This is a genomic window from Sphingobium nicotianae (assembly GCF_018603885.1).
GTDB lineage: Bacteria > Pseudomonadota > Alphaproteobacteria > Sphingomonadales > Sphingomonadaceae > Sphingobium > Sphingobium nicotianae.
On the sequence record NZ_JAHGAW010000009.1, the window covers coordinates 57,672 to 112,469 of the forward strand.

At 65.7% G+C, this 54,798-nt stretch carries 56 protein-coding genes (2 of these 56 running past the window's edge); 34 read left to right on the forward strand and 22 right to left on the reverse strand.

The genetic code is table 11. The annotated features are described in order from the left end of the window. From pstA to KK488_RS14135, 4 genes are all read right to left on the reverse strand, one after another. On the reverse strand, nt 1–208 hold the 5' portion of the coding sequence (gene pstA / locus KK488_RS14120) for a phosphate ABC transporter permease PstA (protein ID WP_250890443.1). Its footprint begins 1,085 nt before the window's first position; 208 of the gene's 1,293 nt are visible here — the first part of the coding sequence; the start codon lies at nt 206–208; its stop codon lies off the left edge, out of view. After that, nucleotides 205–1,587 carry a phosphate ABC transporter permease subunit PstC gene (pstC, locus tag KK488_RS14125; RefSeq protein ID WP_214624340.1) on the reverse strand — a complete coding sequence of 461 codons (1,383 nt, stop codon included), beginning with the start codon at nt 1,585–1,587 and terminating at the stop codon, nt 205–207. The genes pstA and pstC overlap by 4 nt, the downstream gene beginning before the upstream one ends. Before the next feature lie 74 nt (nt 1,588–1,661). Continuing rightward, nucleotides 1,662–2,705 carry a substrate-binding domain-containing protein gene (locus KK488_RS14130; protein ID WP_214624341.1) on the reverse strand — a complete coding sequence of 348 codons (1,044 nt, stop codon included), beginning with the start codon at nt 2,703–2,705 and terminating at the stop codon, nt 1,662–1,664. Nucleotides 2,706–2,801: 96 nt separating this feature from the next. Next, nucleotides 2,802–4,079, reverse strand: coding sequence for an ATP-binding protein (locus tag KK488_RS14135; RefSeq protein ID WP_214624342.1), 1,278 nt, complete (start codon nt 4,077–4,079; stop codon nt 2,802–2,804). A 101-nt stretch (nt 4,080–4,180) separates the two neighbouring features. On the opposite strand from KK488_RS14135, the gene KK488_RS14140 reads away from it, so the two are divergent. The 5 genes from KK488_RS14140 to KK488_RS14160 are packed head-to-tail and all read left to right on the forward strand — an operon-like array spanning nt 4,181 to nt 7,354. After that, on the forward strand, nt 4,181–4,618 hold the full coding sequence (locus tag KK488_RS14140; RefSeq protein ID WP_214624343.1) for a hypothetical protein: 438 nt from the start codon (nt 4,181–4,183) through the stop codon (nt 4,616–4,618). A 23-nt stretch (nt 4,619–4,641) separates the two neighbouring features. Then, the gene (locus tag KK488_RS14145) at nt 4,642–4,923 is read left to right on the forward strand and encodes an HPr-rel-A system PqqD family peptide chaperone (protein ID WP_214624344.1); all 282 of its coding nucleotides are present in this window, start codon (nt 4,642–4,644) and stop codon (nt 4,921–4,923) included. Nucleotides 4,924–4,929: 6 nt separating this feature from the next. Further along, on the forward strand, nt 4,930–5,799 hold the full coding sequence (locus tag KK488_RS14150) for an HprK-related kinase A (protein ID WP_214624345.1): 870 nt from the start codon (nt 4,930–4,932) through the stop codon (nt 5,797–5,799). Further along, a complete protein-coding gene (locus tag KK488_RS14155) occupies nt 5,796–6,821 on the forward strand; it encodes a nucleotidyltransferase domain-containing protein (protein WP_214624346.1) in 1,026 nt (341 codons plus the stop codon). Before KK488_RS14150 ends, KK488_RS14155 begins: the two co-directional genes overlap by 4 nt. Next, nucleotides 6,818–7,354 carry a GNAT family N-acetyltransferase gene (locus KK488_RS14160; RefSeq protein WP_214624347.1) on the forward strand — a complete coding sequence of 179 codons (537 nt, stop codon included), beginning with the start codon at nt 6,818–6,820 and terminating at the stop codon, nt 7,352–7,354. The genes KK488_RS14155 and KK488_RS14160 overlap by 4 nt, the downstream gene beginning before the upstream one ends. On the opposite strand, the gene KK488_RS14165 is transcribed toward KK488_RS14160, so the two are convergent. Further along, entirely contained in the window at nt 7,351–8,025 is a 675-nt protein-coding gene (locus tag KK488_RS14165; RefSeq protein WP_214624348.1) for an HAD-IA family hydrolase, read from the reverse strand. The genes KK488_RS14160 and KK488_RS14165 overlap by 4 nt on opposite strands. An 80-nt stretch (nt 8,026–8,105) precedes the next feature. Between KK488_RS14165 and glmU the strand changes: the two genes are divergently transcribed. The 4 genes from glmU to glmS all read left to right on the forward strand — a co-directional run bounded on the left by glmU (nt 8,106) and on the right by glmS (nt 12,309). Further along, nucleotides 8,106–9,479, forward strand: coding sequence for a bifunctional UDP-N-acetylglucosamine diphosphorylase/glucosamine-1-phosphate N-acetyltransferase GlmU (glmU, locus tag KK488_RS14170; protein WP_214624349.1), 1,374 nt, complete (start codon nt 8,106–8,108; stop codon nt 9,477–9,479). Between the two features lie 371 nt (nt 9,480–9,850). Beyond that, a complete protein-coding gene (locus KK488_RS14175; RefSeq protein WP_214624350.1) occupies nt 9,851–10,102 on the forward strand; it encodes a ribbon-helix-helix protein, CopG family in 252 nt (83 codons plus the stop codon). Then, a complete protein-coding gene (locus tag KK488_RS14180) occupies nt 10,099–10,467 on the forward strand; it encodes a type II toxin-antitoxin system VapC family toxin (protein WP_214624351.1) in 369 nt (122 codons plus the stop codon). Before KK488_RS14175 ends, KK488_RS14180 begins: the two co-directional genes overlap by 4 nt. Nucleotides 10,468–10,482: 15 nt before the next feature. Further along, the gene (gene glmS / locus KK488_RS14185; RefSeq protein WP_214624352.1) at nt 10,483–12,309 is read left to right on the forward strand and encodes a glutamine--fructose-6-phosphate transaminase (isomerizing); all 1,827 of its coding nucleotides are present in this window, start codon (nt 10,483–10,485) and stop codon (nt 12,307–12,309) included. Between the two features lie 243 nt (nt 12,310–12,552). On the opposite strand, the gene KK488_RS14190 is transcribed toward glmS, so the two are convergent. Then, on the reverse strand, nt 12,553–13,941 hold the full coding sequence (locus KK488_RS14190) for an L-serine ammonia-lyase (protein WP_214624353.1): 1,389 nt from the start codon (nt 13,939–13,941) through the stop codon (nt 12,553–12,555). A gap of 151 nt (nt 13,942–14,092) precedes the next feature. Here KK488_RS14190 and KK488_RS14195 point away from each other — a divergent pair, with 151 nt between their 5' ends. From KK488_RS14195 to KK488_RS14205, 3 genes are all read left to right on the forward strand, one after another. Beyond that, a complete protein-coding gene (locus tag KK488_RS14195; protein WP_214624354.1) occupies nt 14,093–15,238 on the forward strand; it encodes a DUF47 family protein in 1,146 nt (381 codons plus the stop codon). Nucleotides 15,239–15,289: 51 nt separating this feature from the next. Further along, nucleotides 15,290–16,303, forward strand: coding sequence for an inorganic phosphate transporter (locus tag KK488_RS14200; RefSeq protein ID WP_214624355.1), 1,014 nt, complete (start codon nt 15,290–15,292; stop codon nt 16,301–16,303). 68 nt (nt 16,304–16,371) lie between these two features. Further along, entirely contained in the window at nt 16,372–16,545 is a 174-nt protein-coding gene (locus KK488_RS14205; protein WP_214624356.1) for a hypothetical protein, read from the forward strand. Between the two features lie 56 nt (nt 16,546–16,601). Here KK488_RS14205 and KK488_RS14210 read toward each other — a convergent pair whose 3' ends face one another. Further along, on the reverse strand, nt 16,602–17,540 hold the full coding sequence (locus KK488_RS14210) for an NADP-dependent oxidoreductase (RefSeq protein WP_214624357.1): 939 nt from the start codon (nt 17,538–17,540) through the stop codon (nt 16,602–16,604). Between the two features lie 266 nt (nt 17,541–17,806). On the opposite strand from KK488_RS14210, the gene KK488_RS14215 reads away from it, so the two are divergent. After that, a complete protein-coding gene (locus KK488_RS14215; protein WP_214624358.1) occupies nt 17,807–18,445 on the forward strand; it encodes an RBBP9/YdeN family alpha/beta hydrolase in 639 nt (212 codons plus the stop codon). A gap of 175 nt (nt 18,446–18,620) precedes the next feature. On the opposite strand, the gene KK488_RS14220 is transcribed toward KK488_RS14215, so the two are convergent. Together KK488_RS14220 and KK488_RS14225 are read right to left on the reverse strand one after the other, a co-directional pair. Then, nucleotides 18,621–19,364 (reverse strand): SDR family NAD(P)-dependent oxidoreductase, encoded by a 744-nt coding sequence (locus tag KK488_RS14220; RefSeq protein ID WP_214624359.1) that lies wholly within the window; start codon nt 19,362–19,364, stop codon nt 18,621–18,623. Between the two features lie 78 nt (nt 19,365–19,442). Next, nucleotides 19,443–20,003 (reverse strand): ATP-binding protein, encoded by a 561-nt coding sequence (locus KK488_RS14225; protein WP_214624360.1) that lies wholly within the window; start codon nt 20,001–20,003, stop codon nt 19,443–19,445. Between the two features lie 164 nt (nt 20,004–20,167). Between KK488_RS14225 and KK488_RS14230 the strand changes: the two genes are divergently transcribed. Continuing rightward, complete coding sequence (locus KK488_RS14230) at nt 20,168–21,814, forward strand: alpha-amylase family glycosyl hydrolase (RefSeq protein ID WP_214624361.1); 1,647 nt, start codon at nt 20,168–20,170, stop codon at nt 21,812–21,814. A 155-nt stretch (nt 21,815–21,969) separates the two neighbouring features. Here the strand turns inward: KK488_RS14230 and KK488_RS14235 are convergent, their stop codons facing one another. Then, nucleotides 21,970–22,716 carry a glutathione S-transferase family protein gene (locus KK488_RS14235; RefSeq protein ID WP_214624362.1) on the reverse strand — a complete coding sequence of 249 codons (747 nt, stop codon included), beginning with the start codon at nt 22,714–22,716 and terminating at the stop codon, nt 21,970–21,972. A gap of 84 nt (nt 22,717–22,800) precedes the next feature. Between KK488_RS14235 and KK488_RS14240 the strand changes: the two genes are divergently transcribed. Further along, the gene (locus KK488_RS14240) at nt 22,801–23,658 is read left to right on the forward strand and encodes an SDR family NAD(P)-dependent oxidoreductase (protein WP_214624363.1); all 858 of its coding nucleotides are present in this window, start codon (nt 22,801–22,803) and stop codon (nt 23,656–23,658) included. Between the two features lie 4 nt (nt 23,659–23,662). On the opposite strand, the gene KK488_RS14245 is transcribed toward KK488_RS14240, so the two are convergent. After that, entirely contained in the window at nt 23,663–24,574 is a 912-nt protein-coding gene (locus KK488_RS14245) for a TauD/TfdA dioxygenase family protein (RefSeq protein WP_214624364.1), read from the reverse strand. A 522-nt stretch (nt 24,575–25,096) separates the two neighbouring features. Between KK488_RS14245 and KK488_RS14250 the strand changes: the two genes are divergently transcribed. From KK488_RS14250 to KK488_RS14260, 3 genes are all read left to right on the forward strand, one after another. After that, nucleotides 25,097–26,581, forward strand: coding sequence for an aldehyde dehydrogenase (locus KK488_RS14250; protein WP_214624365.1), 1,485 nt, complete (start codon nt 25,097–25,099; stop codon nt 26,579–26,581). A gap of 139 nt (nt 26,582–26,720) precedes the next feature. After that, nucleotides 26,721–28,910 (forward strand): PQQ-dependent dehydrogenase, methanol/ethanol family, encoded by a 2,190-nt coding sequence (locus KK488_RS14255; RefSeq protein WP_214624366.1) that lies wholly within the window; start codon nt 26,721–26,723, stop codon nt 28,908–28,910. Between the two features lie 14 nt (nt 28,911–28,924). After that, complete coding sequence (locus tag KK488_RS14260; protein WP_214624367.1) at nt 28,925–29,431, forward strand: DUF3237 domain-containing protein; 507 nt, start codon at nt 28,925–28,927, stop codon at nt 29,429–29,431. Nucleotides 29,432–29,480: 49 nt separating this feature from the next. Here the strand turns inward: KK488_RS14260 and KK488_RS14265 are convergent, their stop codons facing one another. From KK488_RS14265 to KK488_RS14275, 3 genes are read right to left on the reverse strand one after another with little or no spacing between them, the layout of a single operon-like run. After that, the gene (locus KK488_RS14265; protein WP_214624368.1) at nt 29,481–30,065 is read right to left on the reverse strand and encodes an acyltransferase; all 585 of its coding nucleotides are present in this window, start codon (nt 30,063–30,065) and stop codon (nt 29,481–29,483) included. A 5-nt stretch (nt 30,066–30,070) separates the two neighbouring features. Further along, on the reverse strand, nt 30,071–30,994 hold the full coding sequence (locus KK488_RS14270) for a hypothetical protein (protein ID WP_214624369.1): 924 nt from the start codon (nt 30,992–30,994) through the stop codon (nt 30,071–30,073). A 3-nt stretch (nt 30,995–30,997) separates the two neighbouring features. Then, complete coding sequence (locus KK488_RS14275; RefSeq protein ID WP_214624370.1) at nt 30,998–32,131, reverse strand: DegT/DnrJ/EryC1/StrS family aminotransferase; 1,134 nt, start codon at nt 32,129–32,131, stop codon at nt 30,998–31,000. 305 nt (nt 32,132–32,436) lie between these two features. Here KK488_RS14275 and KK488_RS14280 point away from each other — a divergent pair, with 305 nt between their 5' ends. After that, entirely contained in the window at nt 32,437–32,670 is a 234-nt protein-coding gene (locus tag KK488_RS14280) for a hypothetical protein (RefSeq protein WP_214624371.1), read from the forward strand. 127 nt (nt 32,671–32,797) lie between these two features. Here KK488_RS14280 and KK488_RS14285 read toward each other — a convergent pair whose 3' ends face one another. Genes KK488_RS14285 through KK488_RS14295 form a run of 3 tightly spaced genes read right to left on the reverse strand, consistent with a single transcriptional unit; the run spans nt 32,798 to nt 36,007 of the window. Further along, nucleotides 32,798–33,355, reverse strand: coding sequence for a pyridoxamine 5'-phosphate oxidase family protein (locus KK488_RS14285; protein ID WP_214624372.1), 558 nt, complete (start codon nt 33,353–33,355; stop codon nt 32,798–32,800). After that, nucleotides 33,352–34,305: an NAD(P)H-binding protein gene (locus tag KK488_RS14290; RefSeq protein WP_214624373.1), complete on the reverse strand. Its 954-nt coding sequence runs from the start codon at nt 34,303–34,305 to the stop codon at nt 33,352–33,354. Before KK488_RS14290 ends, KK488_RS14285 begins: the two co-directional genes overlap by 4 nt. Before the next feature lie 46 nt (nt 34,306–34,351). Further along, nucleotides 34,352–36,007: an alkaline phosphatase family protein gene (locus KK488_RS14295; protein ID WP_214624374.1), complete on the reverse strand. Its 1,656-nt coding sequence runs from the start codon at nt 36,005–36,007 to the stop codon at nt 34,352–34,354. A gap of 95 nt (nt 36,008–36,102) precedes the next feature. Between KK488_RS14295 and KK488_RS14300 the strand changes: the two genes are divergently transcribed. The 6 genes from KK488_RS14300 to KK488_RS14325 all read left to right on the forward strand — a co-directional run bounded on the left by KK488_RS14300 (nt 36,103) and on the right by KK488_RS14325 (nt 41,438). After that, nucleotides 36,103–38,178, forward strand: a complete 2,076-nt coding sequence (locus KK488_RS14300) for a protein-disulfide reductase DsbD family protein (RefSeq protein WP_250890448.1) — start codon at nt 36,103–36,105, stop codon at nt 38,176–38,178. A gap of 3 nt (nt 38,179–38,181) precedes the next feature. Beyond that, complete coding sequence (locus KK488_RS14305) at nt 38,182–38,922, forward strand: TlyA family RNA methyltransferase (protein WP_214624376.1); 741 nt, start codon at nt 38,182–38,184, stop codon at nt 38,920–38,922. A 125-nt stretch (nt 38,923–39,047) separates the two neighbouring features. Beyond that, nucleotides 39,048–39,596 (forward strand): TspO/MBR family protein, encoded by a 549-nt coding sequence (locus KK488_RS14310; protein ID WP_214624377.1) that lies wholly within the window; start codon nt 39,048–39,050, stop codon nt 39,594–39,596. Between the two features lie 38 nt (nt 39,597–39,634). Next, nucleotides 39,635–39,925 (forward strand): accessory factor UbiK family protein, encoded by a 291-nt coding sequence (locus KK488_RS14315; RefSeq protein ID WP_214624378.1) that lies wholly within the window; start codon nt 39,635–39,637, stop codon nt 39,923–39,925. A gap of 183 nt (nt 39,926–40,108) precedes the next feature. Continuing rightward, nucleotides 40,109–40,612, forward strand: coding sequence for a type III secretion system chaperone family protein (locus KK488_RS14320; protein WP_214624379.1), 504 nt, complete (start codon nt 40,109–40,111; stop codon nt 40,610–40,612). Then, the gene (locus tag KK488_RS14325) at nt 40,599–41,438 is read left to right on the forward strand and encodes a pyrroline-5-carboxylate reductase family protein (protein ID WP_214624380.1); all 840 of its coding nucleotides are present in this window, start codon (nt 40,599–40,601) and stop codon (nt 41,436–41,438) included. Before KK488_RS14320 ends, KK488_RS14325 begins: the two co-directional genes overlap by 14 nt. A 14-nt stretch (nt 41,439–41,452) precedes the next feature. On the opposite strand, the gene KK488_RS14330 is transcribed toward KK488_RS14325, so the two are convergent. Genes KK488_RS14330 through KK488_RS14345 form a run of 3 tightly spaced genes read right to left on the reverse strand, consistent with a single transcriptional unit; the run spans nt 41,453 to nt 45,835 of the window. After that, on the reverse strand, nt 41,453–42,460 hold the full coding sequence (locus tag KK488_RS14330; RefSeq protein ID WP_214624381.1) for an SDR family NAD(P)-dependent oxidoreductase: 1,008 nt from the start codon (nt 42,458–42,460) through the stop codon (nt 41,453–41,455). 46 nt (nt 42,461–42,506) lie between these two features. Beyond that, entirely contained in the window at nt 42,507–44,594 is a 2,088-nt protein-coding gene (locus KK488_RS21415) for an acyltransferase family protein (RefSeq protein ID WP_349356900.1), read from the reverse strand. Beyond that, complete coding sequence (locus KK488_RS14345) at nt 44,591–45,835, reverse strand: hypothetical protein (protein ID WP_214624382.1); 1,245 nt, start codon at nt 45,833–45,835, stop codon at nt 44,591–44,593. Before KK488_RS14345 ends, KK488_RS21415 begins: the two co-directional genes overlap by 4 nt. Before the next feature lie 606 nt (nt 45,836–46,441). Between KK488_RS14345 and rimP the strand changes: the two genes are divergently transcribed. From rimP to KK488_RS14390, 9 genes are all read left to right on the forward strand, one after another. Next, a complete protein-coding gene (gene rimP / locus KK488_RS14350) occupies nt 46,442–46,990 on the forward strand; it encodes a ribosome maturation protein RimP (RefSeq protein WP_214624383.1) in 549 nt (182 codons plus the stop codon). 4 nt (nt 46,991–46,994) lie between these two features. After that, entirely contained in the window at nt 46,995–48,569 is a 1,575-nt protein-coding gene (gene nusA, locus KK488_RS14355; protein WP_214624384.1) for a transcription termination factor NusA, read from the forward strand. A 1-nt stretch (nt 48,570) separates the two neighbouring features. Next, on the forward strand, nt 48,571–48,807 hold the full coding sequence (locus KK488_RS14360) for a tautomerase family protein (RefSeq protein WP_214624385.1): 237 nt from the start codon (nt 48,571–48,573) through the stop codon (nt 48,805–48,807). A gap of 57 nt (nt 48,808–48,864) precedes the next feature. Then, nucleotides 48,865–49,524 carry a DUF448 domain-containing protein gene (locus tag KK488_RS14365; RefSeq protein WP_214624386.1) on the forward strand — a complete coding sequence of 220 codons (660 nt, stop codon included), beginning with the start codon at nt 48,865–48,867 and terminating at the stop codon, nt 49,522–49,524. A gap of 77 nt (nt 49,525–49,601) precedes the next feature. Beyond that, entirely contained in the window at nt 49,602–52,145 is a 2,544-nt protein-coding gene (infB, locus tag KK488_RS14370) for a translation initiation factor IF-2 (RefSeq protein ID WP_214624387.1), read from the forward strand. After that, nucleotides 52,145–52,687, forward strand: a complete 543-nt coding sequence (locus KK488_RS14375; RefSeq protein ID WP_214624388.1) for a DUF1697 domain-containing protein — start codon at nt 52,145–52,147, stop codon at nt 52,685–52,687. The genes infB and KK488_RS14375 overlap by 1 nt, the downstream gene beginning before the upstream one ends. Continuing rightward, nucleotides 52,687–53,085 carry a 30S ribosome-binding factor RbfA gene (gene rbfA, locus KK488_RS14380; RefSeq protein WP_214624389.1) on the forward strand — a complete coding sequence of 133 codons (399 nt, stop codon included), beginning with the start codon at nt 52,687–52,689 and terminating at the stop codon, nt 53,083–53,085. The genes KK488_RS14375 and rbfA overlap by 1 nt, the downstream gene beginning before the upstream one ends. A gap of 9 nt (nt 53,086–53,094) precedes the next feature. Then, nucleotides 53,095–53,673 carry a thymidine kinase gene (locus tag KK488_RS14385; RefSeq protein ID WP_214624390.1) on the forward strand — a complete coding sequence of 193 codons (579 nt, stop codon included), beginning with the start codon at nt 53,095–53,097 and terminating at the stop codon, nt 53,671–53,673. A 97-nt stretch (nt 53,674–53,770) separates the two neighbouring features. Continuing rightward, complete coding sequence (locus KK488_RS14390) at nt 53,771–54,166, forward strand: DUF6491 family protein (protein ID WP_214624391.1); 396 nt, start codon at nt 53,771–53,773, stop codon at nt 54,164–54,166. A gap of 6 nt (nt 54,167–54,172) precedes the next feature. On the opposite strand, the gene KK488_RS14395 is transcribed toward KK488_RS14390, so the two are convergent. Together KK488_RS14395 and KK488_RS14400 are read right to left on the reverse strand one after the other, a co-directional pair. Beyond that, on the reverse strand, nt 54,173–54,748 hold the full coding sequence (locus tag KK488_RS14395) for a GNAT family N-acetyltransferase (RefSeq protein ID WP_214624392.1): 576 nt from the start codon (nt 54,746–54,748) through the stop codon (nt 54,173–54,175). Further along, a protein-coding gene (locus KK488_RS14400) for an acyltransferase family protein (protein ID WP_214624393.1) crosses the window boundary here: on the reverse strand, nt 54,745–54,798 show its 3' portion. Its footprint extends 960 nt past the window's final position; the window shows 54 of its 1,014 coding nt (coding positions 961–1,014); its start codon lies beyond the right edge, outside the window — the gene reads right to left on this strand; the stop codon is at nt 54,745–54,747. The genes KK488_RS14395 and KK488_RS14400 overlap by 4 nt, the downstream gene beginning before the upstream one ends.

The window sequence follows — 54,798 nt, forward strand, 5'->3', positions numbered from 1 at the left end:
GCAGGCCATTGGCCATCATCGTGATCAGCAGGAACAGCAGGAAGCCACCCGACAAGGCGACGGCCGCGAGGCCCAGCAGCCGGAAGCGGCGCTCGGCGCCATAGCGGCCGGCGATCCGACGGCGCATCGCGTCGCCTTTCCAGTCCGTGGGCGTCCGCGCAACACGCGGCGCTACGGTCTCGACCTCGGGGATTGCCCTGGAGCTCATTCGTAGGCCTCCCGATATTTCTTCACGACGCGCAGCGCGACGATGTTGAGCAGCAAGGTGACGACGAACAGGACAAGGCCGAGCGCGAAGGCGGCGAGCGTCTTGGCGCTGTCGAATTCCTGGTCGCCGGTGAGCAACTGGACCATTTGCGTGGTGACGGTGGTCACGCTGGCGAAGGGATTGAGCGTCAGGTTCGCGGCGAGACCGGCGGCCATGACGACGATCATCGTCTCGCCGATCGCGCGGCTGACCGCGAGCAGCACGCCGCCGACGACGCCGGGCAGGGCCGCGGGGATCAGCACCTTGCGGATCGTCTCGCTGGTGGTCGCGCCCATGGCGAGACTGCCGTCCCGCATCGCCTGCGGCACGGCGGCGATCGAGTCATCGGCCATGGAGGAGACGAAGGGAATGATCATCACGCCCATGACGAGGCCGGCCGCCAGTGCGCTTTCCGAGGAGGCGCCGGGGATGCCGACGGTGGAAGCGAAGCTGCGAAGGGCCGGCGCGACGGTCAGCGCGGCGAAATAGCCATAGACCACGGTCGGGACGCCGGCGAGCACCTCGAGTATCGGCTTCATCCACTTGCGCGTCTCGGGCCGGGCATATTGGGTGAGATAGATCGCGCTCATCAGGCCGAGCGGAATGGCGACGATCATGGCGATGATCGCGCCGATGAACACCGTGCCCCAGAAGAGGGGCACGGCGCCGAAGGCATTCTCATTGCCATAGCCCAGGGCGGCCGACTGCGGACTCCACTTGAGGCCGAAAAGAAAATCGAGCGGATTGACCATCGAAAAGAAGCGCAGCGATTCGAGCAGCAACGAGGCGACGATGCCGGCGGTTGTGATGATCGCGATGAGCGAGGCACCGAGCAGGGTCCACATCACCACGCGCTCGACCCGGCTGCGCGCCGTGAAGGCGGGGCGCACGCGCGAGAAGGCATAGGCGCCACCGGCAAAGGCAAGGATGGCGGCGAGGATGGCACCGATCGCCGAATAGCGGCTGGTCGCGGCGCGGAACGAGTCGACCAGGGTCAGGGACTGTGGATTGAAGGCACCGGCCTGCGCGCCGCTGGCGATCGCCTGCGCCTCGGCCAGGACGGCATTGCGGGAGAAGTCGTCGGCGGGAAGCGACCGGGCGGCGGGCGTCGCCATGACCGTGCCGTGGACGAGGCCCGGCATGACATTGGCCCAGACCGCCAGGAAGGCAAGCGCGGGGAGTGTCGTCCACAGCGCGACGTACCAGCCGTGCTGGGTCGGCCGGCTGTTGGTGGCGAGGCGCCCGACCTCGATCTGAAGCCGTGTAGCGCGGGCGCGGGCGACGATCCACCCGATCGCCCCGAGCGCAAGAATGATCAGCACGATCATCAAGCCGGTCATGAAAGACTACCCCCTTGCGGCCATCGGCCGTGTCCGGAGCGGCGTGCAGGGCGCGCCGCTCCGCATCGTCTGCGTCACTTGAGATCGGCGCCGTTCAGCACGGTCAGATTGGCAACGATGTCGCTGCTGGCCTTGCGGACCTCCTCCGTGGACGCGACCATGCCGCGCTTGGTCAGCGGCCCGCCCGGGTTCCAGTTCTTGGCGAAGGTCTCCATGTAGGCCTTGAGGCCGGGAACGGCTGCCAGATGCGCTTTCTTCACATAGATGAAGAGCGGACGAGCACCCGGATATTGACCGCTGGCGACCGTATCATAGCTTGCTTCGACGCCGTTCAGCGAGACGTCCTTGAGCGTGTCGCGATTGCCATCGAGATAGGAGAAGCCGAACACGCCGAGTGCGTCGGGATTGGCGGCGAGCTTCTGGACGATGAGATTGTCGTTCTCTCCGGCGTCGACATAGGCACCATCCTCGCGGATCTGGGTGCAAAGCTGCTTGTGCTTGGCCTCGTCGCTCTTGGCGAGCGCCGCCATCGCGGGATCGGTTTCGCAACCCTTGGTCAGGATCAGTTCAGCGAGCGAATCGCGCGTGCCGGATGTGGACGGCGGTCCGAAGACGGAGATGGGCGTCGCCGGAAGTGACGCATCCACATCCTTCCAGGTCTTCGCCTTGTTCTCGCCCTTGCCATAAGGATTGGCGGCGAGCGCCTCATAGACGATCTTGGGCGTGAGCTTGAAGCCGGGGCCCTTGATCGATTCGGCGAAGGCGAGGCCGTCGACGCCGATCTGGACCTCGATAATGTCCTTGACGCCATTGGCGACGCACTGGTCGAACTCGCTCTTCTTCATGCGGCGCGAGGCATCTTCGATGTCGGGATGCTGGCTGCCGACGCCGGCGCAAAACAGCTTCATGCCCGCGCCCGTGCCGGTCGACTCGATGATCGGCGCCTTCATGCCCGGATTGGCCTGGGTGAAGAGGCCGACGGCCTCCTGGGCGAAAGGATAGACCGTGGACGAGCCGACGGCACGAATCTGGTCGCGCGCTGCACCGGCACCACCGCCTGACTGACCTTGACACCCAGCGAGCACCAGCAGGGATGCCGCGAAAAATGCGTAACGCATGAGGAAGTCTCCTGAGGCGGTTTTATATGAAATCCGGGCCCGCCTTAGAACCGGCTTGATCGCGCCAATGTGACATTTTTGTTGCCGTTTTGTGACTCACTCCCGAACTCCCGCGATTGATGCCGGCATGGGCATCAGATCCTCCTCGCCCGGCAACGCCCGGAAGCGCGGCAACTCCACGCGAACCGTGGTTCCTACGCCCACGACGCTGTCGAGATGGAGCACACCGCCGTGACGTTGGACAATATGTTTGACGATGGCGAGGCCGAGGCCGGTGCCGCCCATGGCGCGACTACGGCTCGAATCGACTCGATAGAAGCGCTCGGTGAGTCGCGGCAGATGCTCGGGCAGGATGCCGTCGCCCTGATCGACGACCGCGACCTCGACCATATCCTCGTTCAGCCGGCGCGCGGAGACGGTCACGGCGGTGCCGGGCGCGCCATATTTGAGAGCATTGCTGATGAGGTTGTGGAGGAGCTGACTCAACTGCGCGCGGTCACCCCGCAGCGGCGGTAAAGCCGGAGCGAGGTTGACGACGATGTCCTGCGCGCGCTTGTTCTGGCTCTGGCGGAAGACCGAGACGACCTCTTCGACCAACGGGAGCAGCGCCACGGGCTGATCGGGCGCGCGATATTTGTCCGCTTCGATGCGGGAAAGCGACATGAGATCGTCGACCAGTCGCTGCATGCGTCGGGCCTCGCCATCCATCACGGTGAGGAAGCGCTGCCGCGTCGCCTGATCGGCGCCGGCGACCGGATCGCGCAGCGTCTCGATGAAGCCCAATATGCCGGCCAGCGGCGTGCGCAGCTCGTGGCTCGCATTGGCGACGAAATCGACCCGCATGCGCTCCGTCGCCTGGCGGCTGCTCTGATCGAACAGGAGGACGAGCAGGCGATCGTCGGTGATCGGCTGGATGTCGAGTTCCCAGCTCTGCTCGGCGGTGCCGAGGCCGACAATCTCGATTCTGGCGGGCTCAGTGATGCGGCGTGACCCCGCGAGCAGGTCGATCGCGGCGGGATGACGCAGGGCGAATCGGACGTCCTGCCCGGCGATATGATGGCCGAGCAGAGCCAGCGCCGCGTCGTTGCAATGCTCGATCCTGCCGCGATGCACGATGAGGCAGGGATGGGGCAGCGCGTCGAGCAGCGTCTCGAACGACTCCACGCTGGGCGGGCCCTTCACCGGCTCCGGCTTGTTCGCGAACAGATAGGCCGCGCGGCGCTCCAGCGCGTCGAACAGCATGGCCACGCCGAACAGGCCCGCAATGGCCGTGGCGAAGGTCGCTTCCAGGCTGCCGGTCAGGGCGTACACGCTGACGGTCGCCGCAGTCCCGGAAAGGAACAAAATCCAGATGGAACGATCAATCCGACCCATGGCCGCAGCCCCTAGATTATTTTGCCAAAGACTGCGATGCCGAATAAGAGTCGGCGAAGCGATTTGGGCGCGGCGTTTTGGACGCGACAGGGGGCAATGCGATGAGTGACGGGAACCGGCAAGACCCGCATGATCAGCCGGAGCAGACCAGCGACACGGGCGCATCGGCGGATGCGGGTGTGGCGTCGCGCCGGCAGCTTCTGCGGTTTGGCGCCGTGACCGGCGCGGTCGTCCTGACCGTCCGCCCCGGCATCGCCCAGGCTGCGACCTCGGTTCTCGCCTGTGAAATTCCGGTGCCGGATGCAGCGCGATCCAGCCAGGCCGTGGCGCCTGACGGGACGATGGTACCCAAGGGGACGGCGGGGTCCTTCCCCGGTGGTCGCACCTTCAAGGGCGAGGATGTGCGCTCGGGCCTTCGTGGCGCCACCCTGCCGGGCACCAGCTATGACGAGAGCCAGGCCTATCTCAACTATGTGCGCAAGCTGCAGAGCGGCCGCAGCGGCTTTACCTGCTATGCATCCCTGATGATGCCGAAGTAAGTCGTCCCGGGGTTGGTCTGGCCATGGGCGTGACCTACCGGGCCGAAGCGCCTGACCAGATCGTCATCGAGCATCTCGGTGCGATTGATCTGCTTTATCATCACCGGTCGGGCGCGACCCATCTGGTGGCCGCGCCGATGCCGCAAATCCTCGAAGCGCTTGGAGACGGGCCGGCGACGGTTGCGGACCTCATCGGACGGCTGGCGGCGCAATTCGACTTCGATGCGGCGGAGGACATGGCGTCGCTGCTGGAGCAACGGCTCGCGGAACTGGCTGCCCTCGGCCTCGTTCGCGTGGACGGCTGAGCGGCCATGCGACACGAAATCGGCCTCGGCATCGGCCCGGCGACCTTCCGCATCGGCTCTGCCTGGCGTGCGCCGCTCGACGCGCTGGCGCGGCTCTATGCCGCCTATCCCCCGGTGGACCTGTCGCGCCGCGTGCCGGACTTCACCGTTCGCCTTCAGCCGACGCGGCCCTGGCGTCGGCTGATCCGCCCATCCATCTTCATTGCCGGGGATCACTGGCTGCCGGAGGCGGCACCGATGGCGCTGGAGCATGGCCTGCTCGCTGCCGAGATGGGCATGAACCTGCAGATGGCGCTCGGCTGGCGGCGCCATGTGCTGCTGCATGCCTCCAGCGTCGAGCGGGATGGCAAGGCGATCATCATCACCGGCGAATCCGGGAGCGGCAAGTCGACCCTCGCCGCGATGCTGGGCGAGCGCGGCTGGCGGCTGATGGGCGACGAGTTCGCGCTGCTCGATCCGGTCTCGGGCGCGGTCTTTCCCTTCCCACGGCTCATCAGCCTCAAGAACCAAGCCATTGATATCGCGACTGCCGGCATCGCATCGGAGCGTCTCGGCCCCCTGATGGCGGCCACGGCGAAGGGTGATATTCGCCACCTCGTCCCGCGCGCCGACGCGATCGCGCGCATGAAGGAGCCGGCGACACCCGCCCTGCTCCTGTTCCCGCAATATGGCCCGGCGGCGGACCGGCGTCCCGTCGATCCGGGCGAAGCCTTCGTGCGGCTGACGCAGGCCTCGACCAATTATGTCGCGCTCGGCGAGGCTGGTTTTCGCGCGCTGACACGGTTCGTCACGCAGGTGCCGGCCGTGGCGCTGGACTATCCGGACAGCGCGACCGTCTTCGCGGCGATCGACGATCTGTGGAGCCGGATCGGATGAGCGCGGCGTTGCTCGTCGCCGTGCTGCTGGAGCCCGGCGAGGCGCTGCGCCTCGATGCGCGGCACTGGACGGGCCTGCTTGCGGCGGCGCGTGGCGAGCGATTGATCGGGACGCTGGCGGCGAAGCTGGACGGCCTCGACGTTCCGCCGGACGTCGCGGCGATCCTGGCCGACGCCCGGCTCGATAATCTGCGCGAGCGGCGGCAGGCGCTGTGGGAAGTCGATCGCGCGCTGGCGGCGCTGGCGCCCCTCGATTGCCCGGTGGTGCTGCTCAAGGGCAGCGCCTTCATCGCTGCGGGACTGTTGGCGGGGCAGGGCCGGGCGATCGGCGATCTCGACATCCTCGTGCCGCGCGAGCGGCTGGACGAGGTCGAGGCAGCCCTGCTTTCGGCCGGATGGGAATGGGTTAAGCCTGATCCCTATGACGACATCTATTATCGCCGCTGGATGCACGAACTGCCTCCGCTGATCCATCATGACCGGGATCGCATGATCGACGTGCATCACACGATCCTGCCGCTGACGGCGCGACCCAGGCCGGATGCGGCGGCGATGATCGCCGATGCGGTGCCGCTGGAGGGCGGCGGGGCAGTGCTGCGGATCGACGACATGCTCTGTCATGCCGCCGCGCATCTGCTGGCGGACGGCGACATGGCCGGGGGCCTGCGCAATCTCTGGGATATTCATTGCCTGATCCTGGAGCATGGGGAGGCACCGAATTTCTGGCTCGCCCTGGATCGGCGCGCGCGGCAGCACGGGCTGACGGGTCCGATGCGGCGTGCGGTGCGGCTGTCGCATCGGATTTTCGGGACCGAGGCGCCGGCTGCCTGGCTTAAGGGCGCTGTCTTTGATGCTCTTTTCGAAGCGCGCCTGCTTACCCGCAACGACTGGGGTCTGGAGGAGCGCCCCTTCCTGCGCCTCGCTTTCTACATCCGCTCGCACTGGCTGCGCATGCCCCCCTTGATGCTCGCGAGGCATCTCTGGACGAAATGGCGCAAGGGCTATCGGCCCGTCGGCCCATGAACTTCACGACCCGATTGGCGGCAGAAGCGGATCTTCCGGCCTTGCGCGCATTGATGGCGCTGGCGATCGATCGCCTGCAGTCCGATTTTCTGTCCGTCGAGCAGGTCGTGGCGAGCCGGGCGGTCATGGGCCTGGACACGCAGCTGATCGCTGACCGCACCTACTTCCTGGCGGAAGAAAATGGCGTCCTGGCGGGGTGCGGCGGCTGGAGCCGTCGCGCGACGCTTTACGGTGGCGATCACAGCACGGCCCTGCGCGATCCAGAATTGCTCGATCCGGTCCGGGATGCCGCCCGTATCCGGGCCATGTACACGCATCCCGCCTTCGCGCGCCGTGGTATCGGCCGGCTCATCCTGGACACGTGCGAGGGAGCGGCGCGCGATGCCGGGTTCGTCCGGGCGGAGCTCATGGCCACGCTGAGCGGCCAGCCGCTTTACGCCGTCTGCGGCTATCTCACGATCGAAGCGATCGAGGCCGATGTGAATGGCATCAAGGTGCCGCTGGTGCGCATGGGCAAGACGCTGCGGGATTAGGCCGGCCAGCGCTCCAGGAGCGGCACCAGCTCGTCATAATGGTCGATGCCGGCGTCCGCGCCGAGCTGCTCGGGTGTGCAATGGACGAAGCCGAAGCTGACGGCGATAGACGGGACGCTGGCCGCCCGCGCGGCGATGGTGTCATTGTCGGTGTCGCCGAGGAAGATGGTGCGGCCACCGCCGGCCTGGCGGATCATCTCGTGGATGAGATCGGGCTTGGGCTTCAACCGGTCCGGCCCCAGCGTGTCGCCGCCGACGATCGCGGCGAACCGGTCGGTCAGGCCAAGCGCATCGAGAAGCGGGCGGGCGAACCCCTCGCGTTTGTTGGTGCACATGGCGAGCCGGACGCCGCGGGCGGTCAGGGCATCCATCGCCGCGACCGCGCCGGGATAAGGCGCCGTCCCAATGCAGAGATTGTCGCCATAATAGTCGAGCAGGATCGGATGCCATTCTTCCAGCAGCGTCTCGGTGCAGCCGCCCGTCGCCTCAAGGGCGCGTTCCAGCATGCGCCTGGCACCCTTGCCGATGAACGGCTTGATCGTCTCGACCGGCAAAGGCGCGCGGTCCAGCCGCATCAGCACATGATTGACGGCGCCAGCCAGATCCGTGCTCGTGTCGAGCAGGGTGCCGTCGAGGTCGAATCCAACGATATCGAAACATATATCTGCCATGGGCCGCCCATGCCCGCTGCACTGTGGCGCGATCAAGTCAAACATGGCAAGGGGCGCCCCTGAGTCTTCCGAGCCGGAGAATGAACGTGTCCACGCCGCTCGCCGTCATCGTCCTCGCCGCCGGGCAGGGCACACGCATGAAGTCCAGCCTGCACAAGGTGCTGCATCCGATCGCGGGGCGGCCGATGTTGCTGCACCTGCTCGGTGCGGTGGCCGAGCTGGCGCCGGCGAAGCAGGTCGTCGTCGTGGGGGCGGGGCGCGAACAGGTGGAGAAGGCGGTGAGCGGCAAGGGCGTCGACATCGCCGTGCAGGCCGATCAGCTCGGCACCGGCCACGCCGTCGCGCAGGCGAGGGACGCATTGGCCGGCTTCGTGGGCGATGTGCTGATCCTCTATGGCGACGTGCCGCTGGTGCGCGCGGAGACGATGCGCGCGATGATCGCGCGGCTGCATGGCGCCGATGCGCCGGCCTGTGTCGTGCTCGGCTTCCGGCCCGACGATGCGGCAGCCTATGGGCGGATCATCGCCGGTCCCGACGGACGGATCGAGCGCATGGTCGAGTATAAGGATGCCAGCGAGGCGGAGCGCGCGGTCAATCTCTGTAATTCCGGACTGATGGCCGTTCGCTCCGATGACCTGTTTGCGCTGCTGGCGCGGGTGGGCAACGACAATGCCGCCGGCGAATATTATCTGCCCGACGTCGTGATGCTGGCGGCGTTGGACGGCCGGGCCAGCGCCGTGATTGAGACGGCGGCGAGCGAAGTGGCAGGCGTCAACAGCCGCGCTGAGCTGGCGGGTGTGGAAGCCGTCTGGCAGGCCCAGCGCCGGATCGAGGCGATGCGCGATGGCGTGACTCTGGTCGCGCCCGAGACGGTCTTCTTCGCGCACGACACCAGCATCGCGCGCGATGTGACGATCGAGCCCAATGTCATCTTCGGCCCCGGCGTGCGGATCGAGGAAGGCGCGGTGATCCACGCTTTTTGCCATATCGAGGGCGCGCATGTCGGGCCGTCCGCTTCGGTCGGTCCCTTTGCGCGGCTCCGCCCCGGCGCGGTGCTGGGCGAGAAGGTGCGTGTCGGCAATTTCGTCGAGGTGAAGAATGCGACGATGGGCAAGGGCGCCAAGGCCAATCACCTCTCCTATGTCGGCGATGCGACGGTGGGCGAGGACGTCAATATCGGCGCGGGCGCGATCACCTGCAATTATGACGGCTATTTCAAGCATCAGACGATCATCGGTGATCGCGCCTTCATCGGCTCGAACAGCGCCTTGATCGCCCCGGTCAGGATCGGCCGCGATGCGATCGTCGCGGCCGGCAGCGCCGTTTCGCGCGATGTGGGTGATGGCGAGCTGCGTCTGGTCCGGGCCGAGCAATTCGTGAAGCCGGGCTGGGCCGATCGTTTTCATGACGCGATGCGCAAGAAAAAAGAGGCGGCGAAGGCGGGCGAGAACTAACGCCGTATCGCTCTGAACATAGCAGCGCCAGGCCGGTGCTCTGCCGCGATGAATCGTGTGCCCGAATCGTCAAGTGTCGAAATCGTCCAATCGCGCCGCGCTGCATCATGGCAAATCCCTCCTCACGCGGCGACGCAGAGATGTCGGCAAGCGCTCCTCTGTCCAGCGGGCAGTGCGATGCGGGTGTCTGGGGGCTCTTCCGCTGCTTCCCTGGTCGGTGCGCCGGCTGCAATTCGGGATCTCCGTGGGAGGTGCGTCGTCCGGCGCATGCGAGATCTTTTGTTCGGGAAGGGAAGAGGGCGGTTGTGGGACCGCCCTCTTTTCGTCTGCGCGCCGCTTGACATGATATCATGATATGATATCAACATATCATGCGTTTTCTGGCCGACCTGTCCGATGAAGATGTGAAGTGGCTCGATGCTCGCGCGGCCGAGGAAGGCAAGTCGCGCGCCGCCGTGTTGCGCGAGGCTGTCGGCGCCTATCGGGCCGAGCAGGCCAAGCAGGGAATCGAGCGCTATTTCGGACTCTGGGCCAGGCATGGCTCGTCAATCGACGGTCTCGATTATGAGCGGCGCATGCGCGGCGAGTGGGATCGCGATTGGGACGGCGAGCCGGCCTCGTGAGCGAATTCTACTTCGATACCAATATCCTCATCGATGCGCTTCACGACCGGCCGCAAGCCTGGGCGGAGTTGCGCCGGGCCAAGCGGCCGTGGATCAGCCGCATCAGCTGGATCGAAGTGCTTGCCGGCGCGCCGGACGGCCTGCAAACGGAGACCGAACGCTTCCTCGATCTCTTCGGCGTCGCCGAAGTCGATGAAGAAGTCGGCCGGCGCGCGGCGGCGCTCCGGCATCAGCGTCGATCCATGAAGCTCCCCGATGCGATCATCCTGGCCTCGGCCCAGCTCAGCGGCCGGATCCTGGTGACACGCAACAGCAAGGATTTCCCGGCCAACATGCCGGGCATCCGCATCCCCTATACTCTCTGACGGAAGGCTCGTCTCATGTGCGGAATTATCGGCATTGTCGGCGCGGAAGATGTCGCGGACCGTCTGCTCGACGGGCTGCGGCGGCTCGAATATCGCGGTTACGATTCGGCGGGCATCGCGACGGTCGTCGGCGGGCACATCGAGCGGCGGCGGGCCCAGGGCAAGCTCGTCAATCTCGCCAAAGTGCTGGCGGCCGAACCGCTGCCCGGCACGACCGGGATCGCGCATACCCGCTGGGCGACGCATGGCGCGCCGACGACCAGCAACGCGCATCCACACGCCACCGAGGAAGTCGCGGTCGTCCACAATGGCATCATCGAGAATTTCAAGGCGCTGCGCGACGAACTGATCGGCCGCGGCCGCGTCTTCACCAGCGAGACCGACACGGAAGTGGTCGCGCATCTGGTGAGCGAGCTGATCGAGCAGGGCGCCGAGCCGGCTGATGCCGTCGCGCAGGTGCTGCCGCGGCTACACGGCGCCTTCGCGCTCGCCGTCCTCTTCCGCAAGCATCCCGATCTGCTGATCGGCGCGCGCCTCGGCTCGCCTTTGGTCGTCGGCTATGGCGAGGGAGAGACCTATCTCGGCTCGGACGCGCTGGCGCTCGCCCCGCTCACCCAGCGCATCGCCTATCTCGACGAGGGCGACTGGGTGGTCGTCACGCGCGATGGCGCGCAGGTGTTCGACAAGGATAATGTTCCGGTCGAGCGTGCGGTGACGCTGTCGGGCGTCTCGGGTGCGATGATCGACAAGGGCAATCATCGTCACTTCATGCTCAAGGAGATTTATGAGCAGCCGGTGGTCGTGGCGCAGACGCTGCGCAGCTATGTGCGCCGCATCGACGATCAGGTCTCGCTGCCGATCCCGGACTTCGATCTCTCGGCGATCCGCCGCGTCACCATCGTCGCCTGCGGTACCAGCTTCTATGCCGGCATGGTCGCAAAATATTGGTTCGAGCAGTTCGCCCGCATGCCGGTCGATCTCGATGTCGCGTCCGAGTTCCGCTATCGCGCGCCGGTGATGGAGCCCGAAGGGGGGCTTGCGCTCTTCATCTCGCAATCGGGCGAGACGGCGGACACGCTCGCGGCGCTGCGTCATGCCAGGGCGGAGGGGCAGAAGATTGCCGTCGTCGTCAATGTGCCGACCAGCTCCATGGCGCGCGAGGCCGATCTGCTGTTGCCGAGCCACGCCGGGCCCGAAATCGGCGTCGCCTCGACCAAAGCCTTCACCTGCCAGCTCGCGGTGCTCGCTGCGCTCGTTGCCAATGTCGCGCGTGCCAAGGGACGCCTGACGCCGGAGGAGGAGAAGGATATCGTCAGGCATCTCTCCGAGGCGCCGTCCGCGATCAACCAGGCGCTGGCTCAGGACGAGGCGGTGCAGGCGCTCGCCCCGCTGATCGTCCCGGCGCGCGACGTGCTCTATCTGGGTCGCGGCACCGACTATCCGCTGGCGCTGGAAGGCGCGCTCAAGCTGAAGGAGATCAGCTATATTCACGCGGAAGGTTACGCGGCCGGCGAAATGAAGCACGGCCCGATCGCGCTGATCGACGAAGCCGTGCCGGTCATCGTCATTGCGCCGTCAGGGCCGTTGTTCGAAAAGACCGTCTCCAACATGCAGGAAGTCCAGGCGCGCGGTGGCAAGGTGGTGCTGATCTCGGACGAGGACGGCATCGCGGCGGCGGGCGAAGGCTGTCTCGCGACACTGGCGCTGCCCAAGGTCCACCCGCTGATCGCGCCGATGGTCTATGCGGTGCCGGTGCAACTGCTCGCCTATCACGTCGCCGTGATCAAGGGCACCGATGTCGATCAGCCCCGCAATCTGGCCAAGTCGGTGACTGTCGAGTGATAGGGATGGTCCGAATGGGTGTTTGTGTATTGGCGAACGCGCCTGCGATGGCGGTTCCGGCAATAGCGAGGTGACGACCGACGACAGGGAGGCCCGCATTGACCGTCATGCCCGGGAATGCGGGAGTGCGGATTCACATTTGAAGTGCAACGCTATTCTGTCGAGAGCTGCATCTGCGCTTTCGCAGGGATGATGACGATGGGGCGGCGATCCAAACGGGCGTCAAAATCGATCGGTTCGCCCTCAGCACTCCACCACGTTCACCGCCAGCCCGCCCAGGCTGGTTTCCTTGTACTGCGATCGCATGTCCTCGCCGGTCTGGCGCATCGTCTCGATGACGGCGTCGAGGCTGACGACATGGCCGCCGTCGCCGCGCAGGGCGAGATAGGCCGCGTTGATCGCCTTGATCGCACCCATCGTGTTGCGCTCGATGCAGGGGATCTGGACGAGCCCGCCGACCGGATCGCAGGTGAGGCCGAGATTATGCTCCATGCCGATCTCGGCGGCATTCTCGATTTGGGCGTTGCTTCCGCCGAGCGCCGCCGCGAGTCCTGCCGCCGCCATCGAGCAGGCGACGCCGACCTCGCCCTGGCAGCCCATCTCGGCCGCCGAGATCGAGGCGCGCTTCTTGTAGAGCAGGCCGATCGCGGCGGCGGTGTAGAGGATCTGGCGCGATCCGGCGGGCGTCGCGCCGGGCACGAAGGTCTCGTAATAGCGCATCACCGCCGGGATCACGCCCGCCGCACCATTGGTTGGTGCGGTGACCACGCGGCCGCCCGCCGCATTCTCCTCGTTCACCGCCAGCGCCCAGAGGCTGACCCATTCGAACACGTCCGACGGCGCGATGGCGCGTCCGGTGCCGGAGAGCGCCTCGCGGATCGAGCGCGCCCGCCGCCGTACACCGAGGCCCCCGGGCAGCTCGCCCTCATTGGCCAAGCCCCGGTCGATGCAGGCGAACATCGCCGCGCGCACCGCGTCCAGCTTGGCGTCGGTCTCGGCCGGATCGCGGAATGCGCTCTCGTTGGCGCGGACGATCTCGCCGATCGACAGGCCCGTGTCGCAGCCGATCTGCAGCAGGTCCGCACCCGATCCGAACGGGTGGGGCAGGCGGACGTTGCGCCGTGCGCCTGCTCCACCCGCCTCGACGATCGCGCCGCCGCCGATCGAGAAATAGCGCTGCTCCATGCGCGATCCGTCGGCGAACACCGCCTCGAACAGCATGCCGTTGGGATGCTCGGGCAGGAAACTCGGGTCGAAGGCCAGGTCGCGCCCCTCGTCGAAGGGCAGGTCGCGCCCGCCGCCAAGGGCGATGCGCTGGTTGGCGCGAATGCCGGCGAGGATATGAGGCACCGCGTCCGGATCGACCGTCTCCGGCTCCCATCCGTTGAGGCCGAGCAGTACGGCGGTGTCGGTGGCGTGGCCGCGCCCGGTCAGCGCCAGCGATCCGTGCAGGGTGCAGCGCAGCCGCACCACCTCGCGCTCGTCCGCGACGCCGAGCATGGCGAAGCGATTGGCCGCGCGCATCGGCCCGACCGTGTGCGAGCTGGAGGGACCGATTCCGATCGTGAAGAGTTCCAGAATCGAGACGGGATCGGTGTCGTCGGCCAGACCCGGCCGACCATTGCTTGTCATGCTTGCGTCCTTCCGGCGCTCTCGCCGCGCGGGCGCCTGTAAAGCTCCTAGATAGGCGGGATGCGGGCCGCTGTCCAAGTGTGGTCTGCCGTTCACGTGGATTGCCTGTTGATCGCGTCATAAAAGTGTAACATTGCGCCAGGACCGGACCATGACCCCGAGGGATAAGCCGATCCGCCAGATTGCCGCCTTGCCTTACCGCACCGAGAGCGACGCGCGCGATGCGCCGATCCGGATCCTGCTGATCACGTCGCGCGAGAGCCGGCGCTGGGTGATTCCCAAGGGCAATGCGCCGAGCGGGGCCATCCCGCATCGTGCCGCGGCGGACGAAGCGGAGGAGGAAGCGGGTGTGATCGGCGCGATCTGCCCCACGCCGCTCGGCTCCTATCGCTACCGCAAGCGGCGCGGTAACGGCGCCTCGCTGATGGTCGATGTCGAGGTGTTTCCGCTCGCCGTCAGCCGTGAGTTGGCGGACTGGAAGGAGCGGGCCGAGCGCGAGCGGCGCTGGTTCAGCCTGTCCGAGGCAGCCGATGCGGTTGACGAGATGGATCTGCGCGATCTCATCCGCTCCTTCGCCTCGTCGGAGTTCAAGGCGGCGGCGGCGCGCGGCCGGATCATGGAAACGGTTGCCAGGAAATCGGGGATAAGCAGCATGTTCGGTTGGTTTCAGCGGCTTCTGCCCAAGCAGGGCAATTTCTTCGAGCTGTTCGAGGCGCATGTGCGGACCATCGTCGCGGGTGGCGCCGCGCTCAGCCGCCTGCTCCACGACGGCGAGAACCGCGCCGATCATATCCGCGAGGTCATCGAGCGCGAGAATGATGCCGACGAGATCATCCGCCACGTGCTGAACGAGGTGCGCGTGACCTTCCTCACCCCGTTCGATCGCAGCGCGATCATCAGCCTGATCAGTTCGATGGACGATGCGATCGACGAGATGCAGGCGGCGGTGCGCGCGATCGATCTCTATGACGTCACCGAATTCGATCAGGACATGAAGGACATGGCCGCCTTGATCGTCGATGCGACGCGTGTTCTTTCCGAGGCGATTCCCTTGCTGCGCGACGTCGGCCGCAACGCCAAGCGCCTGCACGAGCTCACCGAGCGGCTGGTGCGCATGGAAGGGCAGGCGGACAATATCCACGCGGCCGGCCTCAAGGCCGCCTTCCGCACGCATGGGCCGGCCGATCCGATGGGCTTCGTCGTCAAGCGCGAGATCTTCAATCATCTCGAGCGTATCACCGACGCGCTGGAAGACGTCGCGAACGAGATTGACGGCATCGTGATCGATCAGGCGTGAGTTTGACCTCTCCCATTAAAATGCCGTTTTCTCGTCGCGCGGAGAGCAGCCATGCATGAGCTCGCCCTCCCGCTGCTGATCGGCCTCATCGCCGTCGCGCTCGCCTTCGATTTCCTGAACGGCCTGCACGATGCCGCCAATTCCATCGCGACCGTCGTCGCCACGCGCCTGCTCGGCCCGGTCGCGGCGGTCGGCTTCGCGGCCTTCTTCAATTTCGCGGCCTATTTCCTCACGCTCGCCATCCCCAGCCTGCATAAGGTCGCCGAGACGGTCGGCGCCGGCCTCATCCACAAGGAGCTGGTGACGCCCGCCGTCATCTTCGGCGCGCTGGTCGGCGCGATGTTCTGGAATGTCGTGACCTGGCTCAAGGGCATCCCGTCGTCCTCCAGCCACGCGCTGGTCGGCGGCCTGATCGGCTCGGGCGTTGCCCATGCCGGCATGACCGGCATCGAGTGGGGTGGTCTCAACAAGACGCTGATCGCCATCGTCCTCTCGCCCACGCTCGGCATGATGCTCTCCATGCTGATCATGCTGGGCACGAGCTGGGCGTTTCGCGGCGCCGGCGCGCGCGGGGCGGACAGCAGCTTCCGCGCGCTCCATCTCCTGTCCTCGGCGGCTTACTCACTCAGCCACGGCCTCAACGACGCGCAGAAGACGATGGGGATCATCACCGTGCTGCTTTATTCGACCGGCTATCTCTCCGGAGACTTCCATGTGCCGCACTGGGTGGCGATCGCCTGCTACATCGCCATCGCGCTCGGCACGATGACCGGCGGCTGGAAGATCATCGAGACGATGGGATCGCGCATCACCAAGCTCTCGCAGCATCAGGGCTTCAGCGCCTCGGCGGGCGGATCGGTGATCCTGTTCGGCGCCTCGCTGCTCGGTATTCCCGTCTCGACCACCCATACCATCACCGGCTGCGTGATCGGCTCGGGCGTCGCTCGCCGGGCCTCGGCGGTGCGTTGGGGGGTGGCGCAGAGCGTGGTCGTCGCCTGGGTGATCACCATCCCGGCCTCGGCGGCGGTCGGCGCCTTGTTCTACATGCTGACGCGGCTTTTCTGAGCAATTGTTTCTTTCCCGTTCAGGAAATGAGGCGCACCACTGGCATTCCCCGAAACAGGAGGATGTCCATGCGCAAATTGCTGTCCGCTTTCGCTCTGCTGTCCCTGTGCGCCGCCGCGCCGACGCTCGCTGCTCCCTGCAAGGATGCGAAAGGCAAGTTCACCAAATGCGTCAAGCCCGCGCCCGTGAAGAAGGGGCCGTGCAAGGACGCCAAGGGCAAGTTCATCAAATGCCCGAAATGAGCTGACCGCGATGCGAGCCATGGCACCACCGTGGTTCGCTCGGGGTTTCCGGCACGTCAGAAGCCGATCAGCAGCCGCCCTCTCGTGCCGCCGGCCTCCAGTCGCCGATGTGCTTCGGGTGCCTGCTCCGGCGGATAGACCTGCGCCACGCGCAGCGTGAGGGTGCCGTCCTCGACCTGCCGGACGAGCTGCTCCAGCTTCTCCCATTCCTCGGCATAGGCGCGCACCAGCGTCGCGGTGAAGGCGATGTCCCGCTGCGGCTCGCCCAGGAAGCCGCGCACGGAGGTGAAGGTGCCGCCGTCCCGCACCGCCGGGATTGCCCTGGCGTTCAGCACCGCGCCGTCTGCCAGCCCGTCCACGCCATCGGGGAAATGCGCGCGGAAGCGCGCCGCGACATCGTCGCCCCGCCGCACCACGATGTCGGCGCCGAGCGACCTGACCAGCGCCTCGTCCGCCTCGGACGCATCGGCGATCACCGTCAGCCCCTCGGCCTTGGCGAGCTGGATGACATAGCCGCCATAGGCGCCGGCCGCGCCGGTCACCGCCAGCACCTGGCCCGGCGACAGCGCCAGCAGGTCGAGCGAGCGGCGCGCGGTCAGCCCGTTCATCGGCAGCGTCGCCGCTTCGGCATGGCTCTTGCCCGCCGGCGCGCGCACGACCGAGCGGGCATCGAGCACGATCTGCTCGCGATAGCCGCCATGGCTGCCCTTGGGCACCACGATGGCGAGCACGGCGTCGCCGAGCGCCAGCCGCCCGGGCACGTCGCTGCCCACCTCGTCGATGATCCCGGCCACTTCCATGCCCGGCACATAAGGCGGCGGATCGGCCTTATGCATTTCGGCGCGGGTGCCGTTGCGCGTGCCGACATCGGTCGGGTTGACCGTCGCCGCGTGGACGCGGATCCGCACCTGACCGGGGCCGGCATGCACCTCGGGCAGACCAGTGACCTCGAGCACCTCGGGGCCGCCATGCGTGAAGAGTCCGACTGCGCGCATCCGTTCATCCTTGTCCTGGAATCGGTCCGGTCTGCCGCCGGTCGCGATTCTTATGAGCAGCATTGGCCCGAGGGGCAACCGGGACCTGACGAGTCGCCGCCATGGCTGCGACATGCGGGCTTGCCGCCCCGAAAATTCTGCACAAGTCGTGCAGCTAGAACGCCATATCGAACTTGTCAATTGAAGCAGTAGAGATTATGTCTGTCATGGAGATCGGAACGTATGCCGAGCCGACTGGTCCCATCCCTTCAGCACGGAGACTGACCATGACCGACATGCTCGGAAGCCCGACGCAACGCCCGCTCATCCTGACCGTGCCGGGCCTGTGCAACAGCGGCCCCACCCACTGGCAGAGCATCTGGGAGCGCGATCTGGAGGGTTGCGCCCGCGCCGATCTCGAAAGCTGGGACGCGCCGCGTCGCAACGCCTGGGTCAACAAACTCAATCTCGCCATTCGCGATGCCGGCCGCCCCGTGATCCTGGTCGCCCACAGCCTCGGTTGCCACGCCGTCGCCTGGTGGGCGGCGATGGAGCAGCCCGCCTTTGGCGATCCGGTGCTCGGCGCCCTGCTCGTGGCGCCGCCGGAAGTCGACGTGGCGCCGATGGATGCTCGCCTCAAGCCGTTCGGGCCGACGCCCAAGGCGCCGCTGCCTTTCCCGTCGATCGTCGTCGCCAGCCATGACGATCCCTATATCCAGTTCCATCGCGCCCGCCGCCTCGCGCAATTCTGGGGCAGCCGTTTCGCCGATGCCGGCTCGGTCGGCCATATCAATGCGCAGTCGAACCTCGGCGCCTGGCATTTCGGCCAGTTCCTGCTGAGGAAGCTCGGCCGCTGGGGCAAGGCGCTGGCCGAAGGTGCGCCCATCGGCCCGCCGCCGCGCCCGCATATCGAGCTGTCGGTTTGAACGGCTTCCAGCGCCCCGTTCGTCCTGAGTAGCCATTGAGTAGCTGCGCAGCAGCGCATCGAAATGGCGTATCGAAGGACGGGAATGTCGCGCTGACCCTTCGATACGGGTCTTCGACTTCGCTCAGCCCCTACTCAGGGCGAACGGAGGGAAGGGAATTGGGTCGGGGAAGAGCCTAAAGTTCCACGCACCCGCCATCGACATACAGATCGATGCCGGTGATGAAGCTCGCATCGTCGGACGCCAGGAAAAGCACCGGCTTGGCGATCTCCTCCGGCGTGCCCATGCGCTTCATCGGCACCGCCTGCGTCATCAGGCTGCGCAGCCCGGCCACGCCCTCGGGCGGCAATCCGCTGCGGTTGATGATCGGCGTCTCGGTGGGGCCGGGGCTGACCATGTTGACGCGGATGCCCTGCTCGACGAGCTCGACCGCCAGCGTCCGCGCCACCGCGCGCAGGCCGGCCTTGGAGGCGGCATAGATCACATTGCCCGGCACGGCGGCGACCGAGCCGATCGATCCGGTGAGGACGATCGATCCGCCTTTGCCCATCAGCGGCAGGGCCCGTTGCACGGCGAAGAAGCAGCCGCGCAGATTGACGTTGTGGATCTCGTCCCACTGCTGCGGCGTCACCTCCGGCACCGGAACGAACGCGCCGATCCCGGCATTGACGAACAGCACGTCGATCCGCCCATGCGCCGCCCTGATCGCGTCGAGGGCGGGGGTGGCGCTGTCGATGTCGGCAATGTCGGCGCGGAAGCCGCGCGCGCCCGGGATCGCGGCGACCGTCTCGTCGATGGTCTTCTGGTCGCGCCCGGTCAGGAACACATGCGCGCCCTCGGCGGCGAAGGCCTCCGCCGACGCGCGGCCGATCCCGCTGTTCCCGCCCATCACGAGCACCACCTTGTCCCTGAACCGCATCCCTCTCTCCCTCGATGACTTTGTCTGGTCCTTAGAGGGGTAGCAGAAAAACGGAAGTCGCTTGTTTCGGTGGTCGCATCAGGAGGACGGAAAATCGATGTTATGGCGCAAGCGACGCAGAAACGCGGGGTCGAGATTGGCGCGGGCGTTGGCCGCGAGAATGACGACGCCCTGATAAGCTTCGAGGCGCTGGAGCAGATAGCTCACCTCTATATTGGCATAGCGGTCATGCGCGTCGCGCACCTCGCTCCGCTTTCCGAACAGCGCATCGGCCTCGTCCAACAACAGGATGGCGGACTGCGCTTGCGTCGCATCGAAGAGCCGGTCGAGCGCTTTCTCCGTTTCGCCGATATATTTGGAGGCGATGCTTGCGAGATCGATCCGGTAGACCGGTCGCCCGAGCCTCCGCGCGATGCTCTGCGCCGCCAGCGTCCTGCCTGTGCCGGATGCGCCAGCCAACAACGTCAGCCCCGGCTTGTCGTCGATCGCCTGCAACTGGGTGGGCCGGGACGCGCGAAGCCTGCCCCTGGCCGCCGCGCCCGCATCCACCAGCCACGCGCCGAACACGGGATCGGACGTCACGCCATGATCGAGCGTCACGGGTTCGAACTTGTCTCGGGCCACGGGCGGCTTGCTCATCGGATCATCCTCTCACCCAGGCCGCTCAATCATCCCACGAAAGCCGGAGTGCGTCACGCATCTTATGCGGGACGTTTCGGAAATCTCCCTGCCCGATACGCGCGAAGTCGCAGAGAGTTCGCTCCCGCATTGCGCCCCGCCGCAAAGCCATGCAGTCTGTCGCCATGACGCACAAAAGTCCCGCCAGCCTCCCGGTCAGCCAGCGCGATCCCGCCGACCAGCCCTGGTGGCAGGGCGCGGTGATCTACCAGATCTATCCGCGCAGCTTCGCCGATTCCAACGGCGACGGCATCGGCGATCTGCCCGGCATCACCGCGCATCTGGATCATGTCGCGAGCCTCGGTGTCGACGCCATCTGGCTCTCGCCCTTCTTCACCTCGCCGATGGCCGATTTCGGTTATGACGTGGCGGACTATCGCGATGTCGATCCGATCTTCGGCACGCTCGCCGATTTCGATGCCCTCGTCGCCCGCGCCCACGCGCTCGGCCTCAAGGTCATCATCGATCAGGTCTATGCCCATACGTCGGACAAGCATCCCTGGTTCGTCGCCAGCCGTAACGATCGCGCCGGTCCCTATGGCGATTTCTACCTCTGGGCCGATCCCAGGCCGGACGGCTCGCCGCCCAACAACTGGCAGAGCGTGTTCAGCGGCCCGGCCTGGACCTGGGACGCCCGTCGCCGCCAATATTATTGCCACAATTTCCTCAAGGAGCAGCCCCAGCTCAACGGCCACAATCCGGCCGTGCAGCAGGCGCTGCTGGACGTGGCGCGCTTCTGGCTGGATCGCGGGGTCGACGGTTTCCGGCTGGATGCGCTCAACTTCCTGATGCAGAGCAAGCGCCTGCGCGACAATCCGCCGCAGACCAAATTCTCCCAGCCGCCGACGCGCCCGTTCGACTATCAGCGCCGCCTGCATAATCAGGGGCACAGGGACATCCCGAAATTCATCGAGCGCATCGGCGCGCTGCTCGCGGACTATGACGGCCGCTTCACCGTCGCCGAGATCGGCGGCGAGGATGCGGTGCGCGAAATGAAGCTCTATACGAGCGGCCACACGCGCCTCAACACCAGCTACGGCTTCGATTTCCTCTACGCGCCGGCGCTGACCCCGGCGGTGATCGAGGCGGCGATCGGCCAGTGGCCCGACAAGCCGGGCACCGGCTGGCCGAGCTGGGCCTTCGAGAATCACGACGCGCCCCGCGCCATCTCGCGCTGGCTGCCGGCCGATGCGGACGCTGCAACGCGCGCAAAGTTTGCCGCGATGAAGATGCTCCTCCTGCTCTGCCTGCGCGGCAACATCTTCCTCTATCAGGGCGAGGAGCTGGGCCTGACCCAGGTCGACATCGCCTTCGAGGATCTGCGCGATCCCGAGGCCATCGCCAACTGGCCGCTGACGCTCAGCCGCGACGGCGCCCGCACCCCGATGCCCTGGACCCGCAAGGGCAGATATGACGGCTTCTCGACGGCGAAGCCCTGGCTCCCCCTCGGCCCGGACCATGCCGCGCTGGCCGTCGACGTGCAGGAGAAGGACGAGGGCTCGCTGCTCCACCTGACGCGCGCATTGCTCGCCTTCCGCAAGGCGCATCCCGCGCTGCGCTGGGGCACGCTCAAATTCCGCCGCGTTGGCGAGCAGGTTCTGATGTTCGAGCGCCGCCACAAGGACGAACGCGTGATCGGCCTGTTCAATCTCGGCGCCGAGGCGGCGGACTGGCCGAAGGGCGCGAGCGCGAAGGCCATGCCGCTGATGAGTGTGGGCGGGGCAGGGCAGGGCGCCTTGCCCGGCTATTCCGGCTGCGTGCTCGGGGCCTAGTCGAGGCCTGCCGATCCGTCCGTAAACCTCTCCTCGTCATTCCCGCGAACGCGGGAAACGCCAGTTCGCCGAAGGCAATCCAGGGGCGCAATGGCGCTCTGCCGGCCTTCTAGCTTCCCGCGTTCGCGGGAATCTAGAAGGAACACAAGCGCCTGCTATGCCTCTTCCGGCACGAACCGCGTATGATTGGGCATCGCCAGCGCTGCCGCGACGCCGGGCCGGGCGCGCATCCGCTCCAGCCACGCCATTGCCCTGGGCGTGCGCTCGGCATTCCAGAGATGGGCATGGCCGCGCGGCATGCCGACCGCCATTGCGAAGACGGCAATGTCGGCGAGGCTGAACTGGTCGGCAACCAGCCAGTCATGTCCGGTCAGCGCCGCTTCCACGCGGTCCGTCACCTCGGCGAGATTGTGCCGCCAGCCGTCCAGTTCGCGCTCGGTGAACCCGCCACTGGCCGCGAGCGCCCATTTTTCGCGCTTTTCCCTGAGCGGGATGCGCGCCAGCCGCTCCTCGAACGCGCCCTCCGGCAGCGACTTGGCCAGGCCGGGGATCAGCGCGTGCCAGGCCAGGAAGGAGAGGGACGGGCGAAACACTTCGTCCACATATTTCGTCCAGACGCGCATCAGGTGCTGGTCATAGGGGTCATCGGGCTTGAGGGCGGGGCCATCGAACACGGTGTCGATATATTCGTTGATGACCGTCGATTCGGTAAGAACGCGCCCATCGTGAACAAGTGCTGGTACCTGTCCTGCTGGATTGATCTTCAGATAATCCGCGTCATTCTGCTCGAATTTCGTCAGATTTATATAGTGACTATTGAATGAAATGCCTTTTTCATGGATCGCTTGGAGAACCTTGAGGCTATTTGATGCCGGTTCACCATGATAGAGATCGATCGACATTATGAACTCCGATTCCTTTATTGACATCGCACAAATTCCAGTGAAACGCAGCCGCCCATTGAGTCAGGTCGGGGAGAACAGGGTATGAAGAGCATCTCGGGCGCTGTCGCCTTCGTCACAGGCGGCGCCGGCGGGATCGGCCTCGGCATCGCGCGTGCGCTGGCGGAGGCGGGCGCCAGGGTCGCGGTGTGCGATCTGAACGGCGACCGGCTCGCCGAGGCGGCGGACGTCGCGGCGCGGGAGGGCTGGGCGGATCGCTTCCTCGCGCTCAGGCTCGATGTCACGGATCGCCCCGGCTATGCCGCCGCGCTCGACGAGACGGAGGCCAAGCTTGGCCCGCTTCAGATTCTGGTCAACAATGCCGGCGTCGGCATTGCCGGCCCCGTCGACGAGGCGACCCATGCCGATTGGGACTGGGGCGTGGGCGTCAACCTCATCGGCGTCGCCAACGGCCTCGTCGCCGGCATCCCGCGCATCAAGGCGCATGGCATGGGCGGGCATATCGTCAACACGGCGTCCGAGGGCGGCATCATGAGCGCGCGGCTGACCCGCGGCATCTATGCGCCGACCAAGGCCGCGGTCATCTCGCTCACCGAGCATCTGCGCGTCGAGCTGGAGGAGAAGGGGCTCGACATCGGCACGACTGTCGTCTGCCCCGGCCCGGTCTCCACCAACATTGCCGAGACGGAGCTGTTCCGCCCGGCCGAATTTCAGGTCGACAGCCCCTTCCGCGCGCGCGACAATCCGCATGGCGCCCTGCCGGCCAATCCGGGCGGCGCGAACTACTGGCTCGATCCGCTGCTGGTCGGCCGCCAGACCGTCCATGCGATCCGCGAGAACAAGCTGTACGTCATCACCCACCCGGCGTTCATTGACTCGGTGAAGGCGCGCCATGCCGCGATCGAGGCCGCGATGGCGCAGGATTATCTGCCACGCGAATGACGGTTCAGGCCGCCGCTTCATTCTGGCGGCGACGATATTCGTAGGTGTCGATCTCGTCGCCGCTCTCGTTGATCGTGGCGCGGCGCATGTCGCGGCGATGCTGGTCGGTGTTGAGCGGGGTCGCGGCGTGCAGCGCGAAGCGATTGTCCCAGATCACGATGTCGCCCTGCGTCCAGTGATGGCGGTGGACGAACTGCGGCTGGGTGACGTGGTCGTAAATCTCCTCGACCAGCGCATGGCCTTCCTCTTCGCTCATCCCCTCCACGCCCACGCAATGCCCGCCCACGAACACAGCCTTGCGCCCGTCGCCAGAGACGCGGACCAGCGGATGCAGCACCGGCGGCATCGGCATGTTGGCGCGCATCTCGTCATTGACCTCCAGGCCCGCATATTCACGGCCCTTCCAGAAGTCGTGAATGCCCATGCGCCCCTCGATCTTGTCCTTCAGCGCTTGCGGCAGATGCGCGTAGCCGACGCGCAGATCGACGAAGAGCGTGTCCCCCCCAATCTCCGGCGGCGGGCACTCGACGCCCCGCAGCATCGACCATTTGGACGGCAGCGGATTGAACGAGCTGTCGGCATGGAAGCGCTCGGCGCCCTTGGCGATATTCTGATTGGCCGGCGTCAGCGGCTTGATATTGCCCTCAAGGTCGAGATTGCCGGCGAAGAAGAGCTCCGGCGCCATGCGGCCGCGCGGGCGCGTGCCATAGCCGGGCGGAAGCTCCAATGGACCGAACAGGCGCGCGAAGCGGATCTGTTGCTCATCGCTGATCGGCCCCTGGCGCACGACGCAGACGCCATGCTCGTCCATCGCCTGCTGCACCGTTGCGCGCAGCGCCTCGGTCGGTTCCGCCGTGAGATCCGCGCCGACGATCTCCGCGAAGAACAAAGGGTGCAGGCGATTGACGGTGATCATGGATGGTTCCTCTCTCGGCGCGTCGCCGCCTTCGGCCTCCAAAGCGGGGAGGCATCCAGCGGCCACATTTGACTAAGCCGTCCGCCTGTCTGAACCGCGAGCGAGGACGGAGTCAATATGGTTGTGAAATCCAACCATTTCATTCCTCCCCTTCAGGTCTCGCATGTCGTTTTCCCACCGACCTGGCGGTCCGCTTGGGTCGATCGTGCCCCGGGGACTGTCGTTTTTCGGTCAGGCCACCCCGCACGATCACGCATGAGCGGGGGCTCTGCGATTGCCGCGATCCTCCGGCCGGCCGGCGGGACCTGTCCTGTTGGCGCCTTGCATGAACCCGTCGCGATGGCCGATCGGGGAATTGCCAAAGTCATCTTATTCACGGCAGAAGCCATGTTTGCACTTGCCCGACTCCGGTTGCGATGGCTAGCATGACAATCGTCGAATATCGGCCTCAGTCCCCCGAGGCCTGACCCAGCGACAAGCCAGACCGGCTGCCGCGGGATCGTCCCTGATAGGAGAGTGAGCATGGCGCAGGCAGGTTTGAACCCCGATGGCGTTTTCGTGAAGAATCCGGACAAGGTCTGGATCAATGGCGAATGGCGCGCCCCGCATAGCGGCCGCATGATCGAGCTGGTCTCGCCCAATACCGAGCAGGTCGTCGGTGCCGTCGCCGAGGCGGACGAAGTGGACATGGATGCCGCCGTTGCCGCCGCGCGCGAAGCGTTCGATCGCGGCCCCTGGCCGCGGATGAGTGTCGCCGAGCGCAATGCGATCATGGAGAAGATCGCCGCGCACCTGCGCACCCGCGAGCCGGAAGCCGCCAAGGCCTGGACCGCGCAGATGGGCGGCCTCGCCGCGGGCGCACCAGGCATGGCCGCGCAGGGCGTGCGTCAGTTCGAGATGATGCGCGAGGTCGGCAATAAGTTCGAGTATGTGCAGCAGCGCGAGACCCAGGTCGCCGGCGCCGCCTACATCGTCTATGAGCCGGTCGGTGTCGTCGCCGCGATCGCGCCGTGGAATGCGCCTTTCGCCCTGATGGGCTCCAAGGTCGCCTGCGCGCTCATCACGGGCTGCACGGTCATCATGAAGCCCTCGCCGGAGACGCCGCTCGAGGCTTATCTGATCGCCGAGGCTTGCGAAGTCGCGGGTGTGCCGGCGGGCGTCGTCAATCTGGTCTGCGGTCATCGCGAGGCGGCCGATCACATGGTCAACAATCCCGGCGTCGACAAGGTGAGCTTCACCGGTTCGACCGCGGCCGGCAAGCGCATCGCCAGCGTCATGGGCTCGCGCATCGGCCGCTACACGCTGGAGCTGGGCGGCAAGTCGGCGGCCATCGTGCGCGACGACTTCTCGACCGAGGAGACGGCCAAGCTCATGACCCGCACCATCTCGCTGCTGTCGGGTCAGGTCTGCGCGATGCTCAGCCGCCTGATCGTCCCGCGCGAGCGTCAGGACGAGATTGCCGACGCGATCGCCGCCGAGATGCAGAAGGTCAAGATCGGCTATTCCGACGATCCGGAGACGCAGCTCGGCCCGCTCGCCATGAAGCGCCAGCTCGAGCGCGTCGAAATGTATATCGAGGAAGGCAAGAAGACGGCCGATCTCGTCACCGGCGGCGGTCGCCCCACCCATCTCAATCAGGGCTATTTCATCGAGCCGACCCTGTTCAAGAATGTCGACAACAAGTCGCGCATCGCCCAGGAGGAGATCTTCGGCCCGGTGCTCAGCATCATCCCGGTGGACAGCGAGGAAGAGGCGATCCAGGTCGCCAACGACTCCAACTACGGCCTCTCCGGCTCGGTGCTGACCAAGGATCCGCAGGCGGCCTTCGACATCGCCCGTCAGGTCCGCACCGGCGGCATCGCCCAGAACGGCCTCAAGGCTGACTGGAACCTGCAGTTCGGCGGCTACAAGCAGTCCGGCATCGGCCGCGAAGGCGGGGACATCGGCCTGATGGCCTATCTCGAATCCAAGGTCATGCTGATGGACGAGGCCGTCAACGCGCACTGATCGCGTCGACAGCCACAAGCGATATAACGGCGCCGGGAACTGATCCCGGCGCCGTTTTCGTCGATGGGAGCCTTGTTTTCCGCGGCGTTTGGCCGCAAGGACAGAGTCAACGAGGGTGACGGAGAGAGGCGCCGAGGGCATGACGAGACTGTGGGGAGCGCTGTGTCTGCTGGCGCTCGCGGGTTGCTCGGGGCAGGGGAGCGGTGGATCGGGCATCGGTCCGCTCGCTGCCGACAATTGGGTGACGCCGGGCGGCGACGTCGGCAAGTCGCATTACTCGACGCTCACCGATATCAATCGCGAGACGGTCGGCAAGCTCGGCCTCGCCTGGTCGGCCGATCTCGGCACCAATCGTGGCCTGGAAGCGACCCCTGTCGTCATCGACGGGGTGATGTACACCAGCGGCGTCGCGGGCCGTGTCTATGCCTTTGAGGCCGCGACGGGCAAGGCGCTGTGGGCGTTCGAGCCGCAGGTCGACATGCAGGTCAACCGCACCGTCTGTTGCGACATGGTCAATCGCGGCGTCGCCGTGGCGCGGGGCAAGGTCTATGTGACCGCGCTGGACGGCTGGATGTACGCGCTGGATCAGAAGAGCGGCGCGGTCGTCTGGAAGGCCGATACCGTCGTCGATCGCCGCAAGGGCGACAGCAGTACCGGCGCGCCCGAAGTTGCCAGCGATGTTGTCATCATTGGTAACGCCGGCGCTGAATATGACACCCGCGGCTGCGTCAGCGCTTTCGATCTGGAGACGGGTGAGCTCAAATGGCGCTTCTTCACCGTGCCGCGCGACCCGAAGCTCGGCCCGCAGGAAAGCCCCGATCTCGATGCCGCGCTCAAGACCTGGGATCCCAACAGCCGCTGGGATGTCGGCGGCGGCGGCACACCCTGGGATGCTATCAACTATGATCCCGAGACCGGTCTGGTGCTGGTCGGCACCGGCAATGGCGGCCCCTATGCCGTCTCCAAGGGCAGCCCCAAGGGCGGCGACAACCTCTACATCGGCTCGATCGTCGCGCTCGACGCGAAGACCGGCCGCCTTAAATGGCATTATCAGGAAACACCGGGCGACAATTGGGATTTCACCTCGACCCAGCCGATGATCCTGACCCGCCTTAAGGTCGATGGCGAGGAACGCCCGGTCATCCTCCACGCGCCCAAGAACGGCTTCCTGTATGTGCTCGACCGGCGCGACGGCAAGCTGCTGCGCGCCAATGCGCTCGTGCGGATGAACTGGGCGAACGGCGTCGATATGAAGACGGGCCGCCCACGCCTGACGCCTGAACATTCGGACTATACCAGCGGCCCTAAGATCGTCTTTCCGAGCTCGCCGGGCGCACGCAACTGGCACCCGGCCGCCTATGATCCGCAGAGCGGTCTTTACATCGGCACGGTGCAGGATCTGGGCAATGCTATCTACATGACACCGGGCCAGAAGCCGCATGCGCGCAAGGCACTGAATAATGATGCGTCCCTGCTGTTCACCTCAGACCTCCAGGCGGTCCTGCCGACCTTGCCGCCGCCGCTGCGCGATGCGATCGCCGCGCGACCGGAAATGGCGTGGGTGAAGCAGAATCCCGGCAGCACCGAGTTGCGCGCGATTGATCCGCTGACCGGCAGGACCGTCTGGGCGCGCAAGATGGCCGGCTGGCAGGATCGCGGCGGCGCGTTGGCGACGGCGGGCGGTCTCGTCTTTCAGGGCGGTGTCGACGGTCACTTCCGCGCGTTCGACAAGAAGACCGGCAAGCTGCTCAAGGACATCGCCACCGGCAGCTCGATCCTTGCTGCACCGATGACCTATCGCGTTGATGGCATCCAATATGTCGCGGTGATGGCGGCGTGGGGCGGTGGCGGCTATCCTTATGTTCCGCCTTATTCCGCGGCCTATAAGCGTGGCAACCAGGGCCGCCTCCTCGTCTTCAAGCTGGGTGGTGGCGCCGTGCCGTTACCGCCCGCACTGCCGCCGCTGGAGGTCGCGCCGGAAGCGCCGAAGCAGGCGGCCGGGGTGACCCCGGCGACAATCGCGCAGGGCATGGGCATCTTCTTCGGCAATTGCGGCCTGTGTCACAGCAACCAGCCGCGCTCGATCACGCCGGACTTGCGCCGGATGAGCGAGGGCACCCACGTCGCCTTCAAGCAGATCGTGCTCGGCGGGTTGCTCACTCCTAACGGCATGCCACTCTGGGATGACCGGCTGAGCGAGAAGGAGGTGGAGGCTGTCCACGCCTATCTCATCGACCTGCAAGCCAAGACCCGCGCCGAGGAGCTCGAAAAACAGAAGCGCGGCTTGCCCCTCGACACGCCCGGATTGACAATTCTTTCCAACTATTGAGGAAGCGCCGACCCATGACCGACGCCCGTTATTCCACCCTCGACAATCCCGTCCTCGACTTCGCCTTCGAGTGCCGGCTCATGTTCACCCGCGTCTTCGCCATACCTAACGTCCATAACGGCGGCTTCCGCTCGGCGGTTCTGGTCGATCAAGGGCATTTCGAAGGCCCGCGCCTTCGCGGCAAGGCCGTCCCCAACAGCGGCGGCGACTATGCCCATTTCCGCGACGATGACACTGCCGTCTTCGATGCGCGCTACCTGCTCGAGACCGACGATGGCGAGATTATCTACATGCAGAACAAGGGCTATCTTTGGGGCCGCAAGCCGGACTCGATGCAGCGCCTGCGCGCCTGGGCCTTTGAGGGCGGCGATCCCGTGGCGCACGAGGATTATTATCTGCGCGCCCAGCCCACCTTCGAGACCAGCAAGGGCAAATATGACTGGATGACCCGCCACGTCTTCATCGGCGTCGGCGAGCGCAAGCCGGACGGCAATTTCGTGCGCTATTATGCGTTGACCTGAGGATGTTGGGCCGTCGGCCAGCGCATGCGGCTTTGGGCAGCGGCCGGCGTCATGTCGCCCAAGACGATTTACGAAAAGCTTCCGCTTTCTCGAGCAAGGCTTTGCTGCGTGTGCCGATGGCGATGGCCGGGCAACCTGCGTAAACGGTCCAGCCTTGAAGCGATTTGGTCACCAGGGACATCGCCCCGATGGCAGCTCCCTCGCCAATGTCGACGGCGGGCAGGACGATCGTGTTGCTGCCGATAATCACATGTCGTCCCAGGCGCACCGGACCGCTCGTAATCTGTCGAAACTCCGCCGGCACCGTCGGCCCAGTCAGGGCATGGCCACTATAGTCGTCCGAAGCCGAGAAAATGCGAGTGCCGTGCGAGATACCACAGAAATCCGCGATCTCGATTGCCTCGCTTCCAACGAGCGAGCAATGGGAACCAATGTGGACATGGTCTGCGATCGTTATGGACGTGCCTGCGGACAGGACCGTGAAGGCGTCGATCCGCACGTTCGAGCCAATCGATATCGCTTCGCAGTTCGCCACAACGGCAGTGGCGTGAATGCGCACATCGTCCCCGACCTCGGCAAAGCCCAGCCGTCCAATGGCATCGGCATCAAGGTAAGCGGCGTTGTGGTCAGTCATGGCGATCAGAGGGTTTCACGATAAAGCCGAACGAGTTGCTGGAGATCCCGATTAGCCGATACGGTCATGTCCCTGGCTAGGAACGCGTCGATGTGTGACGGGAGCAGGAAGGTCCGACGATCCAGTTCGGTTTCCCTGAGATAGTGCAGGACCCTGATTTCGCCGGGAGCCAGGTTGTTATGTGCATAGTGGATCGGATCGTTCGCGCTATTGTAGGCTGCGTCAATACACTTGATCGTTAAGCCACGCCGATGGGCAATCAACGGGAGCGCGATCTGGCATCGCATGTGGCTACCGGTGCGGCGCTTGAGCCAAGCGTCAGTCCAGTGGATGTCAAGGCCCAGCGGTTCGAGCGCCAGCCGGTTCATCGCGACAAAGCCGAGGTTGAAATAGGCAGGCGCGAGTGGGAGAGATCCATCGACATCCATTGAATAGCGATGCAGCCGCTCGCCCAGCGGAGCGCCATACCTATCGAAAATCGCGGGCCAGAACTCCAGCCCCCCTGGGATATCATCGCGATTGATTGGCGGTGGATAGTGCGCCATGTGACCCAGGAGCATCGGTTCATCCCGCGCAAGATCGTCGAACAGCGGATCAATATCCCGGAGCATCACTGTGTCAGCGTCCGAAAGGATCACGATGTCCGCATCGCCCGCCGGTATGCTCAGGCGCCAGTTAGCCGTGCCCCATATATCTGCTTCTTCGAACATCGCATCGGGGACTCGGTCCCAGATGACATGATCGCACTCGCTCCACGGATTGGCGCGGCGGGCCGCATCGAGATCACAATGATCACCGATGACGACACGAAGGCATGCACCCGCATAGGGCCCACCAAGCCGACGCAGTGCGAAATTGAACAACCGAACCTGGGCGAAGAAGCCGTCGGTCGGGGAAATCGGAATGCGAAACTCGAGATGTGGCGCCATAGGCTATTCGATCCGGTTCAGCGTGTAACGCAAGCTGCTGGAGAGGCGGTCGAGAATGGGCTGCGCCTCGACAGCGGTCGCTGAACCGCGCACGGGTAGCGCGACCATTCTTGCTGCAAGATCTTCCGAAATCGGACATGCGCCGACCAATCGGACCCTCGGCCACCGCGACAGGCTTGGTCGATAGTATCGCCGGATTTCCATGCCCTCCGAGCCCGCATTCTCGACGAACAGATCCGCAGCGCGTTCCGAAGGCATCGCGACCGGAAAAATCTGCCATGGCGCGATACTGTCCTGGGCGGGCGTCACCAGCGTCGAGAACTGGGTCAACATCGCGAAACAGGCTTTGGCGAAGAGCTGTCGGCGCGCGATGACGCCGCGATAGCGCTCCAACTGCGCCAACGCGACGGCGATGTGCATTTCGGAAATCTTGCCATTGAAACCCCAGTGCGGTCCGGCCTCGCTTTGATAGCTCGATAGCGCGAAGTTGAGGGCCGATTGCACGGCGTCCCGACGGGAGGAATGGCAAAAGACCAAGCCGCCTTCGCCAACGCCGAAAGGTTTGGTCGCATGCAGTGAAAATACCTCGAACAGATCGGCGGCCTCGCAAAAATTCACGCGCGGCACACCCATGCCGGCCGCGCAATCGATAATGATAATGGCGCCATGCCGACGGCATACGTCGATATGCACGGAGAAATCGAACCGGATACCGAACGGCGCAACGAGGATAATCGCGCCGGCACCGCTCATCGTGAGCGCCTCGTCGACTTGGTCTGGGTGCGGGACCCAGTCATCAGATGCGACGTCCATCACGATCGCTTCGAGGCCCGCAGCGCGAACCGCGCTCAGGGTCGCCGGAAAGGTGAAAGCCGGTATCAGCACCGGTCGTTCGACCTTACAGGCGACGAGCGCTGCAGACAGACCCGCCGTTGCGCTGCCACAGGGGACACATTCCTCCGCGTCGCTGCCGAATTCCCCAAGCATGCGGTGCGAGAATTCCCGACAGAGCGGCCCGAAATTGCTGTAGTAACCGCTTTGGTGCATGCGTTCGAGCCAAGGTAGATAATCGGCAGGTTCCGGAAGGTCCGGTACAACTGATTGAATGGCAAATTTAGGCTGGGCACTCTGCGACATGCCGCACAGCCTATGTGCGGAAAACAGAATCTTGGCAATGACCGATGGAACGCCCAGGATGGGACCATCGCGCCGCTATGCTTGCGCGTCACGCATTTCAGACGTTGGCTACCTGTGGAGTGAGGAGTTCTGCCGCGCCTGCGCCGAATTGCGACGACAAGTCGGATATCCCATGCTAGGGCCCGTCATCGCCGCGAACCTAGCCCGCAAGCTGTCGCCGTGACTGAGAGACATCGCGCTCCCGCTTGCCAGACGGGACGACGCCAGATGATCAGCCATTACCAGAGCCACGCTGCGGTGCGCGCATGAGCCGCGCCGTCATGATCGACGCTTCTCCGCAGGCCGTCACCGATCTATGCGAGAAGCAGGCCATTCCCATTTCGGTCATCGAGCCGCTGCAGTCGGGCGGGACGCGCGTCGTCTTCAACAACGCCATCGATGCGCAGAAGATTCGCGTGAGCATGAAGAAGCAGGTGATCGACGGCCCGACCGTCCGCTCGCCGCTCTATGCCTGCCGGACGCTCACGCCCTATAGCTGAGCCCTGATCTTACCGGTTGCCACGATGGCCGGGCCGCTGGCGTTTCGCCTGGCTCGGCATCGCTCGTGCGCGTCGTTCCGTCGGCTGCAAGGTCGGCGGAACGATTGCACGACGCGCCGAGCATCAGTCAGCCGATCGTCAGGCCCTGCGGCCGCCAGGTGTCGGTGGTGCTCGGGATCGATGCCGTCGTGATTTCCAGCCAAGCCGGCCTGAAGGCGAGCAGCACGAAATCGCGGGGGAAATCAGGGAAGAATTGCTTGAGCGCCTGGCCCTTGTAGGGATTGCGGCTGGCGATCAGCGCGGGATCGCTCACCATACGCGCCTCGCCCATCAGGCTGGCATAGGCCGCGCTGGCATCGTCCGCGAAGTGCAGAGTCGCGGTATGATTATGGGCGATCTGCTCCAGCTTGCGCGTGCCCGGCCGCGTCGCCATCCACAGCGTGAAGTCCTCGTCGGGTGCCGAGACCAGCACGGTGCGCGCCCGCGGCCGGTTCTCAGCATCGACCGTGATCAAGGTGGTGAACATGTCCCTGGCGATCAGCGCGTTGGCCGCCGCAATCATCGCCGCCGGCTCGACCGTGCGATAATGTTCCGGCACCGGCGCTGACGCCTGCGCGCGCTCGGCGCCGGCCGCGATCCCGGCCAGCACCGCGCCGATCAGCACCTCGCGCCGGGCGGCGCTCATGCCGGCTGCGGCGTCGGACCCTTGGCGGCCGCGATCAGCATGTCCCTGTTCTCCTCGATCATCTGACGGACGGAGCGCGCCTTGCGCCCGGTCAGCCGCTCGACATCGTCTGTGCAAATCTCCAGATAACCCTCGCGGATCGCACGGCCGAAGGTGACCATGTCGTCGCTGTTCCAGGGGATGCCGCCGACATACTGGTCGTCGACAGGCCGGCGCGGAATGCCCATCGCGTCGAAGATGGCATATTGGGCCTCATCGTCCACCGGAATATGCACGAGCGGACAGCCGGTAATCTCCTGGATCAGCGCCGCGACCTCGCCGAACGTCTGCAAGTCTGGTCCGGTAATGTTGTAGATCCTGTTCTCGTGCCCGTCCGTGGTGAGCGTGGCGACCGCGCAGGCCACGCAATCGTCGCGCCAGACCATCGCCTCGCGACCTTCGCCGGCATTGCTGAACCATTGCCCGCCCGGCATCACGCCCGGGCCTGCCATGATGATCATCGCGTCGGCATAATGCGCGTCGCGCAGCGCGGTCCAGGCCATGCCGGAGGCGCGCATGGCGTTCTCGGTCTCGATATGGTCGTGGCGCACCTCCGCCGGATTGGCCGGATCGTCGATGCCGATGAAGCTTGTATAGAGGATATGCGCGACGCCTGCTGCCGCCGCCGCATCGATCGCCGCCTTGTGCTGGACCACGCGCGCGCCGACGCGCGTTCCGGAGATGAGCAGCATCTTGCGCGCGCCCTGCACGGCCGCCGCCAGCGTCTCTGGCTTGTCATAGTCGCCATAGCGCACGTCGCAGCCCTGGGCCGCGCGGTCTGCCAGTTTGTTCGGGGAGCGGGTGATGAGGATGAGCTGGTCGGTCAAGCCCTTCGCGATGAGCATGTCCGTCGCCGCGCGGCCATATTGGCCTGACGCGCCGGTGATCACGATCTTGCCCTGGCCGCTCATTCTCTCTCCTCTGCGTCTTTTGTCAGACGCAGAGGTGTAGCCAGCCCTAGTTCGCCGGGCAACTGCTCGCCGCGCCGGGATCGAGATCGAGGCACTTGCCGTCGATTCCGGTCCTGGGCAGCGCGAGGCCGATCTGTGCGGCGATGGTCGGGAGAATGTCCACCGTCTCGACGCCCTGCGGCTGTTCCATGTGCGCCATGCCCTTGCGCCAGAACAGAATCGGCACGCGCCGGTCATAGTCCCATGGGCTGCCATGGGTCGCGACATAGCCGCCATCGGGATCGGAAATCGGTGTCACCCGCGGCTTGAGCAGCACGAGGAAGTCGCCCGAGCGCTCGGGATCGAAGCTCGCCTTGGCCTCGGTCAGCAGGCTCCAGCTTTCCGGCGGACCGGCGGGCGCCGGCGCCGCGATCAGCTCCGCCTTGGTGAAGACGGCGGCCACCTGCCGGTTGGCGCGATAATAAGCCACGGCTTCCTTGAGTACCGTCGCCTTCTGCGCGGGGGTGAGCTGTTTGCCCAGATAGAAGTCGCCGAACGGGCCGCCACCGAGAATCAGGTCGCCCTTGAAGCTGGTCTTGGCCTGCAGCATCATGTTGGCCTGCCTGGGCGCCAACGCCGGATCGGAGCGCTCGGCATCGGTGATCGCCTGCTCGCGTTCGCGTTCGGGCAGGTCGTTGCCGCCATGGTCGGCTGTCAGCGCGACCATGTAGTCGATGCCAGCGGCATCGAGCATGTCGAAGAACTGCCCGAGATTCTGGTCGAGATTGGCCTGCTGGATGCACATCTCCGCACCGCGCGTGCCATAGGTATGGCCGATATAGTCATTCGCCGAGAGGCCCAGGATCAGCAGATCGGTCGCCCCCCCGTTGCCGAGCTTCTGCTCCTCGACCAGCTTGCTGCCGAGTGCCAGCACCGCCGCGTCATATTCGGGCGAGGCGCGGAAATTCTTGAAGTCGCCGCCCTTGCGCGCGAAACGCCCGTTGCCGACGGCCAGATTGGGCGTCACCTGCACCGCGCGATCCACGCTCTTGCAGAAGTCCGGCAGGTCCATGGCCGGCCGGTCGGCATCGAGCATCTTGTCGACTGCCATATTGACCTGGCTCACCAGCGGGGTCAGCGGCGTGCCCTTGTAGCTGGTGAAACCACGCCCGGCCCACCACCAGATCTGATCGACCGCCTTGCCGCCCATCATGACCGCCGCACGATCCTTGCCGGAGATGGAGATCACCCGGGAAGCCGGGTTGGCATTCTTCATATAAGTGCCCAAAGTCGGTACCTTGAGGCGCATATTTGAGACAGTGTAATTGCTCGATGTGGTGCCCGGCACGCTCGGATCCTCGGCGCAATAGACGGTCTTGTCCTCGCGCGTCACCGACTGGTCGATCCACTCATTGGCGATGATGCCGGTGTGGCCGGGGCGATTGCCGGTCAGGATGGTCGAATGGCCGGGGCAGGTCTCGGTCGCCGCATGGCTCTGATAGCCCTTGGGGAACACCACGCCCTGCTGCAGGCGCGCCAGACCGCCGGTGTAGGAGGTGCGATATTCCGCGAAGAGATCGGCCGAGTATTGATCGACCGAGATAACCACGATCAGCTTGGGCGGCGTCTGCGCGGGCGCCGGCGGAGCGGCTGGCTGGGCGAGGGCGGGCGCCGCCGCAGCCAGCAGGGCAGGGGTGAACAGACGAGCGAGACTGCGCTTCATCAAAATCTCCTTGGGAAGGCCGCGGGGGGCGCCTAGAAGGTCGGCCGATGGACCGACCCATGGACTTTCCCTTGCGCTGGCTCAATGGCCTTTTGATGACAGTCGCACTGCTTTGCGCGCTGCTGATGAACGACCCTGCGCGCGCGCAGGCCGGCGGGGCTTTCTTGCCCGCCGGGCCGCCGCATATCCGCGCCGCGCTGATCGCCGAGACCGCAACACCGAAGGCGGGCCAGACCATCACGCTCGCGATCTCGATGAAACCCGAGAAGGGCTGGCACGGCTATTGGGAAAACCCCGGCGATGCCGGCGTCGGCATGAGCGTCGACTGGGAAACGCCTCCCGGCGTGAAGGTGGGGGCGTTTCGCCACCCGGTGCCGCAGCGGCTGCTGATCGCCGGGCTGATGAACCATGTCTATGAGCATGACTATGCGATCCTGATCGACGTCGCGGTTCCGGCCGGGCTTGCCAAGGGGACGATCGTGCCGGTGCGCGGCAAGGCGCATTGGCTGGCCTGCACGGACAGCATCTGTGTGCCTGAGCAGGATGATATTTCAACAACGCTGACGATCGGCGACGGCGCCTTCACCGCCGACGATCGCGCCCGGTTCGACGGTTTCCGCGCCAATCTTCCCAGGCCGCTCGACAGCCAGGCGCATTATGCCGTCACCGGCGATCGCATCGCCATCGCCGTGCCCTACCCGGCGGCCGCCCCGGTCGGCAAACCCTGGTTCTTCGCGCTCAGCAAGGAGCGGCTGCGTTACGCCGAGCCGCAGGTCGTGCGCCGGACGGGCGACATGCTGATCGTCGAAAGCAAGATGCCGCAGGATGCCGCGACCTCCGGTGAGCTTGACGGCGTGCTGGCGGTGTCGCCGAACATCGCCTTGAAGATCAAGGCTGTGCCAGGGGCTGTTCCTGCCGGAGGTGAAGTTGTCGGCAGGGCGGGAGACGCCGCGCCCGCAGCCGATCTGACGTTCGCCGGCATCCTCCTCGCGCTCGGTGGCGCCCTTCTCGGCGGCCTAATCCTCAACATCATGCCCTGCGTCTTCCCGATCCTCAGCCTGAAGGCGATCAGTCTTGCCAAGGCGGGTGGCGACGAACGGCAGGTGCGCCGCGAGGCCGTCGCTTACACTGGCGGTGTGATGCTCACCTGCCTTGCGCTCGGCGCGCTCATGCTGGCCATCCGCGCCGGCGGCACGCAGGTCGGCTGGGCTTTCCAGCTGCAGGACCCGCGCGTCATCGCGCTGCTGCTCATCCTCATGGTGGCGATCACGCTCAATCTGGCCGGCGCGTTTGAGCTGGGCACGATCAGTGTTGGGCAGGACAAGGCCGGGCAAGGCGGCGCCAGCGGCGCGTTCTGGACCGGCGCGCTCGCAGCTTTCGTCGCGACGCCCTGTTCCGGACCGTTCATGGCGGCGGCGATGGGCACCGCGCTGTTGCTGCCCTGGCCGCTGGCCTTGACCATCTTCGCGGGTCTCGGCCTTGGTCTTGCCTCGCCGTTCATCGCCATCGCATGGGTGTCGGCGCTGCGCCGCCTGATGCCGCGCCCGGGCAACTGGATGAACATTTTCCGCAGGATCATGGCCGTGCCGATGGCATTGACCGCGCTGGCGCTGCTGTGGCTGCTGTCGCGCCAGCTCGGACCGGGCGGTATCGCGCTTGGCATCGCGCTGGCTGTCGCCACCTCGGTCGGCCTCGTCCTGCTCGGCCGCCGCCAACAGCAGGGTAAGGGTATGAACTGGGCAGTGGCGGGCGTCGCGCTCGTCTTGCTCGGCACCGCTGCCGTCGCTGCCCCGCCCTTGGTGCGTTCGGACAAGCAGGCGGCGAACGAGGGGCTGGCCGGTCTGCCCTTCAACGAGCAGAAACTGGCCGCGCTGCGTCAGGCGAAGAAGCCGGTCTTTCTCTATTTCACCGCCGACTGGTGCCTCACCTGCAAGGTCAACGAAGCGAACGCCATCGACAGCGATGCTGCCAAGAGCGGCTTCGCCAAGGCGGGCGTTGCGGTGATGGTCGGTGACTGGACCAATGCTGATCCGGCGATCAGCCGCTTCCTGGAGGCCAATGGTCGCTCGGGCGTGCCGCTCTACCTCTATTACGCTCCCGCCGCCGCGCAGCCGCAAGTCCTGCCGCAAGTGCTGACGCCAGCGACCCTGACGGCGCTCGCCAAGGGCTGAGCCATGCCCAAAAAGCGCCTCGATCAGCTCCTTGTCGAGCGCGGCCTGGCCGAGAGTCGCGCGCGGGCGCAGGCGATGATCATGTCGGGCCACGTGCTGGTCGGCGACAAGGTCGTGGACAAGGCCGGGCAGACCGTCGCCGAGGATGCCGCGATCATTCTCAAGGGCCGGGACCATCCCTGGGTTTCCCGCGGCGGCCTCAAGCTCGCCCACGCGCTGGACCATTTCGCGCTCGACGTGACCGGCCTGGTCGGCATGGACGTCGGCAGCTCGACCGGCGGCTTCACCGACGTCCTGCTGGCCAATGGCGCTGCCCGCGTTTACGCGATCGACAGCGGCACCAATCAGCTCGCCTGGAAGTTGCGCCAGGATGACCGCGTCATCGTCCACGAGCAGACCAGCGCGCGTATCCTGACCAGCGACCATATCCCCGAGCCGATCGACATCATCGTGTGCGATGCGAGCTTCATCAGCCTCGCCAAGGTGCTGGAGCGTCCGCTGAGCTTCGCAGCGCCATCAGCCTTGCTCGTCGCCCTGATCAAGCCTCAGTTCGAGGCTGGCCGCGCCGATGTCGGCAAGGGCGGGGTGGTGCGCGATCCGGCCGTCCATGCCCGCGTGTGCGAGGAGGTCCGTGCCTGGCTCGCCGCCCGGCCTGGATGGAGCGTCCTCGGCATCGTCGAGAGCCCGATCACCGGGCCGGAAGGTAATGTCGAATTTCTCATAGCGGGACGCCGCTGCGCCTGAATCGGGAAGCGATACCGGATCGTCAAGTTTTGCGCTTGCGGACTGGCTCATCTCACCGCAAAGCCGTGTGCAATGTCGGACTTCTGGTGGGGATTCGGTATGGTGCGTAGCGTGCAGAGGCAAGCGTGAACGAGATTGCCTCCCAGGGGCAGTTGCGGATGTCCTTCCTGCGCTGGGCGCTGGTCACGGTGCCGGCCATCGAGTTTCTTGGCTTGGCCTCGGGCTTTCTCTCCAACAGCGGATACGGCAATCGGTGGTTCGCTTTCCTCGAAAAGCCGGAAATCACGCCGCCCGGCTGGGTGTTCGCCACTGTCTGGCCGATCCTTTATCTGTTGCTGGGGCTCGCGCTGGCGATCATCCTGCATGCGCGTGGCGCGCGGGGGCGGGGTATCGCCATCACCCTGTTTATCGTCCAGCTGATCTGCAACCTCACCTGGTCCCCGCTGTTCTTTGGTGCGCATGAGGCGACGCTGGCTTTCTACCTTCTCCTGGTCATCCTCGTCCTGGCGCTCGCCACCGCCTATCTTTTCGGCCGCATCCGCGCGCTGGCGGGCTGGCTGATGCTGCCCTATCTGCTGTGGCTGGGCTTTGCGAGCGCGCTCGCCTATGACATCGACCAGAAGAACCCGGACGCCGAGACTCTTGTCGCGCCCGCCGTTCATACCCAAATCTGAGTTGAGGCTGTCCGCTGACGGCGCGAGGAATTTGACCCATGCAGAGTGAAAATCGCTTTTTCGACGATCTTTCGAGGATCATCAACGGCGCCGCCGGAACGGTCGCGGGCATGTCCCGGGAGTTCGAGAGCAATGCCAAGGAGCGCGCGCGCGAGTGGATTGGCGGGCTCGATTTCGTCAGCCGCGAAGAGTTCGAGGCGGTGAAGGCGATGGCCGCACAGGCGCGCGAGCAGGTCGTGGCGCTCGAGGCGCGGCTCGCGGCGCTCGAAGGCTCGGCGCCCGCTGCAGCAGCGAAGGCCAAGCCCAGAGCGTCGAAGGCCCAGGGCTGACTATTACCCACTATCCATCCCTGGTTATCCACAGCTTATCCACGATTTGACGCACCGAACGGACGTCAAAACGGGACATGGGAGCTTCCGGCGCTTTGCGAGTGCGAACGGCCATGCTAGGGAGAAGCGTCCGTGGGATCAGGCGAAGGATCGCCTTTATGATGTGGACAGAAGCGTTTTGACATGATGGACCGCGAATATGCCATCGGCGAGCAGGAAGCCGAGCCGATCGATATGCTGTCGGCCTATTTCGAAGCCCACGAATGGCCCTTCGAACATGTCGGCGAAGATGAAATCGTGGCGCGCCATCGCGGCAGCTGGACCGAATATGAGGTCCGGGCGATCTGGCGCGACGATGATATGGTGCTCCAGCTCCTGGTCCTGCCCGACATCCGCGTGGCGGACGACAAGCGCCTCGCCATTTGCGAGACGATCGCGCTCATCAACGAGCAGCTCTGGCTCGGGCATTTCGAGCTCTGGTCGGCGAGCAGCACCTTGTTGTTCCGCCACGGCGCGCTGCTCGGTCCGAGCGGCTCGCTGACCCTCGATCAAGCGCAATTGCTGGTCGAAAGCGCCATCGACGAATGCGAGCGCTTTTATCCCGTCTTCCAGTTCGTCCTGTGGGGCGGCAAGACGCCGATCGAGGCGATGGCCGCGAGCCTGATCGAGACGCATGGCGAAGCCTGATCCGGCCGCCAACTGGCCGGAACACATCCTCTTCATCGGTTGCGGCAACATGGCCGGGGCCATGCTCCTGCGCTGGCTCGACGAGGGCTTGCCGTCAGAGCGCGTCACCGTCATTCGCCCGAGCGGCAAGGCGGTCGCGCCCGGCGTCACGGTGGGCACAAGCCTCGAGAACCCCGTTGCCCCCGGCACGCTCGTGCTGCTCGGTTTCAAGCCGCAACAGCTCGGCCTGGTCGCGCAGGACATTGCGCCGCTGATCGGGGAGGGGACGACCCTCCTCTCTATCCTTGCCGGTGTCCCGCTGGCGCGCCTGCGCACGGCCTTTCCCCGGAGCGGGTCGATCATCCGCTGCATGCCCAATCTTCCGGTGCGCATCGGCAAGGGCGTCTCCATCCTCGCCGCCGGTCCCGACGCAACGGACGATCCGCGCGGCCTCGCGGGCGCGCTCTGCGCCCGCCTCGGCCTCGTCGAGTGGCTGGCGGACGAGCGCCTGTTCGATGCCGCCACGGCGCTGTCCGGCTGCGGCCCCGCCTTTGTCTATCGTTTCATTGATGCGCTGGCCGCCGCCGGGGCCGATCTCGGCCTCGATTCCGCAGCCGCCGCCCGCATGGCGCTGGCGACGGTCGAGGGCGCCGGTCTCAGCGCATCGGCCAGCGGTATCGATCCGCGCGCCATGGCCGATGCCGTGGCGAGCAAGGGTGGCATGACACGCCAGGGGCTCGACGTGCTGGACCAGCCAGATGGCCTCGCCCCGCTTATCGCCAGGACCCTTCGCACCGCGCGTGATCGCGGCGTCGAACTGGCTGCGCTGTCGGAGAAGAGCAGCTAGCCGCGCCTTCGCATTCAGGTGTCGATTGGCCGCCAGATGATGCCTGGCGCCTCGCCGCGGGCGATACGGTCCAGTGCGTCCAGCGCCTCCCGGGGCGGCGAGCCGGCGCGGGTATGGAGCGAAGGCGCGATCATATAGGCTCGGTCCTGCTGGTCGACACTGTCGAGCGCGCGGGCAAGCGCGTCCTGATCCCAGGCCGCGCCCCCATTGGAGAGATGCGTCTCGGCGCTCATGCCCTCGAAGAGATAGATGTCATCGCCATCGACGCCGAAGATCCGGCCGGTGAAGCGGCATTCGGGCGACGCCAGATAGAGCATCAGACGCGAGATATTGTCGGGCGCCATCCGGTCGAAGCCTTGCTCGGGCGCCCGCATGATGTCGTCGAGGATCGGCACGGCGTCGGTCATGCGCGAGCGTGCCATGGGCGCGAGGGCGTTCACCCGCACGCCGAGATGGGCAAGCTCGGTCGCGGTCGCCACAGTGAGCGCGGCGACTCCGGCCTTGGACACGCAATAGGATGTCGCGCCGGGCGGTGGATTGGTGCCGGCCGGTGAGGAGGTGTTGATCACGGCACGGCCATGCGCCGGGCCTTGCGCTGCCCAATGACGCGCGGCCCAGTGCATCAGGGCCGCGGTGCCGGTCAGGTTGACCGCCAGCGTTCGCGCCCAGCCCTGCGCGCTCTCGGTCTCGATCGATCCATATTGGGTGATGCCGGCATTGTTGACGAGAATGTCGAGCCGGCCGAAGCGCGTCAGGGCGGCATCGACCAGCGCTCCGGCACTGTTCCAGTCGGCGATGTCGGTCGTGTCTGCGTGCGCAACGCCGCCCGCATCCTGGATTTCCGCGACGACCGCCTCGGCCGGCGCCGGATCTGTCCCGCTGCCGGTGATCCCGCTGCCCAGATCGTTGACCAGCACCGCCGCGCCATGCCGGGCAAGGGTCAGGGCATGACTGCGGCCGATGCCGCGTCCCCCGCCGGTGACGATGGCGACCTTTCCATTCAGCAGACCTGCCTTGCTCATGATCGCTTCCTCCCGTGCCGGGTCTATGCGGTCCGCCTCTTCGTGGCTAGGCGTTGCCCGCATCCGTTTTCACGGGGACGGCGACGACCGCCTGTGCGGCATGCGCGACAACGGCCGGTCTCCTATAGTTGCGCCACCAGGCCGCGACGATCCGGGTCGCGGGCCGTTCGATCGTGCGATTGACCAGCGCTCCCAGCGCCATCGCCGTCACCACCGCGACCGCGAAGGAGAGATTGGGAGATACGCCGAGCCGATTGCCCACGACCATTACCGTATAGCCGATATTCTGGTGCACCAGATAGAGCGAGTAGCTGATCCCGCCCAGCCAGAGCAGCGGCCGGAAGCACAGCCGATGCAGATAGCCCTCGATCATCAGCACGAAGGTAAGCCCCAGAATGAGGGCGGCGACGATGACGTCGGGCGTCTCGGTGAGCGTGACGGTGAGGATGACGGCCAGGAAATAAACGAGCTGGTCGCGCCAACCGCGTTCGCCGGCCCAGACGCGGTAGCTCAGCAGACCGATCGCGAAGAAGGGAATCCAGCGCAGCACAAGCAATGTCTCGACGCGGGTCGGCAGCACCGGCACCAGATGGGCCGCGAGCTTGAGCGCGAGCCAGGGCAGCAGGATGAGCTCGATCCGCTTGAAGCAGTTGAGCCGCCACAGGACGATCGCACAGAAATAGAAGGCCAGCTCGATCGTCAGCGTCCAGTAGGCGCCGTCGACCGCCGGCATGTAGAAGAAACCCTGCAGCATCGAGAGGTTGACGAAGATGTCGGTGGTCGAGACTTCGAGCGAGCGGATGTCCGCCATATGCTCGAACGATGTGGTGAGCAGGATCGCCACCCAGTAGGCCGGATAGAGCCGCGCCATGCGACCGATGACGAAATCGCGCGCGTCGGTCAGCTTGCGCATGCTGAAGAAGATCGCGAAGCCCGAGATCGCGAAGAACAGCATCACCCGGTAATTGCCGCCGATCATGTGGAAGGCGACATGCTTCTCGTTCGGAAACATCTCGTGGAAGCGGGTCGAATAATGGAAATTGATGACCAGCAGCGCGCCGATGCCGCGCAGCAGGTCGAGCTCGATCAGGCGTCCGCGCTCCATCGGCACCAGCTCATGCCCCGTTTCGACATGTCCGCGCCATTTGCGCAGGATGAAATCGCCCCCCGGCCGCTCGACATATTTGTGGATGCACCAGCCGATCAGGCCGACGGCCACCGTGGCGAGCAGCAGGCCAACATAGGGGTTCCAGCCCGCCCGGTCGGCGCGGAACATGATTGTCATGCCGACATGCTGGTGGACCAGATAGAGCGGATAGCTCATTGCGCCGACGATGAGCAGCGGGCGCACGGCGATGAAGCGCAGCCGCCCGGCCACGACCAGCGCGAAGAGGAGCTGCAGCGCCGCGCCGACGATGACGATGCCGATGCTCTCGAACACCGCCAGCGTGACGAACAGAAAGCCGATCAGCGGTGCTTGCTGGCGCCAGCTCCGCTGGCCGGCATGGACGCGATAGGCAATGAGTCCGATCGCGAAATATTGAATGTAGCGCAGGATGAAGCCCTGCGCCGCCAGCTCGGGTACGGCGGGCCACAATTCCATCAGCCAGCGCGTCGCCAGCCAGAGGAACAGCACCGGCTCCAGCCGCTTGAGCAGCCTGAAGCGCCACAGCGCCGCCATGCAGCCATAGAAGGCCAGCTCGACGCCCAGCGTCCAATAGGCGCCATCGACGCTCGCGAGGCCCGCATAGGATTGCAGCATGGTCGGATTGACCAGCTGGTCAAGCAGCGGGATGTCGAGCTGCGGCGGTCCCGCAAAATATTCGACGATCAGCGTGCAGGCCATCGCCGCCCAGTAAGCCGGGAACAGCCGGGCGAAGCGGGCCACGATGAAGTCGCCGACATGCTCGAGCCGCTTGAAGCTGAAGTGGATCGCGAAGCCGGACAGCGCGAAGAACAGCATCACGCCGTAATGGCCGCCTGGGAATTTGATATCGACCGCCGCCACATTGGGCAGCATCTCGGGATAGCGCGAGGTGAAGTGGAAGACGAGCACCGCCAGCGCTCCGATGCCGCGCAGCGCGTCGATCTCCAGCAACCGGTTCTCGGATGGTCTGGCGGAGGGCGCGCTCACGGCTGAGTTGCCGTTCTGCGGCCCCTCAGCAGGGTGCCCAACGATACACCATAGCTCGCGACCGGGATGGCAGCCATGGGGATGAGCAGTGCCACGACCGGATCGCGATAGCGCATGATGATGTAGGCGGCGGCGTGGACGATCCAGAAGCAGAGGATTATTGTCGCCATGATCAGCCGGTCCTCACCGCGGATCCGCCGCGAGAAGAAGGCGAGTGCACCAAGCCCGAGGATCACAAAATATTGCGCCACCTCCACGATGCGGACGCTTGCGATCAGACGGGAGGCGGCGAAGTCCGCGGCGTCGGGCAGGTTCGGCTGCCAGAAATAGACCAGCTTGCGGGCGGCGAGTTGCGCTGCCTGCGCAGGATTTTCGCGAATCCAGGTAGCGGCCATGTCCTGCAGCATCTGCGCCGTGCCCGCTTCGCCGAGGCGGTGGCGCGTGGCCTCCCAGCCCTTGCCGGCCGGCGTGTCGCTGATGCTGATAAACCAGCCGGTCGCGGCGGGATTGTTGCCGAGATAAAGGTTGAAGCCGGGATTGCTGGACAGGATCGGGCGACCGACCATCTGGTCGGCGGCATAGAGCCACGGACCCAGCAGGAGAAGCGTGCCGGCGAGGAAGACGATGCCGGCGCGGATCACGCGCGCCGCGCCGCAGCCGCTGCGCAGCACCGCGATCAGGGCGATGCCGACAGCGAGATAGGTCATCAGCGAGGAGCCGCCGGTCAGGATTGATGCGCCCCACAACAGGCCGGCGAGCAGCGCGGTGCCGGGCGCGGCGCGGTTGCGCGCCAGATCGATGGCGCAGAGAGCCAGCGCGAGCAACAACGGCGTGGAGAGATTCTCCTTGGCGAGCATGCTGGCATTCCAGATAGCCGGCAGCCAGACGGCAAAGGCCGCGGCCGCCAGCAGGCCCGCCGGATTGGACCCGGACAGCCGCACCGTCAGTCGATGGATAAGGCAGATCGTCGCCGCGCAGAGCAGCATGTTGACTGCGAAGGCGACGCGGAACGACGCGCCGGACAGCGCAAAGACAGGCGCCAGCAGCAGGGGGTAGCCCGCGCTGTAGAAGATATGCTGGTCGAAATGATCGAGCAGGATACCGTGCTCGGCAAGGTTGGTCGCCATCGTGAAATAGCCGAGCGCGTCGCTCTCGATCGGCAATGCGAGCAGGGTCGCGGCCGCTACGCGCAAGGCAATGCCCGCTGCGATGATCGCGGCCAGCCAGGCATTGCTGGACATGGACAATCGTCTGGATGGGGCCGTTGCCACGACTTAGCCGGTGCGGCCGGACCGCGGGCAAGCGGTCCGTGCAAGGATCGGACGGGTGCCGGTGCCGAGCGGTGCGCGGACGAGCAAGCGGTACAAGGATCGAATCTCCCCCGAGGCGCCGGGAATCGGGCGCTTCGAAGGGCCGTTTAACACAGGCCGATTCGCGGAAAGACGGAGTTAACCACATTTTACAGGCCGCGCGCGCAGCTGTCCCCCGATGGGGCGGTCTGTGTCCTACACATCCCGTGTCATGGCATGATCATTCCCGCGCAGTCCGCCCGCTCTTTGATCTCGTAGAGCCATCCCCCGAAAATTCAGCTCTCCCTTCCGCCTCGCGCCAACTTTTGCCGAAACGCCATGCGCGATATGTGTGAGCTTCGTGAAGTTCGGCGCGAAAAATGTCTGTTTTCAAGCATTCTACCGTCTTGCTTTTACAGACCGTCCCGCCTATATCCCGCTCACATTCCTGACATCGTGAGGCGTTAGGGTCGGTTCCGAGAGGTTCCGGCGGCAAAACCGCATGCCTTTTGGCTGTATGAATTTTCGGCGGACATCGATCCGCCAGACGGAGACGCAATGGCGGACATGGAGGTCCTCAACGCACTGGTCGACACCGAGGCGAAAGCGCTCGGCTTCGATCTCGTGCGCGTGGCCGTGTTCGGCAAGGGCGAGGAGCAGACGCTGCAGATCATGGCGGAGCGGCCGGATACGCGTCAGCTCACCATCGACGATTGCGCGGACCTGTCCCGCCGTGTGTCCGATCGCCTCGATGCGCTGGAAGAGGCAGGCAAGGATCCGATCGAGGGCGCCTATCGCCTCGAGGTCAGCTCGCCCGGCATCGACCGGCCGCTGACCCGCCTCAGGGACTTTGCCGACTGGGCGGGTCATGAAGCGCGTGTGAGCTTCGCCGAGCCGGTTGACGGACGCAAGCAGGTCAAGGCCGTGCTTGCCGGCGTGGACGGCGCGACCGTGCTGCTGGACGATCCCAAATCCGGCCGCATCGCCATCGATTTTTCAAACGTCGCGAGCGCCAAGCTCGTGCTGACGGACGCGCTCATTTCTGCTACGGTCCCACTCTCCACCGAGGGTGCGGACGACATCGTCACCCAGGAACAGGAAGACTAGACTCATGGCCAACGCCATTTCCGCCAACAAGGCCGAGCTGATCGCGATCGCCAATTCGGTCGCGTCCGAGAAGATGATCGACAAGGCGATCGTCATCGAGGCCATGGAAGACGCGATCCAGCGCTCAGCGCGGGCGCGTTATGGCGCGGAAAACGATATTCGCGCCAAGCTTGATCCCGAGACGGGCGATCTGCGCCTGTGGCGTGTCGTCGAGGTGGTCGAGACGGTCGAGGATTATTTCAAGCAGGTCGACCTCAAGGCCGGGCAAAAGCTGCAGAAGGACGCCGCGATCGGCGACTTCATTGTCGATCCGCTGCCGGCGATCGATCTGGGCCGCATCGACGCGCAGAGCGCCAAGCAGGTGATCTTCCAGAAGGTCCGCGATGCCGAGCGTGAGCGCCAATATGAGGAGTTCAAGGACCGCGCCAGCGAGATCATCACCGGCGTCGTCAAGTCGGTCGAGTTCGGCCATGTCGTCGTCAATCTCGGCCGCGCCGAGGGGGTGATCCGCCGCGACCAGCAGATCCCGCGCGAAGTCGTCCGCGTCGGCGATCGCGTCCGCGCGCTGATCCTCAACGTGCGCCGCGAGAATCGCGGGCCACAGATCTTCCTCAGCCGCGCGCACCCCGAATTCATGAAGAAGCTGTTCGCGCAGGAAGTACCCGAGATTTACGACGGCATCATCGAGATCAAGGCGGCCGCGCGTGATCCCGGCTCGCGCGCCAAGATCGGCGTGATCAGCCGCGACTCCAGCATCGATCCGGTCGGTGCCTGCGTCGGCATGAAGGGCAGCCGCGTGCAGGCCGTCGTGCAGGAGATGCAGGGCGAGAAGATCGACATCATCCCCTGGAGCGAGGACACGGCGACCTTCGTCGTCAACGCCCTCCAGCCCGCCACCGTCAGCCGCGTCGTCATCGACGAGGATGAGGAGCGCATCGAGGTGGTGGTGCCGGACGATCAGCTCAGCCTCGCCATCGGCCGCCGCGGCCAGAATGTCCGCCTCGCCAGCCAGCTGACCGGCAAGGCGATCGACATCATGACCGAGGCCGACGCCAGCGAGAAGCGCCAGCGCGAGTTCGTTCAGCGTTCCGAGATGTTCCAGAACGAGCTGGATGTTGACGAAACCCTCTCGCAGCTCCTCGTGGCCGAGGGTTTTACCGAGATGGAGGAAGTCGCCTACGTCAGCATCGACGAGCTGGCTTCGATCGAAGGCTTCGACGATGATCTGGCCGAAGAGCTGCAGAGCCGTGCCCGCGAGGCGCTGGAGCGCCGCGAGGCGGCTGCCCGCGAGGAGCGCCGCGCGCTCGGCGTGTCGGACGATCTCGCCACCATGCCGCATCTGACCGAGGCGATGCTGGTCACGCTTGGCAAGGCGGGCATCAAGACGCTCGACGACCTTGCCGATCTCGCCACCGACGAGCTGGTGGCCAAGAAGCGCGTCGATCCGCGCCGCCGCCGCGACACGCCCGAGGACAAGGGCGGGATCCTGGCCGAATATGGTCTGGGCGAGGACGTCGGCAACGAGATCATCATGGCCGCGCGCGCGCACTGGTTCGCTGACGAAGAAAGCGAGGCCTGAGATGCCCTACGTCAAGATCGAGGTCATTGAAGGCGTCACGCGTGAGCAGAAGGCGGGTCTCGTCGCCGACGTGACCCAGTCGCTGGTGACGCGCCTGGGCAAGAAGCCGGAAACGGTGTTCGTCGTCATCCATGAGGTGCCGGCGGAGAATTGGGGTGCGGGGGGCGGCCTCGTCGCCGACCGCATGGCGGCCGCACCGCCGAGGGAGGACGCCAATGTTGCGGTTCCCTCAGCATGAGAGGCTAGGGCTTCCACCGACTGAAGGCCGGTCACTCCGGGCTGCGGAGGTGCGCGCATGAGCGAGCGCCGCTGCATCCTCTCGGGCGATCGGGCTGACCCTGCGGGGCTGATCCGTCTGGCGATCTCGCCGGATGGCGATGTGCTGCCGGACGTGCGGGCCCGTGCGCCGGGCCGTGGCGCCTGGATCGGCGTGGGGCGAGCCGAACTCGAGCAGGCCATGGCCAAGGGCAAGTTCCGCGGCGCGCTGGCCCGTGCATTCAAGGGCGAGCCCATCACGGTCGCGGATGATCTGCCCGAGCGAATCGAAAGCGCGCTTCAGGCCGATCTCCTCGCCCGTCTCGGTCTAGAGGCCAAGGCATCGAACATTCTCACCGGCTTCGAGAAAATCGATGTCGCGGCGCGGCGCGGGCAGGTCCGCCTGCTTCTCCACGCACGCGATGCCGGAACGGACGGGGTGCGCAAGCTCGATCAGGCGTGGCGTGTCGGCGAGGAGCGCGAAGGCGAGACTTTCGGCGGGCAAAGCTTGCCGGTGGACCGCGAGACCCTATCTATGGCATTGGGGCGGAATAATGTCGTTCATATCGCGGTGACGAACGCTGCGGCTGCCGGCCGGATTTCCGGCCTGCTCGGCCGCTGGCAAAGCTATCTGGGATGCGCTAACGCGGCGCCGGACTCCGGTTCGGCAGACCGCGCGCCTTTGGGTGATGATCCTTAGAGGGCGCGACGGGACGAACGAGGGCCAGCGCCGTGACGCTGGCCGCATGGAATTTATTGAAGGGTATAAGTGCGTCGATGAGTGACAACACAGAAGAAAAGCCGACCTTGGGCCGCAAGCCGCTTGGCCTCAAGCGGACGGTCGAGGCTGGCCAGGTGCAGCAGAGCTTCAGCCATGGCCGGAAGAACACGGTCGTGGTCGAGGTCAAGCGCCGTCGCATCCTCGGCAAGCCGGGCGAGGAAGCCCCGCGTGCGGCCGAGCCGGTCGCAGCGCCGCCCCCGCCCGTGCAGCAGACGCCACCGCCGCGTCCCGTAACGCAGGCGCCGCAGCCGCGCGTTTCGGCCAATGACAGCTTGATGTCGCGTCAGGAATTGCAGGCCAAGCTGCTGCGCGAGGCTGAGGAAGCACGCATGACCGCGCTCGAGGAAGCGCGCCGGCGTGAGGAAGCCAACAAGCTTGCCGCGAGCGAGGAAGAGAAGCGCCGCGCCGAGGAAAATCGCCGGGCGGAAGAAGAAGCCGAGCGCTTGCGCCAGAGTCAGCCCGAGCAGCCGGTGGCCGAAGCGCCCGCCGCTGCAACCGACGCCGAGCCCGCGGCTGCGGCCGAGCCGGCGCGCGAGACCAGCGACGGCACCCCCGCGCCGCGCCGGTTCACGCCGCTGCCGCAGGTCAAGCGGCCCGAACCGAAGGTCGAGCGCCCCAAGCGTGCGCCCGGCGGCGTCGACGATCGCCGCCAGTCCGGCAAGCTCACGGTCAACCGCGCGCTCGCGGACGATGACAGCGCCCGCGCGCGCAGCCTCGCCGCGCTGCGCCGCGCTCGCGAGAAGGAACAGCGTCGCACCCATGGCGGCCCGCAGCAGGCGCGCGAGAAGCAGTCGCGCGACGTGGTTGTGCCCGAGGGCATCACTGTCGGCGAGCTTGCCAACCGTATGGCCGAGAAGGGTGCCGACCTCGTCAAGGCGCTCTTCAAGATGGGTACGCCGGTGACGATCAACGACGTGATCGACCAGGATACCGCCGAGCTGCTGGTCGAGGAATTCGGCCACCGCATCCAGCGCGTCTCCGAGTCCGACGTTGAGATCGACACAACCGCCGACGTCGATGCCGAGGACACGCTGAAGCCGCGGCCGCCCGTGGTTACGATCATGGGCCATGTCGACCATGGCAAGACCAGCCTGCTCGATGCGTTGCGCGGCACCGATGTCGTCGCGGGCGAATCCGGCGGCATCACCCAGCATATCGGCGCCTATCAGGTGAAGACCAAGGGCGGTGATGTGATCACTTTCCTCGACACGCCGGGTCACGAGGCTTTCTCGGAAATGCGGGCGCGGGGCGCCAACGTGACCGACATCGTCGTGCTGGTGGTGGCGGCCGATGACGGTCTAATGCCGCAGACTATCGAAGCGATCAATCACACCAAGGCGGCTGGCGTTCCGATGATCGTCGCGATCAACAAGGTGGACAAGCCGGAAGCCAATCCGCAGCGCATCCGCGAGCGCCTGCTCGAACATGAGGTCGTGGTCGAGGATATGGGCGGCGACACGCAGGACGTGGAGGTCTCGGCGCTCAAGAAGACGGGCCTCGACGATCTGATCGACAAGATCCTGCTGCAGGCGGAACTCCTCGAGCTCAGGGCCAATCCCGATCGCGATGCCGAGGGCACCGTCATCGAGGCGCAGCTCGACAAGGGCCGTGGCGCCGTCGCGACGATCCTCGTGCGCCGCGGCACGCTCAAGGTCGGCGACATCTTCGTCGTCGGCGAGCAGAGCGGCAAGGTCCGCGCGATGGTCAACGACAAGGGCCAGAATGTGAAGACCGCCGGTCCCTCGACGCCTGTCGAGGTGCTTGGTCTTTCCGGCGTGCCGATGGCGGGCGATCCGCTCAGCGTCGTGGAGAACGAGGCCCGCGCCCGCGAGGTCGCGACCTATCGTCACGAGCTGGCGACGCGCAAGCGCACCACCTCGGCGCCGACCAGCTTCGAGCACCTCTTCTCCGCGCTCAACACCCAGCAGATCGAATATCCGATCGTGGTGAAAGCGGACGTGCAGGGCTCGGTCGAGGCGATCGTGGGGGCGCTCAACCGCGCCTCGACGGACGAGATCAAGGTCCGCGTGCTGCAATCCGGCGTCGGCGCGATCACCGAGAGCGACGTGACGCTGGCGGCCGCCAGCCGGGCGCCGCTGATCGGCTTCAACGTCCGCCCCAATCCCAAGGCCCGCGCCCTGGCGACGCGCGACAAGGTGTCGCTGCGTTACTATGACGTGATCTACAACCTCATCGAGGAAGTGAAGAACGAGATGTCCGGTCAGCTCGCGCCCGAGCGGATCGAGACGATCATCGGTCAGGCCGAGGTGCTGCAGGTCTTCCCGGCTGGCAAGAAGGACAAAGCCGCCGGTCTGCTCGTCATTGACGGCGTCATCCGCAAGGGCGTCAATGCACGCCTCACGCGCGACAACGTTATCGTCTCCAGCACGATCATCGCCTCGCTGCGCCGGTTCAAGGACGACGTGTCGGAAGTGCGCGCGGGCACCGAGTGCGGTGCCGTTCTGGAGAACACGAACGACATCAAGGTCGGTGACACGCTTGAGCTCTTCGAGGTCGAGGAGCGGGCACGGACGCTCTGATGCCCCGCTACGTTGCGCTTCTTTCGAGCGTCAACGTCGGCAGCAATCAGGTGAAGATGGCCGATCTCAAGGCTGCGCTGGAAAAGTGCGGCCTTGAGAATGTCTCGACCGTGACGGCGAGCGGCAATGCGCTGTTCGATCATGCCAAGGCAGCCGATGCGCCATTGGCCAAGCTGATCGGCGAATGCGTGAAGGACAATTTTGGCTTCCGGACGTTCGCGGCGGTACGCTCGGCGACGGAGCTGAAGGCGGCGATCGCGGAAAACCCGTTCCGTGGCGGCAGCGAGGATAAGTTCGTGCATATCCACTTTCTCGAGAAACCGCTGACCGACGCTGGCTTCAAGGCGCTGGAAAGGGCGCATGAGGGCAAGGGTGCCGAGAAATTCGCGCCCGGCAGTGCCCATGTCCATATCGATTATGTCGACGGCGTCGGCCGCTCCAAGGTGACAGCGCCTTTCCTGGAGAAGCATCTGGGCTGCATGGGCACGGCGCGCAACTTGCGCTCACTGGAGCGTATCATAGAGGCAATGGAGACGCGGTGATGGCCAAGCAGTCAGGGTCGGGTGAGCCCTCCGTCCGCCTGCTGCGGGTCGGCGAGCAGGTGCGGCATGTGCTGGCGGACATCCTCCAGCGCGGTGACGTGCATGACGATGTTCTGGCGAAGCATTTGGTCAGCGTCACGGAAGTGCGCATGTCGCCAGATCTGCGGCACGCTACGGTGTTCGTGAAGCCGCTGCTCGGCAAGGACGAGGAGGAGGTGCTGAAAGCCTTGCGTACCAACACCGCCTATCTGCAGCGCGAGGTGGCCAAGCACATCAAGATGAAGTTCGCCGCCAAGCTCAAGTTCCTCGGCGACGAAAGCTTCGAGGAAGGCAGCCATATCGACGCCATCCTGCGCTCGCCGACAGTGGCGCGCGATCTGGGCGATGGGGAGCAATAAAAGCAGCCCATGGCCAAGCTCTATTTCTATTATGCCTCGATGAACGCCGGCAAATCGACCACGCTGCTGCAGGCGGATTTCAACTATCGCGAGCGCGGCATGGCGACGATGCTGTGGACGGCGGAAGTCGACGACCGCGGCCGGCCGGGCTGGATCAGCTCGCGCATCGGCCTGGCCGAGCCGGCGCGCATGTTCGGGGAGGGGACCGATCTTTTCGCGAGCATCGCCGCGCGGGTCGACGAGGGGCCGCTCGCCTGCGTGATGATCGACGAGGCGCAGTTCCTGAGGCGGGACCAGGTCTGGGATCTGGCGCGGGTTTGCGACGAGCTCGGCGTGCCGGTCATCTGCTATGGCCTGCGCACCGATTTCCAGGGCGCCCTGTTCGAGGGATCGGCGGCGCTGCTGGGGATTGCCGACATGCTGGTCGAACTCAAGGCGATCTGCGAATGCGGCGCCAAGGCGACGATGAACCTGCGCATCGACGAGAGCGGTCAGGCCGTCAGCCAGGGCGCACAGACGGCGATCGGCGGCAACGAGCGCTATATTGCGCTTTGCCGCCGCCATTTCATGGCGCGCATCCGCGGCTGACGCTGGTCCGAACCGGCGGTTCATGGGCGCTTCAGTTGGCGTGTGCTAGATCGAGCCGCAGTGAAGAGTCGCGCCCATGAATGACAGGAGGCTTCAGATGAGCCAGTTTCAGCAATTCACCATCGCTTCGGCCATGGCAGCGCTCGCCTTCACCATGTCGGGCGGCGTCCAGGCCGCCGAGCAGGCCGTGAAGGCCGAGGAATCGGCGCAGGCGGATGCCTCTATCCCGTTCGTCAATCATGGCGGCGTGCGCGACTGGCAGGCCGCGGGCGACAACAAGGTCTATATCCAGGCCAGCAGCGGCAAATGGTATCTCGCGACGCTGGCGACGCCCTCGCCGGATCTCGCCTTTGCGACCGCCATCGGCTTCGAGACCAAGGGCATCGATCGGCTCGACCGGTTCGGATCGATCGTGGTTGCCGGACAGCGCTATCCGCTTGCCTCGCTGGTCGAGAGCACGGCGCCGCCGCCCAAGCCCAAGAAGCAGGGCTGAGGACGCTCAGGGCAGCGTGTCGCGGACCGCTGCCCAGTCCGCCGAGAGCAGGCCGAACAGGCAGGTGTCGCGCACATGCCCGTTCCAGGTGATGCGTTCGGCGCGTAGCAGGCCTTCCTGCACGGCGCCGATCTTGCGCACCGCGGCCTGGCTGCGGGTGTTGCGCGCGTCGACGCGGAATTCGATGCGCCGGATGCCACAGGCAAAAGCATGATCGATCATCAGCCGCTTCATCGCGCCGTTGAGGCCGGTCGCGCGATATCGGGGCGCCAGATAGCTGTTGCCGATTTCCAGGGTCTGCGCGTTTTCCTCGATCCGCAGATAGGCGGTCATACCGACCAGCGCGTCTTCCGCGAACACGGCGAAGACCAGGCGGCCGGGATTGGCGAGGAGCGCATCGAAGCTCGCATCGAACCGGTCCGGCGCATAGCTCACCGGATAGATCTGCCAGATCTCGTTGTCTGCCGCGCAAGCCGCGCGCAGCGACTCGCGATGCTCCGGACGGAGCGGATGCAGGGCGATCCGCGCCGATTGCAGGGGCGTCAGCAGGCGGGCGCGCAGGTCCCGGGCACGGTCGGTCATGCCGTCGCCACCTTGCGCGGCTCGGACCAGAAGGGCAGGGGATCGAGCCC

Excerpts from the sequence above, each read along its gene's own strand:
- pstC (WP_214624340.1), bottom strand. The coding sequence starts at position 1,587 with ATGACCGGCTTGATGATCGTGCTGATCATTCTTGCGCTCGGGGCGATC.
- KK488_RS14130 (WP_214624341.1), bottom strand. The coding sequence starts at position 2,705 with ATGCGTTACGCATTTTTCGCGGCATCCCTGCTGGTGCTCGCTGGGTGT.
- KK488_RS14135 (WP_214624342.1), bottom strand. The coding sequence starts at position 4,079 with ATGGGTCGGATTGATCGTTCCATCTGGATTTTGTTCCTTTCCGGGACT.
- KK488_RS14140 (WP_214624343.1), top strand. The coding sequence starts at position 4,181 with ATGAGTGACGGGAACCGGCAAGACCCGCATGATCAGCCGGAGCAGACC.
- KK488_RS14145 (WP_214624344.1), top strand. The coding sequence starts at position 4,642 with ATGGGCGTGACCTACCGGGCCGAAGCGCCTGACCAGATCGTCATCGAG.
- KK488_RS14150 (WP_214624345.1), top strand. The coding sequence starts at position 4,930 with ATGCGACACGAAATCGGCCTCGGCATCGGCCCGGCGACCTTCCGCATC.
- KK488_RS14155 (WP_214624346.1), top strand. The coding sequence starts at position 5,796 with ATGAGCGCGGCGTTGCTCGTCGCCGTGCTGCTGGAGCCCGGCGAGGCG.
- KK488_RS14160 (WP_214624347.1), top strand. The coding sequence starts at position 6,818 with ATGAACTTCACGACCCGATTGGCGGCAGAAGCGGATCTTCCGGCCTTG.
- KK488_RS14165 (WP_214624348.1), bottom strand. The coding sequence starts at position 8,025 with ATGGCAGATATATGTTTCGATATCGTTGGATTCGACCTCGACGGCACC.
- glmU (WP_214624349.1), top strand. The coding sequence starts at position 8,106 with ATGAACGTGTCCACGCCGCTCGCCGTCATCGTCCTCGCCGCCGGGCAG.
- KK488_RS14175 (WP_214624350.1), top strand. The coding sequence starts at position 9,851 with ATGCGTTTTCTGGCCGACCTGTCCGATGAAGATGTGAAGTGGCTCGAT.
- glmS (WP_214624352.1), top strand. The coding sequence starts at position 10,483 with ATGTGCGGAATTATCGGCATTGTCGGCGCGGAAGATGTCGCGGACCGT.
- KK488_RS14190 (WP_214624353.1), bottom strand. The coding sequence starts at position 13,941 with ATGACAAGCAATGGTCGGCCGGGTCTGGCCGACGACACCGATCCCGTC.
- KK488_RS14195 (WP_214624354.1), top strand. The coding sequence starts at position 14,093 with ATGACCCCGAGGGATAAGCCGATCCGCCAGATTGCCGCCTTGCCTTAC.
- KK488_RS14200 (WP_214624355.1), top strand. The coding sequence starts at position 15,290 with ATGCATGAGCTCGCCCTCCCGCTGCTGATCGGCCTCATCGCCGTCGCG.
- KK488_RS14205 (WP_214624356.1), top strand. The coding sequence starts at position 16,372 with ATGCGCAAATTGCTGTCCGCTTTCGCTCTGCTGTCCCTGTGCGCCGCC.
- KK488_RS14210 (WP_214624357.1), bottom strand. The coding sequence starts at position 17,540 with ATGCGCGCAGTCGGACTCTTCACGCATGGCGGCCCCGAGGTGCTCGAG.
- KK488_RS14215 (WP_214624358.1), top strand. The coding sequence starts at position 17,807 with ATGACCGACATGCTCGGAAGCCCGACGCAACGCCCGCTCATCCTGACC.
- KK488_RS14220 (WP_214624359.1), bottom strand. The coding sequence starts at position 19,364 with ATGCGGTTCAGGGACAAGGTGGTGCTCGTGATGGGCGGGAACAGCGGG.
- KK488_RS14225 (WP_214624360.1), bottom strand. The coding sequence starts at position 20,003 with ATGAGCAAGCCGCCCGTGGCCCGAGACAAGTTCGAACCCGTGACGCTC.
- KK488_RS14230 (WP_214624361.1), top strand. The coding sequence starts at position 20,168 with ATGACGCACAAAAGTCCCGCCAGCCTCCCGGTCAGCCAGCGCGATCCC.
- KK488_RS14235 (WP_214624362.1), bottom strand. The coding sequence starts at position 22,716 with ATGTCGATCGATCTCTATCATGGTGAACCGGCATCAAATAGCCTCAAG.
- KK488_RS14240 (WP_214624363.1), top strand. The coding sequence starts at position 22,801 with ATGAAGAGCATCTCGGGCGCTGTCGCCTTCGTCACAGGCGGCGCCGGC.
- KK488_RS14245 (WP_214624364.1), bottom strand. The coding sequence starts at position 24,574 with ATGATCACCGTCAATCGCCTGCACCCTTTGTTCTTCGCGGAGATCGTC.
- KK488_RS14250 (WP_214624365.1), top strand. The coding sequence starts at position 25,097 with ATGGCGCAGGCAGGTTTGAACCCCGATGGCGTTTTCGTGAAGAATCCG.
- KK488_RS14255 (WP_214624366.1), top strand. The coding sequence starts at position 26,721 with ATGACGAGACTGTGGGGAGCGCTGTGTCTGCTGGCGCTCGCGGGTTGC.
- KK488_RS14260 (WP_214624367.1), top strand. The coding sequence starts at position 28,925 with ATGACCGACGCCCGTTATTCCACCCTCGACAATCCCGTCCTCGACTTC.
- KK488_RS14265 (WP_214624368.1), bottom strand. The coding sequence starts at position 30,065 with ATGACTGACCACAACGCCGCTTACCTTGATGCCGATGCCATTGGACGG.
- KK488_RS14270 (WP_214624369.1), bottom strand. The coding sequence starts at position 30,994 with ATGGCGCCACATCTCGAGTTTCGCATTCCGATTTCCCCGACCGACGGC.
- KK488_RS14275 (WP_214624370.1), bottom strand. The coding sequence starts at position 32,131 with ATGTCGCAGAGTGCCCAGCCTAAATTTGCCATTCAATCAGTTGTACCG.
- KK488_RS14280 (WP_214624371.1), top strand. The coding sequence starts at position 32,437 with ATGAGCCGCGCCGTCATGATCGACGCTTCTCCGCAGGCCGTCACCGAT.
- KK488_RS14285 (WP_214624372.1), bottom strand. The coding sequence starts at position 33,355 with ATGAGCGCCGCCCGGCGCGAGGTGCTGATCGGCGCGGTGCTGGCCGGG.
- KK488_RS14290 (WP_214624373.1), bottom strand. The coding sequence starts at position 34,305 with ATGAGCGGCCAGGGCAAGATCGTGATCACCGGCGCGTCAGGCCAATAT.
- KK488_RS14295 (WP_214624374.1), bottom strand. The coding sequence starts at position 36,007 with ATGAAGCGCAGTCTCGCTCGTCTGTTCACCCCTGCCCTGCTGGCTGCG.
- KK488_RS14300 (WP_250890448.1), top strand. The coding sequence starts at position 36,103 with ATGACAGTCGCACTGCTTTGCGCGCTGCTGATGAACGACCCTGCGCGC.
- KK488_RS14305 (WP_214624376.1), top strand. The coding sequence starts at position 38,182 with ATGCCCAAAAAGCGCCTCGATCAGCTCCTTGTCGAGCGCGGCCTGGCC.
- KK488_RS14315 (WP_214624378.1), top strand. The coding sequence starts at position 39,635 with ATGCAGAGTGAAAATCGCTTTTTCGACGATCTTTCGAGGATCATCAAC.
- KK488_RS14320 (WP_214624379.1), top strand. The coding sequence starts at position 40,109 with ATGATGGACCGCGAATATGCCATCGGCGAGCAGGAAGCCGAGCCGATC.
- KK488_RS14325 (WP_214624380.1), top strand. The coding sequence starts at position 40,599 with ATGGCGAAGCCTGATCCGGCCGCCAACTGGCCGGAACACATCCTCTTC.
- KK488_RS14330 (WP_214624381.1), bottom strand. The coding sequence starts at position 42,460 with ATGAGCAAGGCAGGTCTGCTGAATGGAAAGGTCGCCATCGTCACCGGC.
- KK488_RS14345 (WP_214624382.1), bottom strand. The coding sequence starts at position 45,835 with ATGTCCAGCAATGCCTGGCTGGCCGCGATCATCGCAGCGGGCATTGCC.
- rimP (WP_214624383.1), top strand. The coding sequence starts at position 46,442 with ATGGCGGACATGGAGGTCCTCAACGCACTGGTCGACACCGAGGCGAAA.
- nusA (WP_214624384.1), top strand. The coding sequence starts at position 46,995 with ATGGCCAACGCCATTTCCGCCAACAAGGCCGAGCTGATCGCGATCGCC.
- KK488_RS14360 (WP_214624385.1), top strand. The coding sequence starts at position 48,571 with ATGCCCTACGTCAAGATCGAGGTCATTGAAGGCGTCACGCGTGAGCAG.
- KK488_RS14365 (WP_214624386.1), top strand. The coding sequence starts at position 48,865 with ATGAGCGAGCGCCGCTGCATCCTCTCGGGCGATCGGGCTGACCCTGCG.
- infB (WP_214624387.1), top strand. The coding sequence starts at position 49,602 with ATGAGTGACAACACAGAAGAAAAGCCGACCTTGGGCCGCAAGCCGCTT.
- KK488_RS14375 (WP_214624388.1), top strand. The coding sequence starts at position 52,145 with ATGCCCCGCTACGTTGCGCTTCTTTCGAGCGTCAACGTCGGCAGCAAT.
- rbfA (WP_214624389.1), top strand. The coding sequence starts at position 52,687 with ATGGCCAAGCAGTCAGGGTCGGGTGAGCCCTCCGTCCGCCTGCTGCGG.
- KK488_RS14385 (WP_214624390.1), top strand. The coding sequence starts at position 53,095 with ATGGCCAAGCTCTATTTCTATTATGCCTCGATGAACGCCGGCAAATCG.
- KK488_RS14390 (WP_214624391.1), top strand. The coding sequence starts at position 53,771 with ATGAGCCAGTTTCAGCAATTCACCATCGCTTCGGCCATGGCAGCGCTC.
- KK488_RS14395 (WP_214624392.1), bottom strand. The coding sequence starts at position 54,748 with ATGACCGACCGTGCCCGGGACCTGCGCGCCCGCCTGCTGACGCCCCTG.